Annotated in this window: 58 protein-coding genes, 6 tRNA genes, 1 other RNA gene and 1 riboswitch (1 of these 66 running past the window's edge); of the genes, 29 read left to right on the top strand and 36 right to left on the bottom strand. The window is 39.2% G+C overall.

Going from position 1 to position 57,671, the window contains the following annotated elements; all coding sequences use genetic code 11:
• The 5 genes from tuf to MKL33_RS10230 all read right to left on the bottom strand — a co-directional run bounded on the left by tuf (position 1) and on the right by MKL33_RS10230 (position 6,128).
• Positions 1-1,191 (bottom strand): elongation factor Tu, encoded by a 1,191-nt coding sequence (gene tuf, locus MKL33_RS10210; RefSeq protein WP_005065785.1) that lies wholly within the window; start codon positions 1,189-1,191, stop codon positions 1-3.
• Between the two features lie 95 nt (positions 1,192-1,286).
• Entirely contained in the window at positions 1,287-3,425 is a 2,139-nt protein-coding gene (gene fusA, locus MKL33_RS10215; protein ID WP_002120436.1) for an elongation factor G, read from the bottom strand.
• Positions 3,426-3,602: 177 nt separating this feature from the next.
• Entirely contained in the window at positions 3,603-4,073 is a 471-nt protein-coding gene (rpsG, locus tag MKL33_RS10220; RefSeq protein ID WP_001138055.1) for a 30S ribosomal protein S7, read from the bottom strand.
• 160 nt (positions 4,074-4,233) lie between these two features.
• Positions 4,234-4,608, bottom strand: coding sequence for a 30S ribosomal protein S12 (gene rpsL, locus MKL33_RS10225; RefSeq protein WP_002050319.1), 375 nt, complete (start codon positions 4,606-4,608; stop codon positions 4,234-4,236).
• Positions 4,609-4,808: 200 nt separating this feature from the next.
• Complete coding sequence (locus tag MKL33_RS10230; protein ID WP_270906909.1) at positions 4,809-6,128, bottom strand: EcsC family protein; 1,320 nt, start codon at positions 6,126-6,128, stop codon at positions 4,809-4,811.
• Between the two features lie 300 nt (positions 6,129-6,428).
• On the opposite strand from MKL33_RS10230, the gene MKL33_RS10235 reads away from it, so the two are divergent.
• From MKL33_RS10235 to MKL33_RS10255, 5 genes are all read left to right on the top strand, one after another.
• Positions 6,429-7,658 carry a beta-ketoacyl synthase N-terminal-like domain-containing protein gene (locus tag MKL33_RS10235; protein WP_002120440.1) on the top strand — a complete coding sequence of 410 codons (1,230 nt, stop codon included), beginning with the start codon at positions 6,429-6,431 and terminating at the stop codon, positions 7,656-7,658.
• A gap of 18 nt (positions 7,659-7,676) precedes the next feature.
• The gene (gene hemJ / locus MKL33_RS10240; protein WP_002120291.1) at positions 7,677-8,129 is read left to right on the top strand and encodes a protoporphyrinogen oxidase HemJ; all 453 of its coding nucleotides are present in this window, start codon (positions 7,677-7,679) and stop codon (positions 8,127-8,129) included.
• Positions 8,130-8,286: 157 nt separating this feature from the next.
• Positions 8,287-8,847, top strand: coding sequence for a hypothetical protein (locus MKL33_RS10245; protein WP_069124230.1), 561 nt, complete (start codon positions 8,287-8,289; stop codon positions 8,845-8,847).
• A gap of 385 nt (positions 8,848-9,232) precedes the next feature.
• Positions 9,233-10,858: an NAD+ synthase gene (locus tag MKL33_RS10250; RefSeq protein WP_005803179.1), complete on the top strand. Its 1,626-nt coding sequence runs from the start codon at positions 9,233-9,235 to the stop codon at positions 10,856-10,858.
• Complete coding sequence (locus tag MKL33_RS10255; RefSeq protein ID WP_270906910.1) at positions 10,851-11,879, top strand: hypothetical protein; 1,029 nt, start codon at positions 10,851-10,853, stop codon at positions 11,877-11,879. The genes MKL33_RS10250 and MKL33_RS10255 overlap by 8 nt, the downstream gene beginning before the upstream one ends.
• A gap of 43 nt (positions 11,880-11,922) precedes the next feature.
• On the opposite strand, the gene MKL33_RS10260 is transcribed toward MKL33_RS10255, so the two are convergent.
• From MKL33_RS10260 to MKL33_RS10290, 7 genes are all read right to left on the bottom strand, one after another.
• A tRNA-Met gene (locus MKL33_RS10260) sits at positions 11,923-11,999 on the bottom strand.
• Between the two features lie 156 nt (positions 12,000-12,155).
• On the bottom strand, positions 12,156-13,112 hold the full coding sequence (cntB, locus tag MKL33_RS10265; protein ID WP_005139977.1) for a carnitine monooxygenase, reductase subunit CntB: 957 nt from the start codon (positions 13,110-13,112) through the stop codon (positions 12,156-12,158).
• Between the two features lie 47 nt (positions 13,113-13,159).
• Positions 13,160-14,611, bottom strand: a complete 1,452-nt coding sequence (locus MKL33_RS10270) for an NAD-dependent succinate-semialdehyde dehydrogenase (protein WP_233735067.1) — start codon at positions 14,609-14,611, stop codon at positions 13,160-13,162.
• A 63-nt stretch (positions 14,612-14,674) separates the two neighbouring features.
• Positions 14,675-15,790, bottom strand: a complete 1,116-nt coding sequence (gene cntA, locus MKL33_RS10275) for a carnitine monooxygenase subunit alpha (protein ID WP_002120432.1) — start codon at positions 15,788-15,790, stop codon at positions 14,675-14,677.
• Positions 15,791-15,832: 42 nt separating this feature from the next.
• Positions 15,833-16,807 (bottom strand): alpha/beta hydrolase, encoded by a 975-nt coding sequence (locus MKL33_RS10280; RefSeq protein ID WP_270906911.1) that lies wholly within the window; start codon positions 16,805-16,807, stop codon positions 15,833-15,835.
• A gap of 11 nt (positions 16,808-16,818) precedes the next feature.
• Complete coding sequence (locus tag MKL33_RS10285) at positions 16,819-18,471, bottom strand: BCCT family carnitine transporter (RefSeq protein ID WP_080749776.1); 1,653 nt, start codon at positions 18,469-18,471, stop codon at positions 16,819-16,821.
• Positions 18,472-18,491: 20 nt separating this feature from the next.
• Entirely contained in the window at positions 18,492-19,604 is a 1,113-nt protein-coding gene (locus MKL33_RS10290; RefSeq protein WP_032042202.1) for a tartrate dehydrogenase, read from the bottom strand.
• Positions 19,605-19,707: 103 nt separating this feature from the next.
• On the opposite strand from MKL33_RS10290, the gene MKL33_RS10295 reads away from it, so the two are divergent.
• The gene (locus MKL33_RS10295) at positions 19,708-20,688 is read left to right on the top strand and encodes a LysR family transcriptional regulator (RefSeq protein WP_032042200.1); all 981 of its coding nucleotides are present in this window, start codon (positions 19,708-19,710) and stop codon (positions 20,686-20,688) included.
• 54 nt (positions 20,689-20,742) lie between these two features.
• On the opposite strand, the gene MKL33_RS10300 is transcribed toward MKL33_RS10295, so the two are convergent.
• The 5 genes from MKL33_RS10300 to coaD form a co-directional block, all read right to left on the bottom strand.
• A complete protein-coding gene (locus tag MKL33_RS10300; RefSeq protein ID WP_270906912.1) occupies positions 20,743-21,927 on the bottom strand; it encodes a porin in 1,185 nt (394 codons plus the stop codon).
• Between the two features lie 148 nt (positions 21,928-22,075).
• Positions 22,076-22,152 (bottom strand) — tRNA-Met (locus tag MKL33_RS10305).
• A 64-nt stretch (positions 22,153-22,216) separates the two neighbouring features.
• An RNA gene (rnpB, locus tag MKL33_RS10310) (RNase P RNA component class A) lies at positions 22,217-22,572 on the bottom strand.
• A gap of 27 nt (positions 22,573-22,599) precedes the next feature.
• A complete protein-coding gene (locus MKL33_RS10315) occupies positions 22,600-22,863 on the bottom strand; it encodes a YfhL family 4Fe-4S dicluster ferredoxin (protein WP_005070936.1) in 264 nt (87 codons plus the stop codon).
• 1 nt (position 22,864) lies between these two features.
• Positions 22,865-23,356 carry a pantetheine-phosphate adenylyltransferase gene (gene coaD, locus MKL33_RS10320; protein WP_005070938.1) on the bottom strand — a complete coding sequence of 164 codons (492 nt, stop codon included), beginning with the start codon at positions 23,354-23,356 and terminating at the stop codon, positions 22,865-22,867.
• A gap of 134 nt (positions 23,357-23,490) precedes the next feature.
• On the opposite strand from coaD, the gene smpB reads away from it, so the two are divergent.
• Positions 23,491-23,967 carry an SsrA-binding protein SmpB gene (smpB, locus tag MKL33_RS10325; protein ID WP_002120348.1) on the top strand — a complete coding sequence of 159 codons (477 nt, stop codon included), beginning with the start codon at positions 23,491-23,493 and terminating at the stop codon, positions 23,965-23,967.
• Positions 23,968-24,015: 48 nt separating this feature from the next.
• Here smpB and MKL33_RS10330 read toward each other — a convergent pair whose 3' ends face one another.
• From MKL33_RS10330 to rluD, 3 genes are all read right to left on the bottom strand, one after another.
• Positions 24,016-24,567, bottom strand: a complete 552-nt coding sequence (locus MKL33_RS10330; RefSeq protein WP_005075275.1) for a flavodoxin family protein — start codon at positions 24,565-24,567, stop codon at positions 24,016-24,018.
• 188 nt (positions 24,568-24,755) lie between these two features.
• Positions 24,756-25,493: a peptidoglycan editing factor PgeF gene (pgeF, locus tag MKL33_RS10335; protein ID WP_005070942.1), complete on the bottom strand. Its 738-nt coding sequence runs from the start codon at positions 25,491-25,493 to the stop codon at positions 24,756-24,758.
• A 10-nt stretch (positions 25,494-25,503) separates the two neighbouring features.
• Positions 25,504-26,556, bottom strand: a complete 1,053-nt coding sequence (gene rluD, locus MKL33_RS10340) for a 23S rRNA pseudouridine(1911/1915/1917) synthase RluD (RefSeq protein ID WP_005075271.1) — start codon at positions 26,554-26,556, stop codon at positions 25,504-25,506.
• Between the two features lie 71 nt (positions 26,557-26,627).
• Here rluD and MKL33_RS10345 point away from each other — a divergent pair, with 71 nt between their 5' ends.
• Positions 26,628-27,791, top strand: coding sequence for an outer membrane protein assembly factor BamD (locus MKL33_RS10345; protein ID WP_032004253.1), 1,164 nt, complete (start codon positions 26,628-26,630; stop codon positions 27,789-27,791).
• A 157-nt stretch (positions 27,792-27,948) separates the two neighbouring features.
• Positions 27,949-29,817: a DNA primase gene (locus MKL33_RS10350; protein WP_270906913.1), complete on the top strand. Its 1,869-nt coding sequence runs from the start codon at positions 27,949-27,951 to the stop codon at positions 29,815-29,817.
• Here the strand turns inward: MKL33_RS10350 and hemA are convergent.
• Positions 29,814-31,097: a glutamyl-tRNA reductase gene (gene hemA, locus MKL33_RS10355; RefSeq protein WP_270906914.1), complete on the bottom strand. Its 1,284-nt coding sequence runs from the start codon at positions 31,095-31,097 to the stop codon at positions 29,814-29,816. The two genes, MKL33_RS10350 and hemA, sit on opposite strands and share 4 nt — an antisense overlap.
• A gap of 88 nt (positions 31,098-31,185) precedes the next feature.
• On the opposite strand from hemA, the gene MKL33_RS10360 reads away from it, so the two are divergent.
• The 11 genes from MKL33_RS10360 (at position 31,186) to panD (ending at position 37,259) form a co-directional block, all read left to right on the top strand.
• A complete protein-coding gene (locus MKL33_RS10360; RefSeq protein ID WP_270906964.1) occupies positions 31,186-32,895 on the top strand; it encodes a tetratricopeptide repeat protein in 1,710 nt (569 codons plus the stop codon).
• Positions 32,896-32,899: 4 nt separating this feature from the next.
• Complete coding sequence (gene lolB, locus MKL33_RS10365) at positions 32,900-33,478, top strand: lipoprotein insertase outer membrane protein LolB (RefSeq protein WP_199985172.1); 579 nt, start codon at positions 32,900-32,902, stop codon at positions 33,476-33,478.
• Positions 33,479-33,496: 18 nt separating this feature from the next.
• The gene (gene ispE / locus MKL33_RS10370; protein ID WP_270906915.1) at positions 33,497-34,330 is read left to right on the top strand and encodes a 4-(cytidine 5'-diphospho)-2-C-methyl-D-erythritol kinase; all 834 of its coding nucleotides are present in this window, start codon (positions 33,497-33,499) and stop codon (positions 34,328-34,330) included.
• Positions 34,329-34,403: transfer RNA gene (locus tag MKL33_RS10375), tRNA-Gln, on the top strand. Before ispE ends, MKL33_RS10375 begins: the two co-directional genes overlap by 2 nt.
• A 26-nt stretch (positions 34,404-34,429) precedes the next feature.
• A tRNA-Gln gene (locus MKL33_RS10380) sits at positions 34,430-34,504 on the top strand.
• Positions 34,505-34,524: 20 nt separating this feature from the next.
• Positions 34,525-34,599, top strand: a tRNA-Gln gene (locus tag MKL33_RS10385).
• Between the two features lie 91 nt (positions 34,600-34,690).
• Positions 34,691-34,765 (top strand) — tRNA-Gln (locus tag MKL33_RS10390).
• A 36-nt stretch (positions 34,766-34,801) separates the two neighbouring features.
• Positions 34,802-35,752, top strand: coding sequence for a ribose-phosphate pyrophosphokinase (locus MKL33_RS10395; protein WP_002120445.1), 951 nt, complete (start codon positions 34,802-34,804; stop codon positions 35,750-35,752).
• Between the two features lie 96 nt (positions 35,753-35,848).
• Positions 35,849-36,145: a 50S ribosomal protein L25 gene (rplY, locus tag MKL33_RS10400; RefSeq protein ID WP_002120443.1), complete on the top strand. Its 297-nt coding sequence runs from the start codon at positions 35,849-35,851 to the stop codon at positions 36,143-36,145.
• A 20-nt stretch (positions 36,146-36,165) separates the two neighbouring features.
• Positions 36,166-36,747 carry an aminoacyl-tRNA hydrolase gene (pth, locus tag MKL33_RS10405; RefSeq protein ID WP_002120328.1) on the top strand — a complete coding sequence of 194 codons (582 nt, stop codon included), beginning with the start codon at positions 36,166-36,168 and terminating at the stop codon, positions 36,745-36,747.
• 131 nt (positions 36,748-36,878) lie between these two features.
• Entirely contained in the window at positions 36,879-37,259 is a 381-nt protein-coding gene (panD, locus tag MKL33_RS10410) for an aspartate 1-decarboxylase (protein ID WP_002120296.1), read from the top strand.
• Between the two features lie 45 nt (positions 37,260-37,304).
• Here the strand turns inward: panD and MKL33_RS10415 are convergent, their stop codons facing one another.
• A complete protein-coding gene (locus tag MKL33_RS10415; RefSeq protein ID WP_017387239.1) occupies positions 37,305-37,865 on the bottom strand; it encodes a GDYXXLXY domain-containing protein in 561 nt (186 codons plus the stop codon).
• On the bottom strand, positions 37,862-39,646 hold the full coding sequence (locus MKL33_RS10420; protein WP_270906916.1) for a DUF2157 domain-containing protein: 1,785 nt from the start codon (positions 39,644-39,646) through the stop codon (positions 37,862-37,864). Before MKL33_RS10420 ends, MKL33_RS10415 begins: the two co-directional genes overlap by 4 nt.
• 176 nt (positions 39,647-39,822) lie before the next feature.
• Positions 39,823-39,973, top strand: a riboswitch (FMN riboswitch).
• A 90-nt stretch (positions 39,974-40,063) separates the two neighbouring features.
• Between MKL33_RS10420 and ribB the strand changes: the two genes are divergently transcribed.
• On the top strand, positions 40,064-40,723 hold the full coding sequence (ribB, locus tag MKL33_RS10425) for a 3,4-dihydroxy-2-butanone-4-phosphate synthase (protein WP_005070969.1): 660 nt from the start codon (positions 40,064-40,066) through the stop codon (positions 40,721-40,723).
• A gap of 58 nt (positions 40,724-40,781) precedes the next feature.
• On the opposite strand, the gene MKL33_RS10430 is transcribed toward ribB, so the two are convergent.
• Complete coding sequence (locus MKL33_RS10430; protein ID WP_014205944.1) at positions 40,782-41,456, bottom strand: HAD-IA family hydrolase; 675 nt, start codon at positions 41,454-41,456, stop codon at positions 40,782-40,784.
• Positions 41,457-41,553: 97 nt separating this feature from the next.
• On the opposite strand from MKL33_RS10430, the gene MKL33_RS10435 reads away from it, so the two are divergent.
• A complete protein-coding gene (locus MKL33_RS10435; RefSeq protein ID WP_016144494.1) occupies positions 41,554-42,321 on the top strand; it encodes a hydroxymethylpyrimidine/phosphomethylpyrimidine kinase in 768 nt (255 codons plus the stop codon).
• A gap of 44 nt (positions 42,322-42,365) precedes the next feature.
• Here the strand turns inward: MKL33_RS10435 and lysM are convergent, their stop codons facing one another.
• The 6 genes from lysM to MKL33_RS10465 form a co-directional block, all read right to left on the bottom strand.
• The gene (lysM, locus tag MKL33_RS10440) at positions 42,366-42,839 is read right to left on the bottom strand and encodes a peptidoglycan-binding protein LysM (RefSeq protein ID WP_002120434.1); all 474 of its coding nucleotides are present in this window, start codon (positions 42,837-42,839) and stop codon (positions 42,366-42,368) included.
• Positions 42,840-43,025: 186 nt separating this feature from the next.
• On the bottom strand, positions 43,026-43,262 hold the full coding sequence (gene acpP / locus MKL33_RS10445) for an acyl carrier protein (RefSeq protein ID WP_001279871.1): 237 nt from the start codon (positions 43,260-43,262) through the stop codon (positions 43,026-43,028).
• Between the two features lie 84 nt (positions 43,263-43,346).
• Positions 43,347-44,081 carry a 3-oxoacyl-ACP reductase FabG gene (gene fabG, locus MKL33_RS10450; protein ID WP_002120395.1) on the bottom strand — a complete coding sequence of 245 codons (735 nt, stop codon included), beginning with the start codon at positions 44,079-44,081 and terminating at the stop codon, positions 43,347-43,349.
• Positions 44,078-45,064 (bottom strand): ACP S-malonyltransferase, encoded by a 987-nt coding sequence (gene fabD / locus MKL33_RS10455; protein ID WP_002120357.1) that lies wholly within the window; start codon positions 45,062-45,064, stop codon positions 44,078-44,080. Before fabD ends, fabG begins: the two co-directional genes overlap by 4 nt.
• A 151-nt stretch (positions 45,065-45,215) precedes the next feature.
• Entirely contained in the window at positions 45,216-45,401 is a 186-nt protein-coding gene (gene rpmF, locus MKL33_RS10460; protein ID WP_000290730.1) for a 50S ribosomal protein L32, read from the bottom strand.
• A 74-nt stretch (positions 45,402-45,475) separates the two neighbouring features.
• Positions 45,476-46,036, bottom strand: coding sequence for a YceD family protein (locus tag MKL33_RS10465; protein ID WP_002120393.1), 561 nt, complete (start codon positions 46,034-46,036; stop codon positions 45,476-45,478).
• Between the two features lie 96 nt (positions 46,037-46,132).
• Here MKL33_RS10465 and MKL33_RS10470 point away from each other — a divergent pair, with 96 nt between their 5' ends.
• The 5 genes from MKL33_RS10470 to rluB all read left to right on the top strand — a co-directional run bounded on the left by MKL33_RS10470 (position 46,133) and on the right by rluB (position 50,076).
• Positions 46,133-46,795, top strand: a complete 663-nt coding sequence (locus MKL33_RS10470; protein WP_270906917.1) for an elongation factor P hydroxylase — start codon at positions 46,133-46,135, stop codon at positions 46,793-46,795.
• A 90-nt stretch (positions 46,796-46,885) separates the two neighbouring features.
• Positions 46,886-47,503, top strand: coding sequence for an L-threonylcarbamoyladenylate synthase (locus MKL33_RS10475; protein ID WP_002120255.1), 618 nt, complete (start codon positions 46,886-46,888; stop codon positions 47,501-47,503).
• A gap of 223 nt (positions 47,504-47,726) precedes the next feature.
• Positions 47,727-48,518: a segregation and condensation protein A gene (locus tag MKL33_RS10480; protein WP_270906918.1), complete on the top strand. Its 792-nt coding sequence runs from the start codon at positions 47,727-47,729 to the stop codon at positions 48,516-48,518.
• Positions 48,515-49,111: an SMC-Scp complex subunit ScpB gene (gene scpB, locus MKL33_RS10485; RefSeq protein WP_002120355.1), complete on the top strand. Its 597-nt coding sequence runs from the start codon at positions 48,515-48,517 to the stop codon at positions 49,109-49,111. Before MKL33_RS10480 ends, scpB begins: the two co-directional genes overlap by 4 nt.
• Positions 49,112-49,152: 41 nt before the next feature.
• On the top strand, positions 49,153-50,076 hold the full coding sequence (gene rluB, locus MKL33_RS10490; protein WP_016142048.1) for a 23S rRNA pseudouridine(2605) synthase RluB: 924 nt from the start codon (positions 49,153-49,155) through the stop codon (positions 50,074-50,076).
• Positions 50,077-50,136: 60 nt separating this feature from the next.
• Here the strand turns inward: rluB and bioD are convergent, their stop codons facing one another.
• From bioD to MKL33_RS10515, 5 genes are all read right to left on the bottom strand, one after another.
• Positions 50,137-50,781 carry a dethiobiotin synthase gene (gene bioD / locus MKL33_RS10495; protein ID WP_057067904.1) on the bottom strand — a complete coding sequence of 215 codons (645 nt, stop codon included), beginning with the start codon at positions 50,779-50,781 and terminating at the stop codon, positions 50,137-50,139.
• Positions 50,782-51,531 (bottom strand): malonyl-ACP O-methyltransferase BioC, encoded by a 750-nt coding sequence (gene bioC, locus MKL33_RS10500; RefSeq protein ID WP_270906919.1) that lies wholly within the window; start codon positions 51,529-51,531, stop codon positions 50,782-50,784.
• Positions 51,528-52,685 carry an 8-amino-7-oxononanoate synthase gene (locus MKL33_RS10505; protein WP_270906920.1) on the bottom strand — a complete coding sequence of 386 codons (1,158 nt, stop codon included), beginning with the start codon at positions 52,683-52,685 and terminating at the stop codon, positions 51,528-51,530. The genes bioC and MKL33_RS10505 overlap by 4 nt, the downstream gene beginning before the upstream one ends.
• A 1-nt stretch (position 52,686) precedes the next feature.
• Positions 52,687-53,967 carry an adenosylmethionine--8-amino-7-oxononanoate transaminase gene (gene bioA, locus MKL33_RS10510; protein WP_270906921.1) on the bottom strand — a complete coding sequence of 427 codons (1,281 nt, stop codon included), beginning with the start codon at positions 53,965-53,967 and terminating at the stop codon, positions 52,687-52,689.
• 93 nt (positions 53,968-54,060) lie between these two features.
• Entirely contained in the window at positions 54,061-54,792 is a 732-nt protein-coding gene (locus MKL33_RS10515; protein ID WP_270906922.1) for an alpha/beta fold hydrolase, read from the bottom strand.
• A gap of 356 nt (positions 54,793-55,148) precedes the next feature.
• Here MKL33_RS10515 and otsB point away from each other — a divergent pair, with 356 nt between their 5' ends.
• Positions 55,149-56,000 carry a trehalose-phosphatase gene (otsB, locus tag MKL33_RS10520; protein ID WP_270906923.1) on the top strand — a complete coding sequence of 284 codons (852 nt, stop codon included), beginning with the start codon at positions 55,149-55,151 and terminating at the stop codon, positions 55,998-56,000.
• Positions 55,988-57,421 (top strand): alpha,alpha-trehalose-phosphate synthase (UDP-forming), encoded by a 1,434-nt coding sequence (locus tag MKL33_RS10525; RefSeq protein ID WP_069035944.1) that lies wholly within the window; start codon positions 55,988-55,990, stop codon positions 57,419-57,421. Before otsB ends, MKL33_RS10525 begins: the two co-directional genes overlap by 13 nt.
• 69 nt (positions 57,422-57,490) lie before the next feature.
• Here the strand turns inward: MKL33_RS10525 and MKL33_RS10530 are convergent, their stop codons facing one another.
• On the bottom strand, positions 57,491-57,671 hold the 3' end of the coding sequence (locus tag MKL33_RS10530) for an MFS transporter (RefSeq protein WP_078210414.1). The gene runs 1,013 nt beyond the window's last position; 181 of the gene's 1,194 nt are visible here — the last part of the coding sequence; its start codon lies beyond the right edge, outside the window; its stop codon occupies positions 57,491-57,493.

Genomic DNA, 57,671 nt, shown 5'->3' on the forward strand with positions numbered 1-57,671 from the left:
TTATGCAGTTACTTTCGCAACAACACCAGCACCTACAGTACGACCACCTTCACGGATCGCAAAACGTAGACCTGGGTCCATTGCGATTGGGTGGATTAATTCTACTGACATTTCAACGTTGTCGCCTGGCATAACCATTTCAACGCCGTCTTGTAATTGGATTGCACCAGTTACGTCAGTTGTACGGAAGTAGAACTGTGGACGGTAACCATTTAAGAATGGAGTGTGACGACCACCTTCTTCTTTAGAAAGTACGTATACTTCTGCGTCGAATTTAGTGTGCGGCTTGATTGTACCTGGTTTAGCAAGTACTTGACCACGTTGTACGTCTTCACGCTTAGTACCACGAAGTAAGATACCACAGTTCTCACCTGCACGGCCTTCGTCAAGAAGTTTACGGAACATTTCTACGCCAGTTACAGTTGTTTTAACTGTATCTTTAATACCAACGATCTCTACTTCTTCACCAACTTTAACGATACCAGCTTCTACACGGCCTGTTACTACAGTACCACGACCAGAAATTGAGAATACGTCTTCGATTGGCATTAAGAATGCTTTGTCGATAGCACGTTCTGGTTCTGGAATGTAAGAGTCAAGCGCTTCAACAAGAGCAAGAACTGAAGACTCACCATATTGACCAGCATCGCCTTCCAACGCTTTAAGCGCAGAACCACGGATAACTGGAGTGTCATCACCAGGGAAGTCATAAGTAGAAAGAAGTTCACGAACTTCCATTTCTACTAATTCAAGTAATTCTTCATCATCAACAAGGTCACACTTGTTCAAGAATACGATGATGTAAGGTACACCAACCTGACGAGAAAGAAGGATGTGTTCACGAGTTTGTGGCATTGGACCGTCAGTCGCAGCACACACAAGGATCGCGCCGTCCATCTGAGCAGCACCAGTAATCATGTTTTTAACGTAATCGGCGTGGCCCGGGCAGTCAACGTGCGCGTAGTGACGAATTGGAGAATCGTATTCTACGTGTGAAGTATTAATTGTAATACCACGTGCTTTTTCTTCAGGTGCTGAGTCGATTTGTGAGTAATCTTTCGCTTCACCGCCGTAAGTTTTTGCACAAATTGTTGCAATCGCAGCAGTTAAAGTTGTTTTACCATGGTCAACGTGACCGATTGTGCCCACGTTTACGTGTGGCTTATTACGTTCAAACTTGGCTTTAGCCATGATGATCTTCCTTTATAAACTACTCATGGAGGGTCACCCCATGAGCACTTGGTTTTTAACTAAGAAATTAGTTTGGGCTTATAGTAATCGAAAGATTACTCGTCGTCACCTTTTTTACCGCCAGCTTGGAATTTAGCGATGATGCCTTCAGCCACGTTACGTGGAGTTTCAGCATATTTAGCAAATTCCATAGAGTAAGTCGCACGACCTTGAGACATAGAACGCATTTGAGTCGCGTAACCAAACATCTCAGCAAGAGGAACTTCTGCACGAATTGCTTTTGTTCCACCAGGAAGATCGTCCATACCTTGAACCATACCACGACGACGGTTTAAGTCACCCATGATATCGCCCATGTAGTCTTCTGGAGTTTCTACTTCAACTTTCATGATAGGTTCAAGAAGGATAGGATCCGCTTTCATGAAACCATCACGGAAGGCATAAGAACCTGCCATTTTGAACGATAATTCGTCAGAGTCGACGTCATGGTAAGAACCGTCGAATAATGTCGCTTTAATACCAACAACAGGGTAACCAGCCAATACACCATTCTTCATACGTTCTTGAATACCTTTGTCAACCGCGCCAAAGAATTCTTTAGGTACTACACCACCAACAACTTCTTCAACGAATTGGTATTCTTTACCAGCTTCTTCAACATCAAGCGGTTCAAGACGTACATATACGTGACCAAACTTACCTTTACCACCAGTTTGACGTACGAACTTACCTTCTTGTTCAACAGACTTTTTGATCGTTTCACGGTAAGCAACCATTGGTTTACCAATGTTAGCTTCAACACCGAATTCACGCTTCATACGGTCAACAATGATGTCAAGGTGAAGTTCACCCATACCAGCAATAATTGTCTGACCAGATTCTTCGTCTGTACGAACACGGAACGATGGATCTTCTTTAGCCAAACGACCTAAAGCGATAGACATTTTTTCTTGGTCTGCTTTAGTTTTTGGTTCAACAGCCAATGAAATTACTGGCTCTGGGAATTCCATACGCTCAAGAGTAATGATGTTTTTCTCATCACATAATGTATCACCAGTTGTAACGTCTTTAAGACCTACACACGCTGCGATATCACCTGCACGGATTTCATCAAGATCTTGACGTTCGTTCGCATGCATTTGCACGATACGACCGATACGTTCACGCTTAGCTTTAACTGGGTTATAAACCGGATCACCTTGTTTAAGAACACCAGAGTAAACACGTACGAATGTTAAGTTACCTACGAATTTGTCGTTCATGATTTTGAACGCAAGCGCAGAGAACGGAGCTTCGTCAGATGCTTCACGAGACGCTTTAGTTTCGTCTTTGTCGTCAAGGATACCTTCAATCGCTTTAACTTCTGTAGGTGATGGTAAGAATTCAATTACAGCATCCAACATACGTTGAACACCTTTGTTCTTGAACGCAGAACCACAAAGCATTACTTGAATTTCAGAAGCTAATGTACGAGCACGTAAACCAGCGATGATGTCTTCTTTAGAAAGATCACCTTCTTCTAGGTACTTGTCCATTAATTCTTCAGAAGCTTCAGCCGCAGCTTCAACCATTTTTGTACGCCATTCGTTAGACGTATCAACTAGGTCAGCTGGGATATCAGCATATTCAAACTTCATACCTTGAGATGCTTCATCCCAGATAATCGCTTTCATTTCGATAAGGTCAACAACACCCTGAAATGTATCTTCAGCACCAATTGGCACAACGATAGGAACAGGATTACCACCTAAACGAGTTTTAACTTGCTCAACAGCACGGAAGAAGTTTGCACCAGTACGGTCCATCTTGTTCACGAATGCTAAACGAGGCACTTTATATTTGTTCGCTTGACGCCATACAGTTTCAGACTGAGGTTGTACACCACCTACAGCACAGTAAACCATGCACGCACCGTCAAGAACACGCATAGAACGTTCAACTTCGATTGTGAAGTCTACGTGTCCCGGGGTGTCAATTACGTTGATACGGTGTTGTTCGAATTGGTTACCCATACCAGACCAGAAACAAGTCGTAGCAGCAGAGGTAATTGTAATACCACGCTCTTGCTCTTGTTCCATCCAGTCCATTGTTGCTGCACCGTCGTGTACTTCACCAATTTTGTGAGATACACCTGTGTAGAACAAAATACGTTCAGTTGTAGTTGTTTTACCTGCGTCAATGTGCGCAGAAATACCGATGTTACGGTAACGAGTAATTGGGGTTTGGCGAGCCATGATGTCTACATTCCTAAATGTTATATTTAAAACAGGACGCACCAATTAAATTGATGCGCGCGAATATCCAAACAGGCAACTTAAATACCTGCAAAGCCCCCACTTTGATAGAGAGCAATGTTGAATCGAGCTGCTGTACGCATGAATATTCTCCTGAATAAGGCCTGTTTTATCCGCTTAGAAACGGTAGTGAGAGAAGGCTTTGTTAGCTTCAGCCATACGGTGCACATCTTCACGTTTTTTGATTGCTGCACCTTTACCTTCAGCTGCATCAAGCAACTCACCAGCAAGACGTAAAGCCATCGTTTTTTCAGAACGCTTAGCAGCAGCATCTACTAACCAACGCATAGCTAAGGCAGTACGACGGGATGGGCGTACTTCCATAGGTACTTGATAAGTAGCACCACCAACACGGCGTGCTTTTACTTCAACCATAGGACGAACTTTTTCAAGAGTAGTCTCGAAAAATTCAACTGGGTCTACTTTGTTTTTTTCTTGAACGCGTTCTAAAGCACCGTAAACGATACTTTCTGCAATAGATTTTTTACCATCTTGCATTACGTGGTTCATGAATTTAGCGATTGTTTGGCTGCTAAATTTTGGATCTGGAAGGATCTCACGAGCAGCGACTACGCGACGTCTTGGCATTTTAATACACCTAATAATATGACACTTCAGGATGATCCAGCAGTTTGTACAAGTGTCATGTACACGACGCTGGCCTTACTATACGTCGCTTGAATTACAAATCTATGAAGAATTCAAACAAGCGAAACGCTAAAGGGCTTATTCGACTAGTTTCCTAGAATTACTTCTTAGGACGCTTAGTACCGTATTTAGAACGTGATTGATTACGATCTTTAACACCAGCACAGTCTAATGAACCACGAACGGTATGGTAACGTACACCCGGTAAGTCTTTAACACGACCACCACGGATAAGAACAACACTGTGCTCTTGTAAGTTATGGCCTTCACCACCGATGTAGCTAGATACTTCAAAACCTGAAGTTAAGCGAACACGGCAAACCTTACGCATAGCTGAGTTAGGTTTTTTAGGTGTAGTTGTATAAACACGTGTACAAACACCACGACGTTGTGGACAAGCCTTCAACGCAGGAACTTTGGATTTTTCAACCAAAGTCGTACGACCCTTACGGATCAACTGATTCGTTGTTGCCATATGGCAATTCTCCCGTTATTAAAAAACCTTAAAAAGAAAATACCTCTTTTTAAGGGCACATAATTGTAAGCCAAGATGCAAAAATGGTCAACACGGCAATACTTACCAAATGTTGACCATATCAATGTTTGACAGCACGATTTACAAATTTAAATAGAGGCTATTTCTACATTTTAAACCTTCACTTTGTAAGCGTATTGTTAAGAGTATTTTTTATCTTCTAATAACTCGTCATCATCCTCTGGAGTTAGAGCAGGCTTTTGTTCAGTATGCTCATGTTCTGTCACATGTTTGTCAGCAAGTTTTTCTAAGCCCTGATGAACATTTTCCTGAACTTTCTCTTCACTCTTTTCACTTTCTGTAGGTTTTAACACAATAGATACTTTCGAGATTACCTCGTGGTTTTCTACTTTATGATGATGAGCAGCATGAATGTTGCCATCTTCCCCTACATTTAAAAGTCTTGGGCTTGCTTTTTGAATGAGTGTAACCGCAGCATAATAAGCCTGTAGTGGAGATAAATGCTCACTTGGATGTTCGTTTAAATAATGTCTTGCAGCTCCAAAAATTGCCTGAGCTTTATGTCCTACATCTTCTTGTAATTTCCAGCTATATACTGCACTTAAAACAGCGCCTGCAACTGGAGTAAACTTACCAAAAGCTGAAAGTTTAGGAATACGATTTAACCATTCCCATTTAAACTCCCCTTCTTCATCTGTTAACCAGTTCTTTAAAGTATCTATATCTGTGGTTGAACCTAATACTTGCTGAAATTGATGAATATCTTGAGTTTCCAACATATTTCGCAATGTTTTTAAAGCCAACAAGAGAGTTTGTTTCTCTGCAATCAAGCTAATGTCAACTTCTTTAAAAATAAACTCAACAACATCTTGGTCTGCTACCTCCAGTAGATCAAAGCCATGTGACCTTCCTGTCTGGTAAATAGTTCTTAAGACCAAAACTAATGAAACTGGAATATCTACAGCTGCACCAACGACACCTGATACACCTGTAATTGCACCTTGTACAGTCGCAATGAGCTTGTTTTGTTCTATAAGCGCCTGACTTAGACGTTGAGAACGACCTGTATCTTTAGTTAATTCAAATAAATCTTTAGCACCCGCTTCTTCTAGGATTTTTTCCGTTAAGGTACTTTTTGAACTAAAGTCATTTAACCAATTAAATAAATGGCCTGAGATTTTTTCATCCCAATCTGGCGAAAGAAATGTAGCAACACCATTTACTTTTTTAAAATGTCGACCAAATACCTGACGTGTGACTTTTGGTAAATGTTCTCTTAGCATTTGTTGAGGACTTTCATATTGCTCAACTTCAAATGGGCTTTTTGTTCTCGATCTACCTTCAACAGTTTTTCCAGTTGGGATTGGTTCAATTACCTTACTGACGTCACCTGATTGGTTCTGTTGCAAGATACTCAATCCTGTAGAACTGAGCTTTTTAGCCACTCCGAAGACCTGAGAAAACAAATTGTCAGATTGATTATTATTAAATTTTGTCATCAAGTACCTCGATTTTTTAATTTATCTAATTAGAGATAAATACTAGGTGGAATGTGGATTTATCTCAACTTGAATGTGTGTATTTTAGTTAACCCCAAATGCAACATACTATGTATTTGGTTATTTTTTTTAAATGTAAAATTGTCATAAAGATTTGCCATAAGAAATAAAAATCCTTTCTGCTATCATGTTAACAACGAAAAACATGAGTCCCGTTTTCTTACAGCTATATTCTCCTATTCATTTTCATAGCTGTTGAACACGATAGACTCTTAAATATCACCATAAAGGGACCTGTAGATGAAACGTGTTGTAATCACTGGTATGGGTATTAACTCATGTATCGGTAACTCTTTAGAAGCAGTTACTCATTCACTTCAAAATGGAATCTCCGGGACACGTTTTAACCCAACTTATGCTGAACTCAATTTTAAAAGTCATGTCAGCGCTGCTGCAGAACAAGACTTTGATAATATCGACCGTAAATTAAAACGCTTCATGGGCGTATGTGCGATGTATGCATACAACGCTGCTGTAGCTGCAGTTGAACATGCAGGCCTTACTCCTGAACAACTTGCTGGTAATCCACGTTATGGTATTGCAGGTGGTTCAGGTGGTGGCTCAACTGCTTCTGTTGTTGAAATGACAGAATTATTAGAGACTAAAGGCGCACGTAAAGTGGGTCCATTCTTTGTACCACGTAACATGTCAAACACCATTACTGCAAACGTAGGTGTTGCATTTAAACTACAAGGTATTTCACATACTATTACAAGTGCTTGTGCAACTTCTGCAGATGCAATTGGTTATGCGTACAACTTAATTCAACTTGGCAAACAAGACCTTATGCTTGCTGGTGGCGGTGAAGAAGATCACTGGTCTCAAAGTTTATTGTTTGATGCAATGGGCGCACTTTGCTCGAAATATAACGACTCTCCAGAAACAGCATCTCGCCCATATTCAGCAGACCGTGACGGCTTCGTTATTGCTGGCGGTGGTGGTTTCGTAGTACTTGAATCACTTGAGCACGCGCAAGCACGTGGTGCGAACATTTTAGCTGAAGTAGTAGGTTATGCTGCGAACAGTGATGGCGCGGACATGGTTGCTCCAAGTGGTGAAGGTGCTACACGTTGTGTATTAATGGCACTTGAAGAAGCTAAGCAACATGGCGTAGAGAAAATTGACTATGTAAATACACATGGTACTTCTACTCCAGCGGGTGACATTACAGAACTTAAAGCAATGGAACGTGCATTTGGTGAAGGTAACGTACCTCCTCTTAGTTCAACCAAATCTATGACAGGTCATAGCTTGGGTGCGGCTGGTGTACAAGAAGCTATTTACTCTGTGCTAATGATGCAAAATGACTTTATTGCACCAAATATCAACGTGACTGAACTTGATGAAGGCGCAAAACCTTTTGATATCGTACTTGAAAAACGTGATGCAAAATTGAATACTGTAATGAGTAACAGTTTTGGCTTTGGCGGTGTTAACGCTTGCCTTATTTTCAAGAAGTGGGATGCATAATCCCACCTAGGATTATCGATGGATGCACCTTCTGATGCTTTTTTGTGGGTAAAAGCATTACATATTATTGCCGTGGTTTGCTGGTTCGCTGCTTTGTTCTACTTACCACGTCTATATGTTTATCATGCTATGAGTGAAGATGCTGCAAGTCATCAGCGCTTTGAGGTAATGGAACGCAAGTTGTATCGTGGAATTATGTGGCCTTCGATGATTGCTACATTAATTACCGCCCATTTCCTTGTAGAGTGGGGTGATGCAACTCGACATTACCATCAAGCCACATGGTTTTACCTCAAAGTTGGATTAGTGGCTTTATTAGTGATTTATCATTTGGTATGTGGCTATTATCGTAAAAAGCTCATCGGAAATGCTCACTATAAATCACATAAGTTCTGGCGCTTTTTTAATGAAATGCCAACCTTAATTTTATTTGCTGTTGTGATTTTAGTTGTTGTAAAGCCTCAGTTCTAACTGGGGCTTTTACTTTTCTTATCTAAGAAGTCTTATATTCACAATAATAAAAACATGAAATTCATTTAAATATTTATAAAAACAGAACTATAAAATTAATGAATAGCCATGGCTCTTTATTTAGCAACACATGATCTATACTATGCTAAACAAATAGATGAACTCATTTAATGGCAAAGCTATGCTAACTTTTAATGCCCTTAAACGCTTAATCCATATACCATTTATTCTTCTTACACTTTTTATTTTCCGTCACTTAAAAAACTATCCGATTAGACATCTGACTGCTCAAGAAAAATTATTGGCACAAATGGTTTTCGGCGACATGCTTGATTGTGAACGGCCTAAAATTATTGCTACGCGCTACCTCCCTTGGCAGAGTTGCGGTATTTTCATGGCCCCAAATGGGAATATTTATGTCAATCCTGCTGATTACAGTGAAAATTACGCTCTAGAGTCCAAGTTTATGCAGGGTATTTTTATTCACGAACTCACCCATGTCATGCAATATCAAAAAGGCATTCATGTACTATTTAAAGGTGCTTTATTACAATCAGCCTATTACCTCAGCTTTAAAAGTTACAATCCCTACAAATACACCTATCACCCTGACAAGGCATTTAGTACGTATAATATTGAACAGCAAGGCGAAATTGCGCGCGACATTTGCTCTGGAAAAATCCCAAATATTATCTGTTCACCTCAACTTCATTTGTAACTAAATAATCAATCCCGCTGTGAACGTAACATTTTTTGCGTAATGTAAATAAGAATTCTTATAAATCAGAAATACTTATCTAAACTATAAAAGTGGGCTTATTCAATTCAAATTATTGAAAAAAATAGAACAGACTTATTCCAAATTAGCTTGTGATAAGGCAGTATACAAACAATAAAAATAATGAAGCTTGTTTCTATTCTATACAGAAAATCTCGTTATTTTTACGCAGAAAATATGGGATTGGTATATATTATTGATCTTGACATTTTTGTTTACTATTTTAATTGTTTACTATCGTATCATACACATCGTTGAAAAATTATATTCATAAAAATCAACACTGTGTGTATCTATATTCGTTATGATCTAGGATTAGGTTTGAATGAAAAGTTTTAAAGTTGCCCTTGCTCAGTTTTCTCCGCATATTGGCAATATTGACTCAAACACCCAAAAGATGATTGAGCAAGTAAATCAGGCGAAAAAACAAGACGCTGACCTGATTATTTTTCCCGAGCTTTCTGTTATTGGTTATCCAGCTGAAGATCTATTGTTACGTCCAAATTTAAATAAACGTATGCAAAAGGCTTTTGCACAACTTGCCGAAGTTAAAGATATTGTTATGGTTTTCGGGTTCGTAAACCAGACAGAAGATGGTCAACGTTATAATTCTGCTGCTGTCATGAAAGACGGTCAAGTTTTGGGTGTTTTTAACAAACACAATTTACCAAACTATGGCGTCTTTGATGAAAAACGCTATTTCCAAAAAGGCCATCAGCACTTAGTTTTTGAATATCTTGGGCATAAGTTTGGTGTATTAATCTGTGAAGATATCTGGTCAATTAACACTGTCAAACAGTTGAGCCAATTAAATGTTGATACAGTTCTTGTACTCAACTCATCACCATATGAAGTCGGCAAACCACAACACCGTATACAGACCTTAAGTGAACTTGCAAAACAACTTCATCTAAATATTGTTTACGTTAACCAAGTGGGCGGACAAGACGATTTAATTTTTGATGGCACAAGTTTTGTCAGCAATCAAAATGGTGAAATTGCTTTACAAGCTCCAAGCTTTAAAGAAGACATTTATATTGCTGAATTTGACCGTGATACAAAGTTATATAAAGTCACTGAATCTGCTCCTGCATTAGAAACATTTGCAGAGATCTATCAAGGTTTAGTCATGGCAACTCGTGACTATGTAGAGCGCTCAGGCTTCCCAGGTGTGATTCTGGGTCTTTCTGGTGGTATCGACTCTGCCCTCACACTCGCAATTGCTGTTGATGCAATCGGTGCAGAAAAAGTGCAAGCTGTAATGATGCCTTATACCTACACTTCTCAAATTAGTGTAGAAGATGCGGCTGAACAAGCTCGCCGTATGGGTGTGACTTTCGGTATTGCTGAAATTCACTCAATCGTAAATAGCTTCATGCAAACCCTGTATCCTTTCTTTGGTAATTCACCAGCTGATGCAACTGAAGAAAATTTACAAGCGCGTGCTCGTGGCACATTGCTTATGGGTTTATCAAACAAGTTTGGTAATTTAGTCCTTGCTACAGGGAATAAATCTGAACTGTCAGTTGGCTACTGTACGCTTTATGGCGATATGGTTGGTGGCTTTGCTGTTCTAAAAGATGTTTATAAAACTATCGTGTTTGAATTAGCAAAATACCGTAACAGCTTAAGCGAAACTCCTGTGATTCCTGAGCGTGTGATTACCCGCCCACCTTCAGCAGAACTTCGTCCGGATCAAAAAGACCAAGACTCTTTACCAGCTTATGATGTATTGGATGCCATCCTTTACGCATACATTGAAGAAGATTTAGGTCAGGCCGACATTATTGCCAAAGGTTTTGATAAAGAAGTTGTTGAAAAAGTCATCCGTTTAGTTGATCGTAATGAATACAAACGTCGTCAAGGTGCGATTGGCCCGAGAATTACCTCTCGTGCATTTAGTCGCGAACGACGTTATCCGATTGTCAACGGTTGGACAGCGAATGACTGAGCAGAAAAACTCATCAAAAACTACAGCACTTGCTCAAGCACTTTTGCTTGAGCAGGTGGAATTTTTTAAAAAACAATTATCTATAGAAAACTCACCTATTTATTTCCAGCAGTTCATTCAGTTGTTTATGCAACATGCTGACGAAATCAAGCTACATGAAGTTGTTTATTTAGAGCAACTACAAGCCGTTGTGAAACGCTATGCTTTTGAAATGCAGCTAGGTGCTGGTTTACTTGAGTTTATTGGGGAAATCGCGCAGCGTATTTATTTATCTGCTATGAAGTCTCCAATTCAGTTACAAGATCTGGTCTCTGACCATCAATTTGAAATGTGGCTTTCTAAATTTTTAGAAATGGAACATATTCCTCATTATCTTAATCAGTTTTTAAGAACTAGCCCTTCTGTACAACAGCTTTGCCAATATATTGCAACCTCGACTCTAGAACAAAAATTACCAAAACTTCTAACTGCATCTAGAGTAGATGACTACCATTTTGAATGGCAACATAAGCTCAAAAAATTCTCTTTTTTACAACAACAACGCCTCGAGCATAAACTTGAAACTTGGATTGCCAGTTTTATTCATGAGCAACTTACAGAATTAAGTCTTTTATCGAGTGAAGATTTAGAAAGTCTAGTACGTCATGTTTGGGAAGATATTAGACATAAAAAAATGTATGAATTTATGAAACAGCTCACTCCTCTCGATGTTGAAGAGTTTTTTGTTTTAATTTACGAATACTGGAAAGAATTACGCCAGTCACAATTTATGCAAGACCTGATTTTGTATGGCGTTGAAGTTTTTTATGATTTTTATAAAGACCAAAGTTTATTTGAAGTATTAAGTGAGATTGGATTAACCGAAAGCGACTTACAAACAGAAGCTTTACGTTTTTATCCGAAGGTTATAGATGCCTTTAATGAACACGGTATTTTAGAACCATTACTTCAAGCGCTTTTAGCTCCTTTTTATCAAAGCTCAAAAACACTCGATATGATTGAAAAACATTTTAATGAGTAAAAAATAGATAAAAAGAAACCACGCAGGAGCGTGGTTTTTAAAATGGTGGCTATGACGAGACTTGAACTTGTGACCCCCGCATTATGAGTGCGGTGCTCTAACCAACTGAGCTACATAGCCGTAAACTGTGTGCGCATTATCTATAGTTCTGTATAGCAGGTCAATAGGTAAAAACCCTTAATGCCTATCAATTGAACAAATAAGATTCAGATCATCATTATTTGTTCTTTTTTTAGCATTTTTTGCTTTAAACAATTGATCGGCCACAGAAATATATTAAAGATCTAATACTAGTTTTTTACCTTTAGCTCTCGATACACAAATCATCATGCTCTTCTGTGAGGCCTTTTCTGCATCACTTAAGTATTGATCGAAATGCTCTGCTTCACCTTCTAAGATAGCGGTTTCACATGTACCACAAACCCCTTCTCGGCATAGACATTCCACATCAATATTTAATGTCTCGATGGCTTGTAAAATCGTCTGGTTACTTTGTACTTCAATTTCTTGATTAGATTTGGCAAGTACCACCGTAAATGCTTCACCATCTTCAGGAACTGTTGAGGCAAATTGTTCCCAATGAATGTATTCATCGCGGTAACGGTGCTTGTTACAACAATCAATCACAGCATCAATCATGGGTTTCGGCCCACAAACATAGACATGTGTGCCTTTTGGTTGCGATGAAATTAATTCGTCTAAATTAAGCATGCTGCCTTCTGAGTCAACATAACTAAATACATGCCCTGCATGTTTCTGTGTTAGCTCATCAAGTAAAGCTGCGTGTTCAGGTGAACGGTAAGCATAGTGCAGCTCATACTCTGCTCCGCGTGCTGCAAGCTCATCCATTTGAGGCAAGAATGGTGTAATGCCAATTCCACCTGCAATTAAAATATGTTTATTCCCTGTTTCGGCTAATGGAAATAAATTTTTTGGTTCTGAAATCTGAATTTCACAGCCTTCATTGCATTGATCATGCATAAACACTGAACCACCCTTACCTTCCACATCTTTACGAACGCAGACTTGGTAAGTCGATAGGTCTTGTGTACAACTCATCAATGAATATGCATTTGAAAGCTGTTCATTCATTTTGACAATAATATGGCTTCCCCCACTAAATCGAGGAAAGTTCTGCCCATCTTGACGTTTGAACGTAAACCGTTTGATTAAAGGGGTTAGTTGCTCCACATGAGTAACAACCGCTGGGAACATTTCATAATGACTCGCCATATTAGAATCCTTCTTTTACCGCATATTCTTGTTGTTAGGGCTTATCCTTAAAGCCCTAAACACATGTATTTAATGGTCATAAATTCTTCAAGACCATATTTTGAGCCTTCACGCCCAACACCTGATTGTTTCACACCACCAAATGGTACAACTTCATTTGAAATTGCTGTGGCATTCATACCGACCATTCCATATTCAAGCTGTTCTGACACTCGCCATAAACGTGAAATATTTTCGCTATAAACATACGCAGCCAAACCGAAGATAGTGTCATTTGCTTGAGCAACCACATCTGCTTCATCTGTAAAGCGAATGAGTGGCGCAACTGGACCAAAAATTTCTTCTTGGACAATTTCCATGGTCCGGTCAACGTTAGTTAAAATTGATGGTTCATAAAAGGTTTGCCCTAAAGCATGCTGTTTGCCGCCGCAAGCAATTTTAGCGCCTTTGCTCACTGCATCATCAATCAACTGTTGTGCTTTCAAGACTGCTTTTTCATTAATTAATGGACCAATTTGCACACCATCTTCAAGTCCATTACCGACTTTAAACTTTTGTACTTCTTGTACAAACTTCTCGGCAAAAGCTTGATAAATATTGTCGTGGACATAAATGCGATTAGCACAAACACAGGTCTGGCCCGCATTACGGAACTTGGCAAAAATCGCACCTTGTACAGCTTTATCCAAATCGGCATCGTCAAACACAATCAGTGGAGCATTACCGCCTAACTCAAGCGCCAATTTTTTAATGGTGCTTGAACACTGCTGCATCAATAAACGGCCCACTGGAGTTGAGCCAGTAAAAGTCAATTTCTTCACTTTTTCATGCGAAGTAAATACAGAACCAATTTCTTGTGATTTACCTGTAACAACGTTAATCACACCAGCCGGAATACCTGCTTTTTCTGCAAGCTTCGCAATCGCTAAAGCACAATAAGGCGTTTCATTCGCTGGCTTAATCACGACCGTACATCCAGCTGCTAAAGCTGGTGCTGCTTTACGCGTAATCATAGCAATTGGGAAATTCCACGGCGTAATCGCAGCCACCACACCCACAGGTTCTTTACTGATAATAAAACGCTGCTGATTATTGACGGTTGGAATCACATCACCATAAATACGCTTACCTTCTTCGGCAAACCATTGAATAAATGATGCAGCATAACGCACCTCACCTTTCGCTTCTGCCAAAGGTTTACCTTGTTCAATGGTCATGATTAAAGCAAGTTCATCGGTATGTTCAAGAACCAGTTTGTACCAAGCCAATAAAATATCTGCACGGTTTTGAGCAGTTAAAGCCTTCCAACTTTGCAAAGCTATATAAGCAGCCTCAACAGCCTGTGTCGCTTCGGCCGCTCCCATATTAGGAATTGTGCCAATTTCTTCACCTGTTGCAGGGTTAGTCACTGGAACCGTTGCATTTGACTGTGCAGCTAACCATTGCCCATTAATGTAGGCTTGTTGCTGAAATAATTCAGTACTTTGTAAACTCGACATATCATCTTCCTAACTGAAGAATCAGGTGTAAGTCATCTTTACACCTGAATAAATCCATTTGTTTTATTTGTGATGCTGCGCCACTAAATGTTGGAAGTAAGCAATACCATGTTCACTAATTCCTGAACGTTGCTTATCAGTCATAATACGGCCTTGACCTCGATAACCACGTGATTTCAAACCACGTTGTACGCTTTCGACCAAGTTCAAATCTTCAGGACGGAATACATTGCGATACCACTCAATCAAATCTTTCTGATCTTGAGTGAGTTCTTCGTTCGTGAAGTAAATATCGTAATGCTGCAAAGTCGTTTCTGCATCTACTGGGAACTCATAGATCACCGTCATGAAATTGCTGCCCGGTGGTACGTTGAACATCGTGCAAGGCCAAGTCCAGAAACCATGAAACTCAGGATCTGTTACTGATGGATCAAGCTTGAATGACTTCTCAGATGAGCGAGCAAAACCGTACTGTAATGTCCAGTTCTGATGTGTGGTATGCCAATATTTATCAACTTGTACGGAGTCAGCAAAACCAGGATGCGCTGGTCCACAGTGATAGCACTCTAGATAGTTATCAACAATCACTTTCCAGTTTGCTGGAGTTTCTGTCACAAAACGTGCTGCCAGTTTCAAATCTTTAATTACGCTACATGCTTGATTTAAACGCTCAGCAAATTCCGGAAGTTGATCTTCTACGCAAGTTGCATTTTCATCCATATTAATGAAAACAAATCCTGCATATTCCTCAACTTTTAAAGGCACCATGCTTGAGTTTTCTTTATCGAAAGATTCAACATGATCACAATTACGTGCCAAAGCTAAGCTACCATCTAGCTTAAACGTCCAAGCATGATATGGACAAGTAATTACATTTTTTGCTTTACCACTGCCACTTAAAAGCTCGTGACCACGGTGCGGACACACATTATAAAACGCACGTAAAACACTATCTTTACCACGAATGATGACAATATTTTCACCAATTACTTTACGGGTAATATAGTCATTCGGTTGTGCCAATTCACTGCCATGTGCAACACAAATCCAGCTTTTAGCAAAGATTGCTTCTTTCTCATGCTCAAATACTTGCGATGAAGTATAGAAAACTTTAGGGAAAGTCCATGCAACATCTGGGTTTGCGCAAAAATCTTCAGGTAATTTTTCAACTGCACTCATGTTTTTACTCCATTAAATTCTTTTCGTCCAAATGACTCGATATTAAATTGATGTCTTTTCGACACTGCCAAACATGCGGCGTATCGCACTCAGCATGTTTTGATATAACTGTTGAACTTCAGGACAATCACGCATGAGACGTAAACTGCCATGTAATAAACCTTTGCCTAAATGAAACTCGCTCGGTATTCCTGCTTGTTCCAATTTTTGGGTAAAGAAATAACCGTCATCACTTAAAGGGTCATACTCTGCAACCGCCACAAAACTTGTAGGCATATCTGAAAAATCAGTTGCCAATAAAGGCGCTAGACGTAAATCCTGCCAATCTTGAGAGTTAGGTGCATATTCCTTTAAATAAAAATGCATATCTTCCGTTGTGAGTAACGGCGCATGTGCATGCTTTTGTGCGGCTGGTGTATCAAGCGCTGTAGTTAAACACGGATAAACCAATGCCAGACCTTGAGCTTGCAAACCACTATGCTGTAGATGCACTGTAAGAGCTGCTGCTAAGTTACCGCCTGCGCTATCGCCTGCTAGAACGATATTTCCGCTATCAATCTGCCAATCAGAACCATGCTGTTTAAGCCATTGATAAACTGCTAAACAATCTTCAAAAGCTGCTGGAAAGCGATGCTCTCGTGCCATGCGGTAATCCACACCAATGACAACTGCATTTAAGTCCTGACATAAATAACTGGTAATAAACTCATGTGAATCGAGGCCACCCACCATCCAACCGCCACCATGTAAATACAATACACATGGCCAACCAGCTTCAGGTCGTTTAGTTTTTGGTGAATAGATGCGAACAGGCACTGAATGCTCTGCATTTGCAACAACTCTATCTTCGACTTCGATCTTGCCATCACGAGGCAAAGTGTAGTGTCGACACATCGCGTCATATGCCGCGCGGACTGAGTCAATATCTGCATCTGCTGGTGAATAAATGCTGCTCCAGTACACAAGACTTTGCATTTCTTCACTTAAGGCATAAGTGGTCTGTTCACATGTAGTCATTACCGTTCCCTCTAGCTGGTTTTTCTGTCCAGTTTGATTGAGCTTGCAAGCTCAAGCTGCATCCGTTTTGCATGTTCATCTTGAGTCTGGTTTAAACCAATTTCCGCATCATCATAACCTTGTTGCTCAATTAAATGTGATGGGACTTTGGCATAATCCTGAATCAACCATTTCACCAAACCATAGGTTTGAATCAGAATAATCACAATGAATGGTAAAGCCGTCACAATAGTTGCTGTTTTCATTGTGTCTAAAGGTGCCTTACTAAAGATCATGGCAATCGGAACCAAAGTCAGCATGACACACCAGAACAGACGGGCATTTGGCGATGGATCTTGCCCTTCACTTAAACCGCGTGTACATGTTGCTGAAACCGCATACCCAACCGCATCCATATGTGCTGCCAAGAACACCACCATAATGCCGAGGAAAATCCACATCATCAGCTTTCCAGCAGGTAATAGGCTGAGCAATTGACCAATTGCAACCTCACCACCCTGTTGGCTTAAGATTTGCGGTACATTTACAGCCCCATGAATAAAGCTATAAACACTGTAGTTTTCAAACACACCAAAGATGAACCAAAGACCAACACTGCCACCAATCACCATGGCAAAGATCACTTCTTTAATGGTACGACCTTTAGAAACACGCGTTACAAAGAGTGCCACACCCGGTGCATATGAAATCCACCATAACCAGTAGAAAACAGTCCATTCACGAGTAAACTTGCCATCGCCCATTGGGTCGGTAAACAAGCTCATGTCGACAAAGTTGGTTGCCATTAACCCGAAACTCATCAATGAGTTATTCAAAATGAATTGAGTCGGACCAAAGCACAGTACATAAATCGCAAATAACACCACGCCTAAACACACCATGTGACTTAAACGTTGCATGCCTTTATCCATACCTACATACGAACTAAGTGCAAACAGAACCGAAACACCCAAAATAATGATGACTTTGGTCATAAAGGTATTTGGGATACCTGTGAGCTGAGACAAAATATTGGTAAATGTCACAGCAGTGAGTACCAACGAAATCGTCAATGCGCCAAACATACAAAGCAAGAACATTAAGTCGACTAAACGACCAACCACACCAGTTGATTTAAAGCCTGTCACAGCCTCAATCACTGAAGCTAAACTTAAACCTTTGTTTTTTCTCACATGGTAGCTGTAGCACAAAGAAATTGATGCCAAAGCATAAATTGCCCATGCACTTAAACCTGAGTGAAAAAACGAGTAAGCCACGCTATATTTCAATGCTTCTGCTGACTCAGGCGGTAAGCTCAAACCCGGAGTTTGATAATAGTAAGCCCAGTCCAAAAAGCCCCAGTACAGTGTAGAAGACCCAATACCTGACAAAATGAACATAAATATCCATGACATCGTGGTGTATTGAGGCTTTCCTTCACCGAGTTTAATTTTGCCGTATTTACTAAAAGCTAGACCAAAAGTAAAAATAATGGCTAAAAAAGCAAACAGTAATACTGGGGTGGTAAATACCGATGTCGTCCACTGCATCCATGTTGCAGCGATCTTGATCGACTCTTGCGAATAAATCGCCAAACCAGCAACTGAAATAAATACAAACAGTAAACTGGTTACGGCAAGAACTTTATCCGTATAAATTTTTGTGTTTTGATTATCCATATCCATACATCCATTTTTGGATGGCGTTATTCCATAGCGAACACGTCCATTTTAATTTGGGCTACACACGATGCAATTGCATCTCCTACCTCATAAGTTTTTGCCTGACCACCGATATCGGCTGTCTTTGGCCCATTAATTAATACATGCTCAATCGCCTGCATAATGTCCTGACCTGCTTGAATGCAACGTTCGTCTTCTTCGCCAAAGAATTCGAACATCATGGCACCTGACCAAATCGCAGCGATTGGATTGGCAATTTGTTTACCGTAAATATCTGGTGCCGAACCATGTACAGGTTCAAACAATGATGGGAATTTTCTTTCTGGGTTTAAATTTGCCGAAGCAGCCAAACCAATAGTTCCTGTACATGCAGGGCCTAAATCGGAAAGAATGTCGCCAAATAAATTCGATGCAACAACCACATCAAAGCGTTCAGGTTGTAAAACAAAACGAGCTGCTAAAATATCAACGTGCTGTTTATCGGCTTGAATTTGTGGATATTGTTTTGCCATCGCATCAACGCGTTCATCCCAATACGGCATGCTGACGGCAATACCATTTGATTTGGTCGCTGCTGTAATTTTTTTCGCATCACGCTGATTTGCAAACTCAAATGCATAACGCAAAATGCGATCTACACCATGACGCGTAAATACGGCTTCTTGTAAAACAAACTCTCGATCTGTTCCTTCAAAAGCCTTACCACCAATGGCTGAATATTCACCTTCACTGTTTTCACGGACCACGTAGAAGTCGATATCGCCCGGTTTTTTACCTACTAAGGGACATTTAACACCCGGCATTAAGCGCACTGGACGTAAATTCACATATTGGTCAAAACCACGACGGAACTGGAGCAACGAACCCCAAAGTGAAATATGGTCAGGTACTTTATCTGGCCAGCCTACAGCGCCAAAATAAATTGCATCGTAACCCTGCAAAGTTTCAAACCAGTCATCCGGCATCATTTTGCCGTGCTCTAGGTAATAATCACAGCTAGCCCAATCGAAAGCATCTAACTGAAGATCAATGCCGTACTTCTCTGCTGCTGCCTTTACAACCTTAATGCCTTCTGGTAGAACTTCTAAACCAATGCCATCGCCTGCAATCGTGGCAACTTTATATCTTTTTGCCATAAGCTTCCTTCACACCTTCGCCTAATATCCTTGTATGGCTTAAACATGATGTTTTAAGCAAAAATGATCAACAACAGAACTATCACTCCAATGGACACGGATCGTGAACAATCTACCTAACCTATCGGATTTAAAGGTTTTTTGCACAGTCGCCAAACTAAAAAGTTTTGTCGAATCTGCTGAGGAACTTGGGACATCGCCAGCTTTTATTAGCAAGCGAATTAATATTTTAGAAAACACGTTAAGCTGCAAACTTTTTCATCGCAGTACACGTCATGTTAGCCTGACGGAAGATGGCAAACTCATCCTTGAGAGAGTTTCAAATATTCTTGAAGAATTTGATGAAGTCTGTGAACTGGTAAATAACCCACTCAGTACGCCTACCGGTCGTATGGATATTATTAGTAGCTTTGGTTTTGGCAGAAAGCATATTGCACCAATTCTGTCTAAATTAATGATGCTTTATCCAAAACTTCAGATTCATTTTGATACCATCGACAATACCAAAGACCTGATTCAACACAGTATTGATTTAGACATCAGAATTGGTAATGAAATTGCACCAAATATGATTGCGAAGAAGTTAGCTTCCAATTTTCGAATTTTGTGCGCATCGCCAAGTTATTTACTTAAACACGGCGTACCAGACAGCATTGAAGATTTGCAAACACATGATTGTTTGACGATTAGTGAGCGTGATCAATCATCTGTGCTATGGAAATTTCGACATACTTCTGAAGATGTCTCGGTTCATGTCAAACCACGCTTTGTTTCGAATAACGGCGAAATTATTCATCAACTTGCCATAGAAGGCCACGGGATTATTTTCCGATCAATTTGGGATGTTGCAGATGAATTAATTACAGGTCAACTCCAACACATTTTGCCCGAATATTGGCAAGATGCAGATGTTTGGGCAGTTTATCCATCACGACTCAAAAGCTCATCTAAATTACAAACCTGCATTTTGTTTATTCAAAACGAATTGCTCAATCGTTTACAGCATGTGCAGAACTTAAGTCGTGGACAACTCATTTCACCAGCCGTCAAACGAGAACCGCCGCCTGAAAAAGTCTTTTTATGAAAAAAAGCCCTAAGTGAGGCCTATTCACTTAGGGCAATCGTTTACTTTTAAATTTTAGAAATAATATCCAATTGAAAGATAAAACAGTTTATCCCAGTCATTACTGCTGCCTTGTGCAAGGCCATTTGCCCCACCACCTACCATTGGGTCATTCTTACTCATAATATATTCACCCTGAATACCAATGGCTTTGTAATTAAAATAAATCCCTGCTATTAAGCGTTCAGAGTCTTTATAACCATCCTCATCTTTAAAAAAGCGGCTATGAGAGATATAAGGCTTAATATTTTCAAGTTTGTGAAATGGCTGAGCAAAGGTATAGTTAATTTCATTGACTAGATATTTGCCTTTATTAGCGACTTGATACGGGTAATCAAATGCTCCAATGGTTGAGCTATTTGGAAATAAATTATCACCATTGGTGACATCTTGCTTACCTACTAAGAACATCCATTGCCATGCTTGATATTGCGTTTGAGCAAATACATTCCATGACTTGCGGTGTCCATCTTCGTCTGTTCTTTTATTTTCTAAATCAGAATACCAAACTGAACCACCTAACTCGGTCGAAATTTTTTGAGCTTTATCAAGCTCAAATTTTCTAGAGGCCCGCGCGATCCACATATTTTTTTCTTCAATGTTGGTTCCTACCGTCAAGTCATCAGCTTCAACGAAATTACCGCTGTATCTACTTGAGTCTTTTGACGTTCCCTTATAGTTTCCTCCATCAGTTGGATAGAAACCTAAGGTCAAATTGTATTTATCATCTGCAAATTTATATTTAATCCCCAGATTATCAATATCTTCTAAACCAACGGTATTTAAAAGCGTTTCGTAATAACTACTTCCCCAAAATTCACCAAAGCCAAAATCAACGGGTTGCAAACCTGCCGTGATTCTCTGCTGATCAGATAATTTATAACCTACCCAAGCTTTTTTTAGAAAAATCGCATCACACAAGCGATCATATTGATAACAACGAGCATCTGCCCCTGCAATCCAATCTGGATTTTCATAACCTAGCACTAATTTAATATCAGTTAATCGCCAGTCATCATTTTGAGAACCTTCATTTGCATCAACCACATAATCTTTATGCAAATAACGAGAACGTACTGCGCCAGAAACTTTAAATTGTCCCGATTCCAAAGTTGGATCTCCCCAACTTAAATCAGCCGCAGAAGCCTCTACTCCCGCCGTTAAACTTAAAATTCCTAAAAATAATAATGACCTTTTCATGTCTTCAACATCCTTGTTAAGTGTTATAAGAACATGAAGAAATTGATCTAGACAAACAATGCCATAACTATAAAGTCGGTCTTTACAAACTGTGTTTAATCAAAAAATGAGCATAAAAAAAGACCACGCAGGAGCGTGGTCTATAAAATGGTGGCTATGACGAGACTTGAACTTGTGACCCCCGCATTATGAGTGCGGTGCTCTAACCAACTGAGCTACATAGCCGAAAACTGTGCGCGCATTATCTTAACTTCTTTAACGCACGTCAAGAAAAATTTTAAATAAAATGAGGTGAAGTGAGCCTATAAGCCGGGTTCTGTCGAGGATGGTCATTCCTCTAGGCGTACAATCACTCATACGCTCAAGCGACCTACCCGAATCCAGTACGGGCCGTACCTCAGGATTCCTATTTGGTCTTGCTTCTGGTGGGGTTTACCATGCCGTGAACTGTTACCAGACACGCGGTGCGCTCTTACCGCACCCTTTCACCCTTACCTCACGAATGAGGCGGTCTACTCTCTGCTGCACTTTCCGTCGGCTTTCACCGCCCAGGCGTTACCTGGCACCCTGCCCTATGAAGCCCGGACTTTCCTCCCCTGCTTCAGTCACGAAGACCTCCACAGCAGCGACCATCCAGCTCACTTCAGGGGCGCATATTAACAAATTTATTTACTAATTGCTTGTGCTTTTTTGAGCAATTAATTTTTTATATTTGTCGAATAGCTCATCTTCCGTCTCCACATGCTGCGGATCTTTAGGAATACAGTCCACTGGACAAAATAACTGACATTGCGGCTGGTCATGATGACCAACGCATTCAGTGCATAAATCTGGGTGAATTTCATAAATCACTTCACCCATGAAAATAGCTTCATTTGGGCAAACTGGTTCACAAACATCACAGTTTATGCATTCATCGGTGATATATAACGACACTTTACCAACCTTGTTGATGTTTACGTTCAAAAGCCTCAACCACAGCTTGTGGAACAAACTTGGTTACATCCCCTTTTAAACGAGCAATTTCTCGAATCAATGTCGAAGAAATAAATGAATACTGCTCAGATGGTGTTAAAAATACTGCTTCAAAATGTGGGTCAAGTTGACGGTTCATATTGGCAAGTTGAAATTCATATTCAAAATCAGAAACTGCTCTTAAACCACGAAGTACTGCTGTTGCCTTTTGTTCTTTGAAAAAATTAACGAGCAAACCATCAAAGCCTACAAATTCAACATTTGATAAATGGCTGAGTGATGTTTGGGCCAGTTCAACTCTCTCTTCTAGACTGAACAAAGGGTTTTTATGATGTCCAATTGCAATTGCTACTACAACCTCATCAAACATTCTTGATGCTCTAGTAACTAAATCAACGTGTCCATTCGTGATGGGGTCAAATGTTCCAGGATAAATTACACGCGTTTTAGACATCCGCTAGTACTCTAATTGTATTGTGAACCTATTTTAGCAAAAGTTATACATCAGGCGAAATATTGACGTGCAGGAAAAACTTCACCTTAGCATCAGTTTACGGCACAATAGGCATAATTGTGGAAGTTTGAATTATGGCGAAAGCGACAGTAGTGAAAAAACATAATGGCGGAACCATCGCACAAAACAAACGTGCCCGCCATGATTATTTTATCGAAGAAAAATTTGAAGCTGGTATGTCTTTACTCGGCTGGGAAGTAAAGTCTTTACGTGCTGGTCGCATGAGTTTGACAGAAAGTTATGTCATTTTTAAGAATGGTGAAGCGTTTTTATTTGGTGCACAAATTCAACCGCTCCTTTCAGCATCTACTCATGTAGTACCTGAAGCTACACGTACACGTAAATTATTATTATCACGCCGAGAACTAGAAAAGCTAACAGGTTCAGTTAACCAAAAAGGTTACTCATGTGTTCCTTTAGCATGTTACTGGAAAGGTCACTTGGTTAAACTTGAAATCGCGCTTGTGAAAGGTAAACAACTTCACGACAAACGTGCGACTGAAAAAGATCGCGATTGGCAGCGTGATAAAGCTCGTATATTTCATAAGTAATTAAATAAAAAGCCTCTTTTTAGAGGCTTTTTTATATCGCGGAATTTATTAATTTAATCTATATAAGAGTCCAGCAATATATTCGCCAAACCATTTTGCAGTATCTAAATCGCCTTGTGGAGGAGTAATTTCAACAGGTGCATTATCTGACTGTGTCATTAAACCTAAACAACTCGATAATCGGTTTAAATCTTTTTCACTATGCCCAGTCGTCATTAAAGGTAAACCTGACCAAAGCATGCCATGTTGCATCGCAAAAATATTTAATTGTTGTAATACCGCTAATTTATCGCCACTCAACCCACCTGAGTTTGCAAAGCCAGCTGCAAGCTTCCCTTGCCACAAACGCTCTTTCCAACGTTTAGAAGTACTGTCCATAAACTTTTTAAAGTCAGCGGTCATACTCCCCATATAGGTAGGCGAACCAAAAATAATACCGTGCGATGCATCAAGTGCATCCCAATCAATATGTTCAATATTCATTAAATGTACTTTTACACCCATCACCTCTGCCCCAGCAGCAATAGCGGAAGCTACCTTCGCGGTATGACCATATGGACTGTGGTAGACAATAGAGAGATGTTTTTCAGGCAAAGACATAAGATTAAAATTTTGAGCGATTTTTTCTATTTTATCATTTTATTAACGCTTGCTAAACCTTCATCTATAAATATGAAATATAAGGCTTTCACTACCGCATACGATTGAAATATTTTCAAATTAAATAAAAAACTCTCTTATTTTAGTGAATATAAAGTAAGAGAGTCATTTAAGGCGGTTATCAAAACTTACATAAAAACAAACGTAGCCATACGTCCTGTCTTCGCATCACGACGATAAGAAAAATACTCATCACCCTGTTGATAAGAACATTGATCTCCACCTAAGACTTGTTGCACACCTAGACTTTGCAAAATAAAGCGTGCAATGGCATATAAGTCTGCATGAAATTTATTTGGAGCCACGCCCTCAACAAAGGCTGTTTCCAACTCTGGATATTTATCACAAAAAGCAGTTTTTACTTCAGCCCCAATTTCAAAACAAGGTTGGCTGATTGCAGCCCCTAACCATGCCCAAGTTGGAGGATTCTGCATAGCGGCTACTGTATTTTCAATAATGCCACCAGCCAAACCACGCCAACCGGCATGCAAATTAGCAACTTCACTGCCTTCAGCATTTCCCAACACGACAGGTAAGCAATCAGCCGTCATCATCATTAAAGCATGGCCTTTTGTTTGGGTGACCAAACCATCGCCAATTAAAGCTTTAAAAGGAATTTGTTCATTTACAGTATGGCAAATCGTACTATGCGTTTGAGTCATCCATGTCATTTTTTTAACACCAAATTTCGCAAACTCATCTAACAATATCATTCGATGCTGTTGAACACGTTGTGCCTCATCTTTGACATGTAAAGCTAAATTAAAGCCAGATAATTCAAGTTGATCCGTTGGTAATGCCAAAGGATGTTGAACACGTGTCTGCCCTACAAATACGCCTTGAGGTAAACCTTGAACAAATTCCATATGCACGTCCTTAATATGCAGCGTTTTCTGAACGTAACACATTTACTAAATGTGTAAAGTCTTCAGGCCACGGCGCTTCAAACAGCATTTCTTCACCAGTACGAGGGTGTTTCAAGCCCAATTTCGCTGCATGCAATGCTTGACGTTTAAAACCACGTAAAGTTTCAATGAGCAATTCAGATGCACCAGCCGGTACACGTACACGGTTCATATAAACCTGATCGCCAATCAAGCCATAACCAATGTAACTAAAATGTACACGGATCTGATGTGTTCGTCCTGTTTCAAGACGAGCTTGTACACGAGTAAAATCTTTAAAGCGTTCTTTTACATTGTAGTGAGTTACCGCATCTCGCCCACCCGGTAAAATTGCCATTTTCACACGGTCAACTGGGTGGCGTTTGATTGGTTCATCAATCGTACCGCCAGCAATAATATTTCCATAAACAACCAAATCATATACACGGTAAACCGTTTTATTTGCCAACTGTTTACTTAAAGAAAATTGAGCTTCTAGGCTTTTAGCGACAACCAGTAAACCACTGGTATCTTTATCAATACGGTGTACTAAACCAGCGCGCGAAAGTTCTGCCAATTTTGGGAAATGGTAAAGCAAAGCATTCACTAAAGTTCCAGAACTATTGCCTGCTCCTGGATGTACCACCATGCCTACTGGCTTATTAATGACTAAAATATCATCGTCTTCATAGACAATATTAAGTGGAATATTTTCAGGTTGACTCGTCGTCTGGGCTTCGAGCTCTACTTCAAGCGTAAGTAGCTCTGTTCCTTCACAACGGTGCTTAGGCTTGACAATGTTACCATTCACCAACAGATGGCCATCCTTCAACCATTGCTTAAGCTTTTCACGCGAAAACTCGCTCCATACCAAAGCTGCTACCTGATCGATACGTTGCCCCAGATAGGTTTCATCTAGCTGAACTTGCAACGATAAACGTGTTGCAGTTGTATCAGAAGTATGGTTATCTGCATCCTCAGAATCTTCAAGTAAATTGAAGTCGGTTTCAGAGAAGTTTGTGTTTGAAGATTGTGCTGAAGTCATTTGATCATTGAGATAAAAGTGGTTTAATAGCGCAATTGTAGCTCATTGCCCAACATAACAGAGGAGTTTTTATGTCGCTACCACGTTATAAAATTACGATGCTTGCCTTATCTTTAGGCGTAGCGTCTGCATTTGTGGGCTGTAGCAGCAATCCAAGTAAAAAAGAAGTGGTCGATACTGGCCCTCAATCTAGTGAACAAGCTTACTTCGAAAAGGCCCAAAAGTCGCTTGACCGTGGTCAATATCTTGATGCGACCAAGTCTTTAGAGGCAATCGATACTTATTATCCGACTGGACAATACGCTCAACAAGCACAACTTGAACTTCTATATTCGAAATTTAAACAAAAAGATTATGAAGGCGCCATTGCCTTAGCAGAACGTTTTATTCGTTTAAATCCTCAACATCCAAATGTGGATTATGCTTATTATGTTCGTGCTGTTGCCAATATGGAGCAAAACTACGACAGTTTGATGCGTTATACCTCTTTGCAACAGTCCCATCGTGATGTGAGTTATTTAAAAGTTGCGTATCAAAACTTTGTTGATTTAATTCGTCGTTTCCCCAGTAGCCAATATTCTGTTGATGCTGCTCAGCGTATGAAATTCATTGGGCAAGAACTTGCTGAAAATGAAATGACTGCTGCCCGCTTCAACGTTAAACGTAAAGCTTGGATCGCCGCTGCAGAACGTTCGCAATGGGTGATTGAACACTATCCACAAACACCTCAAATTCCAGAAGCTTTAGCTACTTTGGCATATAGCTATGACAAGTTAGGTGATAAAGCTACTTCGCAACAATATATTGAAGTTTTAAAGCTTAATTATCCAAGCCTTGTGAAAAAAGACGGCACAGTTAACATGCGTGCTGCTCGTAAAGAAGGTAACTGGATCAACCGTGCAACTTTAGGTATCTTCGGTCGTGAATCGACTGCTGCAACGCCAGAGAGCACAACTGAAGCAGAAGCTCCAAAACGTGGTTTCCTCAACCGTGTTAGTTTTGGTTTAATTGGTAATTCAGATAAAGAAGAAACTGAAGCACCAGAACAAACACCTGTTGAAGCTCCTAAGTCTGAACGTAGTTGGACAAACCGTTTAAGCTTCGGTTTATTAGACAAACCTGAGTCACAAGCAGCAGAAAATACAACTGTTGCACCAGCTGTAACCTCTACTGAAGCTTCAACTGATGTTCAATCAGATGAGGCAACACAAGGTGCGGATGACGCTGCTCAATAAGTTTAAGCTTTAAAAAACATCAACAAACAGGCAAGTGATATCACTTGCCTGTTTGTTTTTATAAAATATTAAAATATTTATTGGGCATATCTCGATTCATCATGTCAGAATATTCTGACTTACTGTCTCATCAAGTTTTAATACGGTTATCTGAATTATGGCAATTCCACAACATACGATTGATCAAATTTTAGATCGCACAGATATTGTCGATCTGATTGGTCAGCGTGTGAAATTGAAAAAAACCGGACGTACATATTCCGGCTGTTGCCCTTTTCATCAAGAAAAAACGCCATCATTCCATGTCTACCGTGACAAGCAGTATTATCACTGCTTTGGTTGTCAGGCTAACGGAAATGCAATCCGTTTTCTTATGGATATTGATAACCGAAACTTTATTGAGGTAATGAAAGAATTATCGAGTAGTACTGGAATTGAATTACCCAAAGATAATACTGAAAATAAAAAACTATCTTATACCCGTCAGGTTACAAAGCCACCCGTTACTAAAACAAATGCAGCAGAGCCTGTCATTCCACAGCAGCCATCAGATGAAAGCTACAACACACTTGAACCCGTATTTTTTGATGACCCTTTTGCTCAGTTCGAACAGCCATTTAGCTTTGATGAACCCGTTCAAGAAGGTAATTTATATGACTTACTGGAAAATATTGCTCAGTTCTATGAACAACAATTACCTCATAGTCAAAAAGCCAAAAATTACTTTAAACAGCGTGGACTAACCAATCAGACGATTCAGTTTTGGCGCTTAGGCTATGCTCCAGAAGACTGGCAACACCTAGAAAAAGCTTTTCCTTATGATATTGACGGTTTAAAACAACTCGGACTTATCCGCTCAAGTGATAATGGGCGTGATTTTGATTTGTTACGTGACCGCGTTATTTTCCCAATTCGCGACCCTAAAGGTCGAGTCGTTGGTTTTGGTGGGCGTGCATTAAATGATGAAATCAAGCCCAAATATATTAACTCGCCAGATTCAGAAGTCTTTCATAAAAATCAGCTACTTTATGGACTTTATGAAGGTAGAAAACTTAAATCTAGCGATTGGTTAATGGTCGAAGGTTATATGGATGTCATTGCGCTTCAGCAATATGGCATTACAGGGGCCGTAGCAACGTTAGGGACTGCAAGTAATACAGAACATCTTAATATTCTATTTAAACAAAATAGCCGAATTACCATTGCTTTTGATGGTGATGCTGCTGGTCAAAAAGCAGCACGCAGAACTTTAGAAATTGCTTTACCCCTTCTCAATGATGGTCGTGAACTCAAATTTTTTGTTCTACCCAATGATCACGACCCAGACTCTCTCATCCGTCGAGAAGGACTCGAAAATTTCCAAAAACTATTACAACAAGCTCCTCTTCTGTCCGATTTCGTGTTTGCTCACTTAACAGGTCAACACGATATCAGTACGCCTGAAGGGAAAAGTTTAGTCATGGGAGAACTCAGAGAACTAACTGAACTCTTACCTAAACAAGGTTCTTTCCGCTACTTGCTTACTCAATCTTTCCGTGAAAAACTCGGTTTAGGTAAACGTTTTACCCCACAAATTAGTCACGATGCATCTTTATCTTTTAACATTCAAACCAAAGACGAAGATTTTGCGATTGCAATTTTAATGCATCATCCTTTTCTTTATATTCATTTCGAAGGATTACGGGCTTATATTCAGCAAGATGAATTATTGGCTAAAGTACTGGCAATCTTAAACCGTATTTTTGATGATTTACCGGATGATCAAGAGCTGGCAACTTATTATGTGCTTGGTGCGTCTAGTAGTTACTGTCATGAAATCGCCGATATTATGCAAAGAACAAATATTCAGGCATTAACACAGGCACCTGAGGTAGCTGACAAGTTAGCTAAGGAATATTCGCTAAGTCTGCAAGAAAGATATTTACGTCAGAAGCTGAAATCACCGATTTCTTTAATTGAATCAAGAAATCTAAGACAACAATTGAATGAATTAACAAAACAAATTAGCTTAAAGTTGTTGTCTTAATGTTTTGGCTTACGCTCATGATCAAATACATCCTGTAAATGCTGTTGTAACCATTCAAAATAATCAGGATTTTCTGCTTTAGCAGCTTCACGCAACAAGATAGATGTGGGATGCATAAGTTTTTGCGTCAAACGGTGAGCAAATTGCTGTAACACCTGTTCAGCATTCTCACCATGATGCAAAGCTTCTAGTGCATGTGTAAGCTCTTGTTGACTAATCTCTTCACTGTGCTGGCGGTAAGCATGAATTGTACTACCCGCCTCTTTAACCTTTTGATGAGTAATAAGCTGAGTAGCTAATTGATTAACCATGACCTCTGCTTCAACAGCCGCCTGACGACGTTGAGCAAGGTTCTCATCAATCACACTTTGTAAATCATCAACACCATATAAATAGACCCCATCAAGTGCTTCAACTTTAGGATCTATATCACGTGGTACCGCCAAATCAACCATTAACATTTGTTGGTAGCGGCGTTTTTTTAATGCGGCCTTAACATCAGAATAAGCAATAACTTGATATAAACTTCCAGTACAACTCGACACAACATCAGCACGATATAAATTCTCTGCTAATGCTGAAAACTCAATAATTTCAACTTCAACCTGATGTGCAATTTCCTGAGCCAACTGATCAGCGCGCTCACGGCTACGATTACAAATAATAATCTTCGCGACACCCATTTCAGCCAAATGTTTAGCCACCAAGCTATTCATTTCACCCGCAGCAACCACCATAACAGTAAGCTTTTCAGGCTTACTAAAAACCTGTAAGGCCAGTTGTGCAACTGCATAACCCATTGAAACAGCATGACTACCTACCGCTGTTTCGGAACGTACCCGTTTAGCTGCATAGAAAGCGTATTCAAAAACACTATTTAATTCAGCAGAGACTGTTTGAGCTTCTTTAGACAATGCCAAAGCGCTTTTAACCTGCCCTAAAATTTGTGGCTCACCAAGCATGAGAGAGTCTAGACCACTCGCCACTCGCATTAAATGTGTAATGGCCTGCGTATTCTCGTAACGATAAACATGATGAATTAACTGCTTTACATCAATATTATTGGCATCGGCTAACCATTTTAGAAGGCTTTCGGCGTTTTCTGCCATGGCATAAACTTCTGTACGGTTACAGGTCGAGACGACCACCAAATCCTTTAAGTTTTGGTGATGGCGTTGTTCGGCAAGCAAACGACTTAATCGCTCTGCATTGAAAGCAATTTGTTCGCGGAGTTCTACAGAAGCTGTTTGATGGTTGACACCCAATGCAAAGAAAGACATATCAGATCATCATTTCGCTAAATTTATGCTATTGTGCAACATCGGTGTCATAAAAAGCATTACTTTGGATCAATAAAAATTGCGTCAAATGAATAGCCGTATTAATTTTAACGGTGCTTCGATAAGACAGTATTCTACCACATTCTTGTTGTTAGGTAGCATGTCCTCGTATGTCTATGCACGTCCTGTGCAAGAGACCTATGCCGTGCATTCATTTGATCAGGCACTAGAGCAAACGATGGTCGCTGAATTTGCTCTAGCTTATGACGATATTCCAAACGCTTTGCATAATTACACAGTGCTTGCAATTAAAAGCAACTCTACATCAATTAAGCAGAGAGCTTTAGACGTTGCACTTGAATATAATGATTTACAAGCTGCGTTAAATATTGCTACACACTGGGTAGCTCAAGAACCTAAAGATGTACCAGCTTTATTTTATTTGTCACATATTGCTTTAAAAACGCACGAATATCAGCTTGCTGCTGAGACATTAGATAAAATTTTAAAGATAGATCCCACTGCCGATTTAGAACAAATTTTAGCTAGCATTGCTCCAGAAAATGCGCATGATCGAGAAGTACTATTAACAGCTTTACGTTCTAGCGCAGAAAAAGACAATCCTTCTATTTTGGCACTCATCGCCAATTTAGAGGCTCAAAATGGCCAATTACAAACTGCGCTAACCAACATTAACAAAGCATTACGTCGACGTCCTAAAGTAACGAGCTTTATTTTAATGAAAGCAAACTTACTTATTGCTCTCAGCGATCAAGAAGGTGCGCTTAAATGGTATGCAAAGTCGAGTCGTAAAAATAAGAAAAATTTAGATATTCGATTAGCTGAAATCCGCTATCTCATACAAATTAACCAATCTCAGCTTGCGTTAGAAAAACTTGAAAAGATTATAGAAACCAACCCTAAAGCTGAAGAAGCCTTATTTATTGCAGGCTTAACGAGTATTGATTTAAAGCAATATGACAAAGCAGAACAATATCTTGTTGACCTACGAAACTCGGCAAAATATCAAAATGAAGCGTATTACTACTTAGCTATTAATGCGGAGCGTAAACAGCATTATGAAACTGCAAAAGCATACTATCGTTTAGTTGATGGCAGTTTATATGTGGTATCTAGACGAAACTTGATCGCAATATATGATAAACAAGAAAATTTACACGATGCTTTACGGTTCCTTACTCAAGAACGAGTAAATTATCCTCAACATGCAAGTTTCTTATATCAAGCCCAAGCTGAAATCTTAAAGAAAATGGGCAATAAAAAAGCTGCACTAAATCTATTAGATGAAGCAATTAAAAACCTACCCGACGACCCAGAACTAATTTATGCGGAAGTTTTATTACTTGATCCATATACGGACCGCGACAAGCTGGACAAAACCTTAAAACAATTATTACAACTTGAGCCCAACAGCCCAACGTATCTAAATGCATATGCTTATACACTGGCACTGCAAAATCGTCGTTTAAAAGAAGCACGTCAGTATGCAGAGCAAGCATTAGAATATGCGCCTGAACAGGCCTCAATTCTTGATACGCTAGGTTATATTGCATTTTTACAGAATGATTATGAAGCTGCGGCGGAAGCCTTAGGCAAAGCGTATGAACTTAGCCATAATATAAATATTGGCGTTCGTTATGCTAAAGCTTTGTATATGCAAGGGTCACTCACGCAATTTAGCGCAGTGTTACAACAACTGAAACAAAAACATGCCAATGATCCACAATTACAACAGCTTGATGCGTTAATTTTACCTACATCTGCAAAAAAGAGTTAAATATATGAGCAAATTTGCCCAACTGTGCACAGCGATCTGTGGATCAAGTGTATTATTTCTAACCGGTTGTCAGCATTTTACTCAACCAAAACCTGCGGTTACCCAACAAGTTCAAAATGAAAAACACTTTAATTTACAAGGTAAGATTGGGGTTCGTACACCACAGCAAACTGGTAGTGCTTTTTTTACTTGGCTTCAACAGCAAGATAATTTTGATATCGAATTAAGCGGTATTTTAGGCGTTGGAAAAACCCAAATTCAGGGTAAACCGGGCGAAGTAACTTTAAATAGTTCTAAAACAGGACTTATTAGCGCAGCCTCTCCAGAAGAACTTTTAGAGCGAGCAACGGGTTGGCAAGCACCAATTACACACTTAACGAGCTGGATTTTAGCAAAACCAGCAACGCTAAATGCTCAAATTACTAAAGACGCTGCAAATCGAGTGAGTCAACTGATTGAAGATGGCTGGACGGTTAATTTCAGTTACGATGGTGAACAAACTTTGCCAAACAAACTGGTTTTAAAGCAGGCTCTTGCTGAAGATAAAGAAAACCGTATTACAATGGTCATCCAAAACCGCTAAGTCTAATTATATAAATCTATGATTCGAGTTCCTTCCCCTGCTAAGCTCAACCTGTTTTTACATATTACAGGCCGACGTGAAAATGGTTACCATGAGCTACAAACCATTTTCCAACTAATTGATTTATATGATTGGATGACATTTACACCGACTTTGGGCGAAGAAGTCAAAATCGATGGGTTAAGTGAAGTTCGACCTGAAGAAAATTTGATTTATCGAGCAGCCCAAATACTAAAACCACATGCAAAAAAACTTTGTGGCTTGGACATCAAAATTGAAAAAAATATTCCAATGGGTGCAGGTCTAGGTGGCGGTTCATCTAATGCCGCCACAACGCTTATTGTGTTAAATCAATTATGGAAATGTGGCCTAGAGCAAGAACAACTTGCGGACTATGGTGTTAAGCTCGGTGCTGATGTTCCAATTTTTATTTATGGTAAAAATGCATGGGCTGAAGGCATCGGTGAACATTTATCATTCATAGACTTAGATCAAAAACAGTTCATTATTTTAAAACCTGATTGTTTTATCAGCACTCAATTGCTTTTTTCACAAAAAACATTGACAAGAGACTCTAAGACCACTAAATTTTGCGCCTATCAGTTAGAACCTTCTAATTTTGGAAATAACTTTGAGCCACTGGCTCGGCAGTTATACCCTGAAGTAGAAGAAGCAATGCAATATTTGGATCAATTTGGTCAAGCAAAGCTTACAGGTACAGGTGCTTGTGTTTTTATTGAAGTAACGAATGAAATGAATATTGATGAAATTCTTAAACATTCACCATGTAAATCTTACTTGGTAAATAGTTTAAAAGAATCTCCTCTTAATCATTTTAAGGTTACACGTTAGGGGCGTCGCCAAGTGGTAAGGCACCGGGTTTTGATCTCGGCATCCGTTGGTTCGAATCCAGCCGCCCCTGCCAACCTCACCTGTAATGATGATTATATTAGGGGCGTCGCCAAGTGGTAAGGCACCGGGTTTTGATCTCGGCATCCGTTGGTTCGAATCCAGCCGCCCCTGCCATCATATATATCATCGAATTTAGGGGCGTCGCCAAGTGGTAAGGCACCGGGTTTTGATCTCGGCATCCGTTGGTTCGAATCCAGCCGCCCCTGCCATTCTCTTATTTTAAAGACAGACTTAATTGCTATGCTTTTTGTTGATTAATCTTGACATTGCATTGCAAAAATATTAAAGTTCTGCCGCATTAGGGGCGTCGCCAAGTGGTAAGGCACCGGGTTTTGATCTCGGCATCCGTTGGTTCGAATCCAGCCGCCCCTGCCATCTATTTCATTACATACCAACCGCCAAGGGTGCTTCATGCCCAATCTTGTCGTTTTTAGTGGAAATGCTCATCCACAGTTCGCTCAAAAAGTCGTAAGTCACTTACATATCCCTCTAGGTGCTGCATCAGTCGGTCACTTTTCTGATGGAGAAATTTCAGTAGAAATTACTGAAAATGTTCGTGGTAAAGACGTATTTATCGTTCAGCCTACTTGTGCCCCTACCAATGATAACCTTATGGAAATCTTGGTTATGGCAGATGCTTTGCGTCGTGCAAGTGCTGGTCGTATTACCGCTGTTATCCCTTATTTTGGTTATGCTCGCCAAGACCGTCGTCCACGTTCTGCACGTGTGCCGATTACAGCTAAAGTTGTCGCAGACATGCTTACCACTGTTGGTATTGACCGTGTCGTGATGATCGACTTACATGCTGACCAAATTCAAGGTTTCTTCGATATTCCAGTCGACAACATCTACGGTACTCCTGCTTTGCTTGCTGACTTACGTCAACAACAACATGACAACCTTATGGTGGTTTCTCCTGACGTTGGTGGTGTAGTACGTGCTCGTGCTGTTGCCAAACAGATGGGTGACATCGATTTAGCAATTATTGATAAACGTCGTCAAAAAGCCAATGAGTCGCAAGTTATGCACTTAATTGGTGACGTAAAAGATCGTGATTGCGTTATCGTAGACGATATGGTCGATACTGCTGGTACATTGTGTAAAGCAGCTGATGCGCTTAAGCAATTTGGTGCACGTCGTGTAGTTGCATACGCAACTCACCCTGTACTATCAGGTAAGGCTATTGAAAACTTACGTAATTCAGTTATTGATGAACTGGTTGTGACTGATACCATTCCTCTTTCTGAAGAAGCATTGACCTTAGGCAAGATCCGTCAGGTTTCTGTTGCTAGCATGGTTGCTGAAACGATTCGTCGTATTAATAACGAAGAGTCTATCAGTGCAATGTTCGATAGTTTATAATATTGCAGCTTTTTATAAACCCTAGCCTTGGCTGGGGTTTTCTATCACTAAACTGGTCGCAAGTTTAGTCTTTTAAACTTTAATGAGGATTTACTCATGGCAAACTTCGTATTAAACGCTCAAGCGCGTGCTGAAGACAAACAAGGGAAAGGTGCGAGCCGCCGCCTTCGTCGCGAAGCTTTAATTCCAGCTATCATTTATGGTGGCAACGCTGAGCCTGTAACTGTTACTTTAGAACTTCGTGAGCTTGTAAAAGCTTTAGAAAGCAATGCTTTCTTTGAAGAAGTTGTAGAAATCAAAGTGGGCGACAAAGTTGAAAACGTTAAAATCCAAGCGTTACAACGTCACCCATCTAAAAACACTCCTATGCACGCTGACTTCAAACGCGCATAAGTGTTTAAAGGCGTAGATTAGTGTCAAATATTTCGCTAATTGTTGGTTTGGGCAATCCTGGTTCAGAATATGCCCAAACCCGCCATAATGCAGGTTTTTGGTTCATTGAACAGCTTGCTGACAAATATGGCATTACATTAAAAAATGATCCGAAATTTCACGGAATCAGTGGACGTGGTAATATAGAAGGACACGATGTCCGTCTACTTCTACCCACTACATTTATGAACCGTTCTGGACAAAGTGTAGTTCCATTTGCAAAATTTTATCAAATTGCTCCCGAAGCAATTTTGATTGCTCATGATGAACTTGATATGAACCCTGGTGTAATTCGTCTTAAAACAGGCGGTGGACACGGTGGTCATAACGGTTTACGTGACATTGTCCCTCATATTGGTCCAAATTTTCACCGTTTACGTATTGGTATCGGACATCCTGGCTCGAAAGAGAAAGTTTCAGGTCACGTACTTGGAAAAGCACCAAGTAGTGAACAAAGTCTGATGGATGCAGCAATTGATCATGCCCTTTCTAAAGTGAAGCTACTTGTTCAAGGACAAGTTCCACAGGCCATGAATCAAATTAATGCATATAAACCCACTTAAATTGTTGAACAATCATGCTTGCTATCTTGCTTTTTTAGGAGCAAAATGCGCATCAGCCACTTTGCCAACCGCAAAAGCTAAAGATTTCACCATAAGATCTACATCTTAGGTCTACTCAGGAGACGCTAGCCATGCTATCTCGTTTATTAAAATGCAAAATTCACCGTGCAGTTGTAACCCATGCTGAACTTCACTATGAAGGTTCTTGTGCAATTGATGGCGTATTGATGGACTTAGCTGGTATTCGTGAATATGAAGAAATTCATGTTTGGAATGTAACCAATGGCAAACGCTTCACAACTTATGCGATTCGTGGTGAAGATAACTCTGGAATTATTTCAGTAAACGGCGGTGCTGCACATCAAGCAGACGTTGGCGATTTAGTAATTATTGCTACATTTGGTGATTTTACTGAAGCTGAAGCAAATATTCATAAACCACGTTTGGTATATGCTAATCCAAATAATACAGTCAACCACACAGCGAATTGCATTCCTGTTCAAGTTGCCTAATTTATTTTAAGAATAAAAAGCCCGCATTGACGGGCTTTTATTATTTTATAAATCCTTAATAGTTCCTTCCCACCAGTTCTTTTGTTTTTCACAATTTAATGGTTGAAGCTGTTCTCCTCGTAATTCGAACAATATCGCCTCTCCTTCAGGATTTACCTTAAATTCAGCATATTTGGCCTTTTCATAACATTGAGCCAAGCCTTCTGCAAACAAGAAACTGCGAGAGGCAGGATATAAAGCCTGTAAACGATTTTCAGGATTTTTTAAAATTAACCTCTGCCCAGCAAATGAATTATTAATATCTAAAATGGTACGAACTACGCGATTTTGTGAATCCAAAATAACTTTTGCGGGAACGGAAGAGCGATTAAAAATCACCTGTTCCAGAGCCTCACCTTCACTTCCTGCAAGAGCTTTAAGAGATTGTAAATGTAATTCATAAGCCAGTGCCATATAGTCACCTTGTAAAATTGAACGTGGATCAACTGGCTTAAGCTCAATGAAAATACTTTTACTATGGTGCAAATGCCATTCGTTTTTCGCCACTAAACCTGCAAAAAATAATAGGGTGATAACGGCAAGAATAAGAGAAAAATACTTTTTCATTCTTTCTCTCCTTTAACAAGATCATTTTTATTTTCACGTTGAAGTAACCAAGACAGGGCCAACAAAACAATGCCTGAAATAAAAATAGATGCACTCTTAGCTAGAAAAGTTATTTGTAGGTTGTAATAGAGCTGCCAGAACACAAAAACGAATACAGTTAAGCTCACTCCATACACAATATAATCTTTCTTTTTTAAGGCCCACGTTAAAATAATAAGTAGGATGAAAATTTCAAAATATCCCAACACAATAAGGAACACACCAAATATTAAAAAGGCGAAAAAAGTGAGTGCCTTAAGTTGTCGATATAAATGAAGAACACTAAAGCAAAGTAACCAGACAACAGGTAGCAAATATAAAACCCATACCTGCTGATCTATCAAATTTTCTGGTAACAGCTCCATAAAAGTATCGAAAAAAGAAGCTACAAGAATTACGACCAGCACGCATAAAAAAATACTACGCTCATATAGTGCTATTGTTTCCCTCTTAGGTAAGAGCACCAAACTAAAAACCAAGTAACTGAGCAAAGTTAAATTTAAATAAGTCTGAGTAGAATGTATTGACCACAATGAATGGTCCAGTTGTAGCAAATAGATAAAAGCTATGCCATACGTAGCAAGCATTTGAATTAAAATGAAGAACCAATGCGGTTTAAGAAAATAACTAATACATAGAATAAAACTCTGTGCAATTAAAACCCATAGAATTTGATCTGTTTCTGAACCAAGATGAAACAAGAAAGCGGTCTGCCCACTGATAAACAAACAATAGGCAAATTGCCGAAAGAAATAGCTTTGTGATTTCTTTAAAAGAATAAACGCCAATCCAACAAAAACAACTCCAATAACTAAAGAAATAGCTTCCCAAAACACCAGCGTAAAAGCTGCAAGTGCCAAGCCAGCAAGCCAAGCACCAATTGCCAATGGAATGACATAAAAGCGGCTTTGACGAAAAATTTTTATTAAAAGATAGCTAATCAGCGCGAACCAAATAAAAATAATGCCTGCAATCAATAAAAATATGAACTCATTAGAGTCTTTAAATAAGTTATTAACCCCATCTACAAGCCATATGGTTGCAGTCACACCCAGAACAGCTGCCATCAAACTAGCACATAGCTGATCATCTTTTTTGAAGAAATAATAAAAAGCGATTATTCCCGAAAAGAAGGCAGAAATTAGATAAGGAATATTCTCATTCGATAAATATTGAATCATTCCAATAATCGAAATAACGGCGAACCAAGCGATAAAGACAAATCGTAAAGCACGATATTTCTTTATACATACCCAAAACTCAATAAGGCTTAATAGATTTAGAGCAATTAAATATAAATAAGCAAACTTTTCAGACCAGAAAGTCTGTTTAAAAAATAAAAAAAGTGTAAGTTGGCTGGTAATACAAATTAGAGCAAAGATTCCAATATTTGGTCGATATAACCACGGCAGTAAAAGCAATGCCCAAATTAAAAAAAGCAAATAACTGTCTGCACCTGTTTGATAAACCTGTCCAATAACGGCCAAGCTTAAGCATATCATCAAACCACAAACGCTATGTAAGGTCTGCCTAACCCCATCACTTAAAGTATCTTTTATGCTGAACCATGCTGACACAAGTAATATAACGGGCGGGATAGCGAGTTGAATACTGTCTGGAAGCATCAACCAATTAGCAGCAATTAAATAAAGAATACTTACTGCCATAAATACATAACTGAAAATATGGAGATGCTGAATAAACGAGCTATTGGTCAGAGGATAATAGTCTCTTATCTGCATGAAACACCTATTTTATTTATAATTTTCTATAAAAAACATAGCATTCCATTTTCATATCAACAAGTAAGCTCTTGTTAAAAAGCCTATTTCGATTTATGAAAATGCTTATTCATAAAGAAACTTAGCATTCTATAAAAGCATCTAGCCAATTTTATCAAGCGCGCTATAATAAAACCCATCGCTTCAGGGCGGGGTGTAATTCCCCACCGGTGGTAGAGTTAATTTTTATAAATAGATTAACAAGCCCACGAGCTTAAATTGTGTAATTTGAGCAGATTTGGTGAAACTCCAAAGCCGACGGTATAGTCCGGATGAAAGAAGACGACGAACTGGGATAAATCCGTTTTATTTCAGTGCCAGCCTGTTTTTACATCAGTCCTGAAATGTTCAACCGTATTTTTACGAGAGCGTTTCATTATGTCTAGCTTAATTCAACCAGAACTTTTTTTCTCAGCTCTCTCTCCTGCTGAGCAACGCATTCAGCAAGCATTAGAAGATATCCGTCAAGGCAAGCCTGTCTTGGTTATGGACGACTTTGATCGCGAAAATGAAGCAGATTTAATTGTTGCAGCCGAAACTTTAACGGTAGAAACAATGGCACGCATGATTCGTGATGGCTCGGGTATCGTATGTTTATGCCTTACAGAAGAGCTAGCAGACCATCTAGAACTACCACCAATGGTTTCTCAAAACTCGAGCCAGTTTCATACCGCTTTTACAGTGACTATTGAGGCAGCTCAAGGCGTTACCACTGGTGTTTCTGCTAAAGACCGTGTAACAACTATTCAAACTGCTATTAAAGATGGCGCTGTTGCAAGTGACTTAAATCGTCCGGGTCACGTTTTCCCATTACGTGCACGTAATGGTGGAGTCCTTACTCGTCGAGGTCATACCGAGGGAACAATTGATCTAGCAAGACTAGCTGGGCTTAAACCCGCTGGCGTATTATGTGAATTAACCAATCCAGATGGCACGATGGCGTCGGGCATTCAAGTTTTAGCATATGCTCAAACTCATCACTTAACGGTGATTACGATTGAAGAACTTGTTCAATACCGCCAGCAACACGGTATTTAAATAAAAAAGGTTTGGCTTTAGATCAAAGCCAAACCTTCAAATTAAAACTTACGTATATTTAAGAAACTTTCTTTTGTGTTGCCAGTTCTTCAACATAGTCCAAAAGCTCAGAAAATTGCTTAATCATTGCTTTTGGCTGTGCTTGAGCAAGTTCCTCTGCTGTTCCGTAACCATACGTCACCGCTACCGCCTCAATACCATTATGACGAGCACCCAAAATGTCATATTGACGGTCACCGACCATTAAACACTCTTCTGGGTTTAATTGCTCATGCTCAAGAATATAATGGATAAGATCAGCTTTATTTGTGCGCTCACCCGTTAACTCACTCCCATAGATATGTACAAAGTATTGACTTAATTCAAAATGGTCCAAGATACGTTTTGCATAAATCGTTGGTTTAGCAGTTGCGACAAATAAACGATATCCTTCTTTTTTTAAAGCGCTAAGCGTTTTGGCAACAGATGGATACACTTCATTTTCGAACAGGCCAACCACCGAAAAACGCTCGCGATAAGCAAGTAAAGCTTGTTCAGCTAAAGCATCATCTTGAGTAGCTAATAATTTTGCGAGTGATGGCTTTAATGGTGGGCCAATTGTCCAGTCAATATCTAAATCGGCAGCCAATGGATAGCCTAATTTCTCCATTGCATAGCGAATTGAAGTATGGATTCCAACTTTTGGGTCTGTTAAGGTTCCATCTAAATCAATCAAAATATGTTTTATAGCCATTCAATCATTAACCCAGTAAAGTATTTAATTCAATTGGTCGAGAGTTTAATTAAACTCTCTTATACTAACGTAAATTTAAATTGAAAAGGAAATAACCGTGCGTCCAACCGTACTTTGTTTCTCGGGTTTAGACCCTTCAGGTGGTGCAGGTTTACAAGCCGATATCGAAGCAATTGGACAAAGTGGTGCCCATGCAGCAATTGCATGTACTGCCCTCACCATTCAGAACTCACAACAAGTATTTGGCTTCGAAGCAACCTCAAAAGAACTCTTATTAGCACAAGCAAATGCAGTTGTAGGTGACTTACCCATTAAATGTGTTAAGTCAGGCATGCTTGGCACAACAGATAATATTGCGGCACTAGCTGAATTTTTACGTGCTCATCCTGACTATCAGTATGTACTTGATCCTGTTTTAGTCGCAAACAGTGGCGGCTCTTTAGGTGATCAGGCAACTCTCGTTAAAGCGTTCGTTGAACTTATTCCTCTAGCCACAATTATTACTCCAAATACCGTTGAATTACGTGCTCTAACAGGTATTACTGATTTAGATCAAGCCACTCAAAAGCTTTTTGAAATGGGTGCTAAAGCTGTTCTAGTGAAAGGTGGACATGAAGATACACCAGATCATATTAAAAATAGTTTATATATCGATGGTGAACTAGCAGCGAGTAGTAGCTGTCCTCGCCTTGAAGGTGAATATCACGGCTCAGGTTGTTCTTTAGCTAGCTTTATCGCTGGCCGTTTAGCTTTAGGTGATTCTTTAAAAATTGCAGTACAGCATGCTGAAACATGGTTATTCGGTGTTTTAAAAAATGCAGACACCCCTGTACCAAACGGACAAAAGATTCCAAAGCGTTTTTAAAAGCACAAAAAAGGCGCTTAAAGCGCCTTTTTTATTAATCTTAATTATTGAGGAATACGTAAAACTTGTCCTGGGAAAATCTCATCAGGATCTTTTAACATTGGTTTATTTGCTTCAAAGATTTTTGGATATTGATTTGCATCGCCGTAAACTTCTTTCGCAATTTTTGAAAGGTTGTCACCTGATTTCACGGTATAAAATTTACTTTCCGGTTCAGGAGTTGCCACTGTCATCTGGTCATCTACTTGAGCCACATGATCAATGTTTCCAACAATAAGAATAATTTTCTCTTTATCTGCTTGGCTTTTTACCTGCCCTTTAATAATTGCGGTATCAGTAGTACCGTTATAGGTTACTGATAAGCCTTCTACCCCTAAGCCCAAACTTTTAATTAAACCTAATAATTTATTTGCAACTTCTTGTGCAGAAGGTTCTGCTGGTGTTGCTGGAGCTGGTTGTGGTTCTGCTGGTGCGGTATTTTTCTTGCCAATACCTTTTACAAAATCAAAAAGACCCATCTTTTAGTCCTCATATTATTGTTTATAGTAAAGTCATTAAACTGACCTTTATTGTTATACTTCAAAAAAGTTATACCTCTGCTATCAATTGAGGTTGATCTTGTAAAAATATGTATCTCTTAAATTTTTTCTAAAATAAAAAAAGCCACCTTACGGTGGCCTTCTTTTTATTCAGCAATATGCGAATTAACCAAGTTTTTTAGTTACATAGTCAATTGCAGATTGAACTGTAGTGATTTCGTTAGAATCTTCATCAGGGATAGTGATGTCGAAGTCGTTTTCGAAAGACATAACAAGTTCAACTAAATCTAAAGAGTCAGCACCTAAGTCATCCATAAAAGATGCTTCGTTTTTAATCTCTTCAGCTTTAAGACCAAGTTGTTCTGCAACCGCTTGTTTAACGCGTTGTTCGATATCGCTCACAGGAATTCTCCTCATTGCTTGTGGCGTTTAATTTGCCACTAGTTTAATTGAATATAAAAATTTTTAAAAGTTTATACATCGGCGTTAGGCCATGTATAAACCACCATTTACATGTAATACCGTACCGGTAATGTAACCTGCTTTATCACTTGCAAGGAAACTCACCGCATTTGCGATATCTTGTGGCTCACCTAAGCGATTTAAAGCCACTTGATCACTCATTTTTTTGCGAATGTCTTCACTAAGTGCATCTGTCATTTCTGTTGCAATAAAACCTGGCGCCACACTGTTTACAGTAATTTGGCGGCTACCCATCTCTTTTGCAAGGCTACGGCTGAATGCTTCAATACCTGCTTTAGCAGCAGAATAGTTCGCTTGGCCTGGGTTTGCAAAGTGAGCTACAACAGAACTGATATTAATAATTCGACCAAAACGTGCCTTCGTCATACCCTTAAGCACACGTTTAGATAAACGATAAACTGCTTTAAGGTGAATGTTGAGAATGTCATCCCAATCATCTTCAGACATACGAAGCAACAAATTGTCTTTCGTAATACCTGCATTGTTAACTAGAACAAGTACAGGACCATAGTTCTGTTCAATATGAGAAACGACTGCTTCAATCTCATCGAGATTACGCACGTCGAGCGCCAAACCTGCACCTTGTTCACCAAAGCTATCACTTAACTTTTGTGCACCAGATTCAGAAGTCGCAGTACCTACAACAAAATAACCGTCTTGAATAAGTTGCTGGGCAATGGCAGCGCCAATACCCCGACTCGCGCCCGTTACTAATGCAACTTTGCGTTCTTGTGTCATGCAATTTTTCCTTCTGCCACTAAAACAGCATTTAGGGCATCTTCCATTTTGCTCTTACTATCAATAGAAAAAGCTTTTTCAATATTTGGTAAACGCTTTGCGAGGTTACTCAATACTGTACCTGGACCACACTCAACAATGTATTGAATACCTTGGTCTTGTAGAGACTGCATGGTACGTGTCCATTGTACTGATTGGTACAATTGTGCAGTTAATGCCTGACGCAATTGAGCAACATCGGTAGCTATTCCCGCGTTGACATTTTGTATTACAGGAATGGTAGGTAGCTCAATGGCAGTTTGTTCCAAAGCTTCTGCAAATTTCTCAGCGGCAGGTTTCATCAACGAACAATGAGAAGGAACTGACACTGGTAAAGCAATTGCTTTAGCTGACTGCTCTTTTGCCAAAGCCATGACTTCTTGTACAGAAGCTGTACTTCCTGCAATCACAACTTGACCTTGTGAATTATAGTTTGCAGCTTCTACAGAACCTTCACCTGATGCACTCACGGTTTGACAAAGTTCAACAACTTTTTCATCAGCCAAACCAAGGATTGCAGCCATAGCCCCCTGACCCTGAGGTACAGCACTTTGCATGAGCTTGCCACGCAAGTTAACTAATTTAACTGCATCCGCCAAGCTCATAGAGCCTGCAGCTACCAATGCACTGTATTCACCTAGTGAATGTCCTGCAAGGTATTTAGGTGCCAGACCACCTAAATCAAGCCATACACGCCATAAAGCGATACTGGCAGTTAATAACACAGGTTGGGTATTTTCTGTTTGGTCGAGACCTTCGCCACTTTGTGCAATATGCCAAAGATCAAATCCAAGAGCATCTGAAGCTTCTGCAAAAGTTTGCCCGACCCCACTAAACTGTTCTGCTAGTTCAGCAAGCATACCGACTTTTTGTGAACCTTGACCAGGAAACACAAATGCAGTTTTTGTGGCTAAAGCTACTTGTTCAAGACGTTTAGCAGACATAAGAAATCCTTTTTTGGGTTTTCACTCATTTCTGGAGCGGAAATTTAACATGTTATTTATATATTTATAATTGCGAAAAACAACAAAAAAAGGGAGCTTTCGCTCCCATTTTTTCTATACTTAAGCATCACGCTTAATGCATATCATGCAATTATTCAGCATCAGCTGCTTTAGCGAATAATTGACGACCACGGTAGAAACCGTCTTTAGTCACGTGGTGACGACGATGAGTTTCACCAGTTGCTTGGTCTACTGTTAATGCATTCTCGGTTAAAGCGTCATGTGAACGGCGCATGTCACGGCGAGAGCGACTTTTACGGTTTTGCTGAACGGCCATGATGGCTCCTTACAAAGATCGAAAAAATGGATCAGAACAAATTCAGTTGTCTTATCTCATAATTATAACACAAATTATGAGTTAAGTTTACCCTTCAAACCTGCCAAAACATCAAACGGATTATCCCGTTTTTCTTCGACAACATTCTGAATGGTAGGTTGATGTTTATGTTCACAAGCATCATGCTTGGGAGATAAAGGCATCAACAATAACAGTTCATCTTCTAGTAATGCGAGTAAGTTAATCGAGGCAGGCGTATCATAATCGCCTTTCGTCGAAGACTCACTTTCACCTAAAACGATGAAATCAGCATCCTCATCCAAGCGCTCTATCAGTGACTCATCATCCACTAATGCAATATGGAAGTCTAAGACAAGAGGCATTTCAACAGGTTCCAAACAACGTTGGCACTCCATTGGAACTTTCGTGTCCATGTGACCGTCCATCCACACAATGCGATGATATGCATCCATTGATAGCTTACAGTCTATGTTGATCAATTGGTTATCAATTGATCCAACAGCTTCACGAGCGATACGAGCAAAGCGAGACAAGGGCAGTTGACCTGACCATGTAAAGCCTTGTTCAGCCCATTTAAACGGCTCAATCTGTGCCGGAAAGGTATTTGCTGACATAATTAAGGCGGCAATTCTACAAATTCATCGGTACTCTGTCAAAGATTAAGATACAATTTTGCACTTCTTTAGACAGAACTCGGGGTAAATTAAGCAATGCACCTGTTGCAGCCGCAACCTGAAGTTAACACTTCATTACTCGTTTGCACCCATTCAACTCATCAGAACACTCTTGTACCTGACCTAGTGCAACTCTCACCATGGTCAAGCTCAAAATCGGAGTCTGAGCAAGTTGATTGGCTTATTTTACACTTTAATCACTGGTTTTCCCACCATAATGTGACATTAGTTCGTGGTGATTTTGAACCTGAATATTTTCCAGCGACAAATAAAGAACCAGCCAAGATCCAATTTGCTCACGGTTTCTTTAATAGTGCTTTGCATGAAATTAGTCACTGGTCTATTGCAGGTGAAAAAAGACGTCTATTACCAGATTTAGGTTATTGGTATGCACCTGATGGTCGCACCCAAGAACAGCAAAGTTTATTTGAACAAGTAGAAATTAAGCCACAAGCAATTGAATGGTTATTTGCGCAATCTTTTGGCCGAAAATTTAGAGTTTCACTCGATAACCTTACAGGTGATAGCGGTGATGGCAAACTATTTAAAGATAACGTTTATGCTCAAGTGCAACGTTACTTTTCGGGTGAAGTTAAGTTGCCACGTGATGCAGCAGCATTTATTGGTTTTATTTGCCAATGTACACGTTCGGGTACACCTTTACAATTAAATGAATTTAAACGTGAACTCCTTGATTAATTGACAAAAAAGCTACGTTAATTGCTTGCCTAGGCCATTTAAAAAGCCTAATAATTATTTTTAACACTGGCGTGATGGAGTCTCTAAAATATGATGCATTTACATGTACATCCTGAAAATCCACAGCAACGCCTCATTGCCCAAGCGGTTGAACGTATCCGAGCAGGAGATGTTGTGGTCTACCCTACCGATGCTGCCTATGCAATTGGGTGTCAAATCGGTAATAAAAATGCCATGGAACGTATTGCACAGATTCGTGGCTTAGGGCCTAAACATCAATATGCCATTATGTGCTGTGACTTATCTGATATTGCAACTTATGCAAAAGTTGATAATGCGACATATCGTTTATTGAAAGCGAACACACCAGCTATTACTACGTTCATTTTACCTGCAACAAGTGAAGTTCCTCGTAGATTGATGCACCCTAAAAAGAAAACGATTGGTTTACGTATTCCGAGTAACCCGATTTGTCAGGCTTTATTACAAGAACTTGGTGAGCCGCTACTCACCAGTACATTAATTTTACCGGGTCAAGAAGACCCTCTAGATGACCCTTATGATATTGAAAATCAGTTAGATAAACGAATTGATGTATTTATTGACGGTGGTTTTGGTACCTTGACCAGTACAAGTATCGTTGATTTATCGGGCGAACATCCTGAAATTATCCGCCGTGGTGTTGGCGATGTAAGTGCTTTTGAATAAGCACTTACTTTTTTACCAATAGTTTAAAAAAAAGTATTATCACTCAAAAAAATACTCTTTATTTATTTTGGATTTTTTTTACACTTTAGTCGTTAAGTAATTTATTAAAAGACACAATTCATTTAGAATGATTTTCACTATCTGCTGTTCTTCTACTTACAGCTGTCTAGGACTTGAATAACAAGTCTCATGCTTTTGAAAATTCGCGTGGCTTATAATCGTAATGAATCAATCACTTCATCAATCCATGGAAGACGCTCCACACATCCGTGTTTTAGATGAGTGGCATGACAAAATTCCAGAAGATCTCTATATACCTCCAGCTGCATTTGAGATTTTGCTCGAGCGGTTTGAAGGTCCATTAGATTTTTTAATTTATCTGATTCAGAAAAACGGTTTCGATTTAATTCAACTCGATATTGCTCCTATAGCGACTCAATATTTGGCCTATATGGATAGCATGAAATCTTTAAATATCGAGTTAACAGCAGATTATATGGTGATGGCTGCTTTATTGGCTGACTTGAAGTCTCGCCTACTTCTACCAAAACCTACAATTATAAGTATTGAAAAAGATCCTAAGCAGGAGCTTATTGATCGTCTTGAAACCTATCTACGCATTAAGCAAGCAGCTGAGCGTTTAGGCCAAATGCCAATTCTTGAGCGCGATACATTTAGCGCCAATGTAAGCTTAGGGCATATCTCTCCTGTTTATGAAGGTTACGATATTTCTGCGCTACATGATGCGTTGTTCTGTGTATTTAATCGCCCCGAACCTATTACCCATGTTGTTGCTCAAGAACCTGTTTTACTCGAAGAACGTATTGCATATATTGAAGAGAAATTAGAGTCTGGTGACGTGTTAAGTTTTAAAGAATTACTCAATCCCCAGCAAGGTCGTATGGGAATGGTTGTTACTTTTATGGCAGTTTTAGAATTGACTCGCCAACAGAAAATTAAAATTATTACCACTGGTATTGAAGCCCCGTTAGCAATTCAAGGATCTTCAATATGAGTAGTTTTGAACAAAATAATAGTGATTTGTCATTAGCTGACATACATCATGAAGTCTTATTACAACTTGAAGCAATTATCTTTGCCAGTGAAGCGCCTGTTTCAATTGCCCGCTTAAAAGAAGCATTTAACAATCAATATAATAAACAACAGCTTCGTCAACTTTTGCAACAGCTCGCGCTATTGCAACATGGTCGGTCTATTGAGCTGATTGAAACAGCACAAGGGTTTCGCTTTCAGGTAAGATCTAAATATCGTAGTATTATTGCGCAAATTTGGCCAGAGCGACCAACAAAACTGTCGCCTTCATTACTAGAAACCCTGGCTGTCATTGCTTATCATCAACCGGTTACCCGAGCTGATATTGAACAAATTCGTGGTGTATCTAATAATAGTCAGATTCTTAGAACACTATTTGACTGGAACTGGATTAAAGAAGCTGGTTTTAGAGATTTACCCGGAAGACCTGCGTTGCTAATTACAACGCCTCAGTTTCTGAATGCTTTTGGTCTAGCCTCTCTAGGCCAATTGCCTCCCCTACAGAACGCCAAGGAAGCCTTTATGGCTCTCGATGCAAATGCACCGAAATCATAAAGAGGTGGACTGTTGATCATTATGTCTAAGGTTGTGCTGTCATGAGTGAAAAATTGCAAAAAGTATTAGCGCGAATCGGATTAGGTTCCCGCCGATATATGGAAGAGGTTATTGCCGCAGGACGCGTGAGTGTAAACGGTCGTGTTGCCCAAGTGGGTGAGCGCATTGAACCAGGCGATGAATTACGCATTGATGGCCGTAAAGTTCAGTTTCAGATTGAAGACGAAATTCGTCGTCGCGTATTGATTTATTATAAGCCTGAGGGTGAAATCTGTTCACGTAATGATCCTGAAAAACGCCCAACCGTATTTGATCATTTACCACAAATTGCCAATGACCGCTGGGTAATGGTAGGTCGTCTGGATATTAACAGTACTGGTTTATTACTATTCACAAATGATGGGGAACTTGCTAACCGCTTAATGCACCCATCTAATGAAATCGAACGTGAATACGCTGTTCGAGTAATGGGTGAAGTAACGCCAAAACTACGCCAAAACATGGTCAACGGAGTAGAGCTTGAAGATGGCCCTGCCAAATTCGAATCATTCTCTGAAATTGGTGGTGAAGGTATTAACCGCTGGTATCAAGTTGTAGTAAAAGAAGGGCGTAATCGCGAAGTACGTCGTATTTTCGAATCGCAAGATCTTAAAGTAAGCCGCTTATTACGTACACGCTACGGTACAGTTATTTTACCGCGCGAATTACGGACTGGTCGTTGGATGGAACTCGACAAAACTGACATCGACAACTTAGCCAAATCGGTTGAGTTAAAACCACGTCAAGGTACAGGTTTATTTGGTATGGCGAAACGCCGTACTGATCGTATGACTGAAAAACCAATGGCTGCGCGTCGTGGCGGTTACTTACGTCAACAACGTCGTGATGATGAAAAAGAAGCTCCTGTTAACACAGGGAACCAACGTAAAGCGACTGGTTTTAACCGCGGTTCGAAGAAATTCTAAAATATTCATAAGATGTAAAAAAACCGCTCAAATTTGAGCGGTTTTTTATAGCCTTTTGACTTAATTCATTTTTGCCAGTTCAATCCATTCAGCTTCAGGAAAATGAATAGCTAAATAATCTTTCAAATAATTTGAAGTATCTTGAGAAATTAATGGATCTTTTGATTCATCTTTTAGGTTATAAACCAAGGCATGCAACTTCAGCCCACGAGACTTAAGTGCTTCAAGACTAAGTAAAGTATGGTTAATACTTCCCAAACGACCCGATGTTACTAAAATAACGGGAAACTGGTGCTGAGCGACATAATCAATAGTAAGCAGACTAGTGGTTAATGGCACCATTAAGCCTCCCGCACCTTCCAACAATACGATTTCAAAACGCTCTGCCAATGTTTTGGTTGCATTTTCAATTTTTTGAAAATCTATTTCTCGGTTATCAAGACGTGTTGCAAGATGAGGTGAAGCAGGATAACTGAAGATTTCAGGCATGGTTAGCTTGTCATGATCTTCTTGAAACCAGCCCTGTCCCATAATTTCACGATGCTTTTCAATATCCTCAGAAACATCAGCGTTACCTGTTTGAATGAGTTTTTGGGTAATCACTTTTTTACCCTGCTCAGTCCATAATTTTGCTAAGAAACCTGTCGCGTAGGTTTTACCAATTTCGGTATCAATCCCACTCACAAAATAGATCTGGCCACTCATTTACTTCATTCTCCGGGCAATACAATAAATCGGATGATATGTTAGGGAATATCCTTCGGCATACTTAAACCGATCATAATCTTGATAAAACTGTTGTAAAGTTTGCTTAGTCCAACGATGCTGCGCCGTTGCTGTTACACCCGTTGCTTTTAAATGCTTTAACACGTCTTTAGGTGAATCGAAATAGAGTTGAGTTTCTGATTCTGACAAATACAAAATCTCAAAACCAGCCTTAATTAAGGCACTATTCCAATTTTCAACTGACCAGTAACTTAAACCCTGTCCTGTTAATTCTTTAATCTCTAATAAGTTTTTATAGCCAAATGTTGAAAAGCATAACCAACCTCGCTCAGTTAAAGCCTCATTACAACGTTCGAGCAAATGCGGTAAATCTTGCATCCACTGTAAAGCTGAACCTGAAACAATCATATCCAGCTGCTGAGGGAAATCTAAAGTTTCAATATCCCCAATCAACCATTTTAAATTTTCTTGATGACTAAAGTGCTGCTGCACATCTGCATATAGATCATTCAAAATTAACTCTTCAAACTGAAAAGATGTAGCAAGAAGACGAGTTAAATTGCCAGAACCACAACCAATTTCAAAGACACGCGACATCGTAGTCGGGCAGAACTGCTGAACTAAACCTGTTAAATTTTGGCAAATCTGTTTTTGAACAATTGCATGCTCTGAATAGCTTTGCCCTGCTTTGGCAAAACGCTGGGCAACTAAGTTTTTATTCAAATTCACAGAAAACTCACCAATTCTTCAAGTTCATGTTGCTGCACCATTGACGTTAAAGAAATACGCAAACGCGAACTGTTTTTAGGTACTGTTGGTGGACGCACAGGCATGGCATAAAAACCACTTGCCTGAACCTGCATCGCTTTATCGATAGCAGCCTGACTTTCTCCAACAATGACTGGAATGATATGGCTGGTCGATGGGCTATCGTAGCCCTTTTGCACAACAGCTTGTTGAAGATATTGGCTAATATTTTTTAAGTGTTCACGCTGAGATTGAGAGGCTAATACTTTTTGAAAAATAAAGTTTGCCCATGCTATAACAATCGGAGGCTGTGCAGTACTAAAAATAAGTGGACGCATTCTATTAATGAGATAATCTTTAATAATTGGATCACAAATAATGTAACCACCGACCGCCGCTAATGCTTTACCTAATGTACCAGCCAGAAAATCAATTTCCTGAATCACATTATATTGTTCAGCACATCCTAAGCCTTGCTGACCACGAACGCCAATTGAATGCGCTTCATCAACATATAACATAGTTTTAGCAAACCGTTTTTTTAGCTGAACTAAAGCGGCTAAATCCGTCTCATCACCGTCCATACTAAAAATACTTTCTGTGACCACAATGATTCGTTCAATCTTGTCATCATCATGATATTTTTGGAGGAGTTGTTCCAAGTGTTGTAAATCGTTATGTCGATAACGCACATACTGAGCGCCAGACAAACGTATACCGTCAATCATACTGGCATGAACTAACTTATCCGCCAATATTAAAGTTTTACTATCAGCAACAGCTGGCAAAATACCAATATTCATATGGTAGCCACTATTAAATAATAGTGCCGCTCGACCGCTAAATGCTTGACTTAGGCTATTTTCTAATTGTTCATATTCCTCAAAATTTCCCGTTAATAGACGTGAAGATGAAGAACTAAAATAGCTACGCTCGATTGGAAAGCTATCTAAAAACTCTTGACGAAGATTGATATCAGCAGCCAACCCAAGATAGTCATTTGAAGCTAAGTTGAGCATCGTTTTATTTTGAATCGTAATAAAACGTCCGTACTGCACATTTTGGGTAAATTGTCTAAAGTTACCTTGTTGCTTTAACTCATCTAATTCGGCAGAAAAATGATCAAGCAATGACATCTTAATTCGCTCCCTGCATCGTTTGAACAACTTCAACTAATTGTTCAAGCAAATCGCTTAACTCTTGATGCGTGATGACATACGGTGGCATCACATAAACCAATTTTCCAAAAGGACGGATCCAGATTCCACGGTCTACAAATTGTTGCTGTAAGGTTTTCATATCAACATTAAAGGTGAGTTCTACTACACCAATTGCACCTAGCACTCGCACATCGGCAACATAATCAAGCTGACTTAAAGGCGTTAAATATTGGCCAAGCTGTTGTTCAATTCGCTCAATATTAGCCTGCCAATCTTGCTCAATTAATAATTGGGTACTTTTTAAAGCGACCGCGCAAGCAAGTGGATTGGCCATAAAAGTTGGGCCGTGCATAAACACCCCAGCCTCACCGCGACTAATGGTTTCTGCTACATGCTTTGTCGTTAAGGTAGCAGATAACGTCATGTAGCCGCCCGTTAGCCCTTTACCTAGGCACATAATATCTGGCTCAACTTGTGCATGTTCCCAAGCAAAAAGCTTACCTGTACGACCAAAACCAGTGGCAATTTCATCAAAAATTAATAACAGATTATATTGTTCACAAAGTGCTTTCGCCTGACGTAAATATTCAGGATGATAAAAACGCATCCCCCCTGCACCTTGAACAATCGGCTCAATAATCAGTGCAGCAAGGTTTTCATGATTTTGCTGAATAGCTTCTTCTAGCTCGGCAATATCTTCTTGGTTCCACTCTTCATGAAATTTGGTTTGCGGTGCTGCTACAAAAAGACGGTTCAGTAAACTTGTACCAAAAATTTGATGCATGCCTGTCACTGGATCACAGACCGACATCGCATTCCATGTATCACCGTGATAACCAGAACGTGTAGTAATAAAATTTGTTTTTTGTGGTTGGCCTTGTGCTGTCCAGAATTGCACAGCCATTTTCAGAGCAACTTCAACGGCAACCGAACCTGAATCTGCATAGAAAATTTTATCGAGACTTGGCGGCGTAATTTTTAAAAGAATTTTTCCAAGTTCAATTGCAGGATCATGAGTTAACCCCCCAAACATGATATGCGACATGTTCTGTAATTGATCCGTGACTGCCTGATTGAGTTCAGGGTGGTTATAGCCGTGAATTGCACACCACCATGACGACATACCATCAATTAAAGTTGTACCATCATCTAGCTCAATCGTTGCCGCATAGGCACGTTTAACTTTAAATGTTGGTAAAGGTTGGGTCATTGAGGTATATGGATGCCAAATATGTTCCAAATCAAAATTATCGGTCATCCTCTATACCCTTTAACAGCAATTAAATCTTTCATTTAGCACATGTTAAACCTGTTAAGAATGAAAGAAAATTGCGAGATCAACCAAAGCTTATTAACTTTGCTGATGAATTGTTAAAAATTGGCAGATTTCTTCAATTGTTCGGTCCACTTCTAGATATGGAAAAGCATGAGTAGCGCCTTCTAACACTTTATAATTCATGTTTTCTGTCGTGATATTCTTGAAATTTTCAATAATTTTGCAAGGAACGACATTATCTTGCTCGGCAAACACATGAAGCTGCGGACCTGGATAGCTTTTTAAGTTATCTACCAAATTTAGTTGTTCAAGCATTTTCAAACCCACTGATAACAACTCACTTGAAGGCGGATTTGCTATGTTTTGTATGCTTACCCAATCTTGTTTGGCCTGAGATGAACCGAGTGTAATTAAATAATAAAAACGCTTTAAAGTAGCTTGCGGGTTTTGAAAAAAAGAAGCTTTAAATTGACTAAACACATCAGTAGGCATTGCAGTTTGCCAATCAGGGTGTGCAACAAAACAAGGATTTGAAGCAAGCGTAATTAACGTTTTAGTTTGCCCTGTTCGTTGATAAAAGTTGTCAACCAGTTGAGTTGCTAACTGTCCACCTAAAGACCAACCTATTACTACATCAACCTCAGCAACTAAATTAAGCTGTGCTTGAAATTTAGGATCTAAAACATCAAAAATATTAATAAGTTGAGTTTCAAAACCCTTTTTGTCCAAATGCAATTTTAGAGATTGCAAAGGTTCCACCCCTACTCCCCAACCCGTAATTAATAAAATTTTATTTTGTAACTTCATATGCCTGTCCAAAGCCAATCTTATAAGGATTATATAATATTATCGGTTTAAAATATCTTTTAAAATCAATATAAAAAGCAAATTTTAGAGCATAAAATTAAGCATTTATAATAAGATAATATTCTGAAATATATTGATAAATAAGACCCGCATTATTCATAGTAAACATACAAAAAATTAATTATCTAAACATTGAAGCCAATCAAAAAACAACATACTCCACACTTCACCTATAAATCCATTATGCAATGTAATTAATGTTAATACTTATGTTTTTTTATTAAAAGAAATGACTCATCAATTCATTTTAATGCTAGAAGATTAATTATTGATCAAAAAGTATTAGGAAGGCTAATATGAACAGTCAAAACACAATATCTGATGGGAGAGAAAAAAATACATCTTTTGTTACACCCAATGATATTATAAACAACTTATCTTTCGATAAAAATTACTGCTTATTTTTGGATATTGATGGCACACTAGCACCCTTTCAAATTAATCCTGAGCATAGTTTTATTCCAAACGCTACATTAGAAACTATAAAAAAAATTACTAAATTAAATATACCTGTTATAGCTGTAACAGGTCGTGATGTAGATACAGCAAGCAAACTACTACATCCTATTGAAGTTCCAATTGCTGGTTTACATGGTTTAGATATTTATTTTGATTCAGGAAATTATATTCGACCAGATTTAAGCAGTATTAATTTCAAAAAATTAAAACAAGATATTATCAAAAATTGTGAAAAATATCCCGAATTATTAATTGAGGATAAAGGATATTCTATTGCCTTACATTATCGTAAAAATCCTAATTTAGAAAATAATGCTATTAATATTATGCAGAAAATTAATATCAATCACCCCCACTTAAAAATAAATAAAGGAAAATTTGTTGTTGAATTAATCCCAAACCAAGCTGATAAAGGTAGAGCAATTGAGATTATATTAAATCATCTTGATTTACATGCAGTATTACCTATTTTTATAGGTGATGATTTAACAGATGAATCTGGTTTCACTTACATTAATCAGCAAGCTGGCCTTAGTATTAAAGTAGGTCCAGGCAAAACACAAGCAAAATATAGATTAAAAGATATTGATAATGTCGCGGATTTTCTTCTTTTATTTCAAAACAGAATAAAAAGCTTATATGTCAAAAATAGCCAAAATCAGAATGGAGAAAAATTATGTCTAAATTAATCGTATTATCGAACAGAATAAGTATGCCATCAGGTAAAGCTTCAGCAGGTGGTCTTGCTGTAGCTGTACAAGATGCACTAAATGATAGTAACGGCATCTGGTTAGGCTGGAATGGGCAGCAAATTACCGATAGCGAAGCGCCAGAATTTGAGCAGGCTTATTCTCAAGGAATTGACTACATTACCTGCCCCCTCACTCATCAGCAATATGCCCAATATTATTGTGGTTTTGCTAACAAAGTTTTGTGGCCAGCAATGCATCATAGAGATGATCTGATTGAATATGATGCAGAAGAATATAAGACCTATCAAAAGGTTAATCGCTTATTTGCTCAAAAGCTAAAACAGCTTGCTCAGCCCGAAGATCTTATTTGGGTGCACGATTACCACTTTTTTAGTGTGGCTCGCTATTGCCGTGAATTAGGCATGCAAAACAAAATTGGTTTCTTCTTACATATTCCTTTTGCCAGTCTGAATATCTGGCACAAAATTCCGGTAGCCCGTGAGTTAATTCAAGACTTGAGTCAATATGATGTTATTGGCTTACAAACTCAGATTGACCAAAATGCTTGCATGCAGACTTGTCTGAATTTACTCGAAGCTCAAAAAATTCAAAGCAATAGTATTAGCTATAAAAAACGTCAAATATTAATTAAATCATACCCAATTGGTGTTCAGCCTGAACTTATACAAAAACAAGCCCAACAAGATTTGGCGACCTCTTCGGTGTTTAATTTTGAAGAAATTCCACGTCAAAAAACTATTATTGGAGTTGATCGTATTGATTATTCAAAAGGTTTACTCGAAAGATTTAATGCATTTGCAACGTTCTTGGAAACCAGCCCTGAATATCATGGCTTAGTTCGACATCTTCAAGTGGCAATCCCTTCTCGTACCGATATTCCAGCTTATCAACGCTTATACCAACGTTTTAAAACCAAGCTGGAGTTAATTAACGAAGAGTTTGCACATGAAGACTGGAGGCCAGTAGATTGCTGCTATGACACGGTACAACACCATAATCTTATGTACATTTATCGTCATTCAGATATTTGCTGGATTAGTTCACTACGTGATGGTATGAATCTAGTGGCTAAAGAGTATATTGCGGCACAAGACCCTGAAAATCCAGGTGTGCTCATTTTATCTAAATATGCTGGTGCTGCTGAGCAAATGTCTCAAGCCTTGATTGTTGACCCGCAAGATAGAGCGGCAATGATGGATACTTTAAAAATGGCTTTAGAAATGTCTAAAGCTGAGCGTATTAATCGTTATCAACAATTGATAGAGGGATTAACATCATCTGATCTTACCCATTGGCGAAATAATTTCTTGGATGATTTAGAAAAGACACCAACTTTACTAATGAAGCCTCAGCGATTATTACAAGATAATTATCAATCTATTTATCAGGTTTTATAAATCTAAATAAAAGAACATCGAGAAATTTAATTTCTCGATGTTCGCTATTTGGTGATTATTATTTATAAATTAATTTGTCTTTATTAATGTAAAGCGGTTAAGTAAAGCAATAATAAATAGTAATACAGCGACGCCTGTTAAAACCGTACTTAAACCAGTCCATTCCCCAATTAAACCGATTAAAGCTGGTCCACTTAATGAACCTGTATAGGCAATTGTTGATACTAAAGAAAGTGCTGCTGCTTTAGGC

The organism is Acinetobacter sp. AOR43_HL (assembly GCF_027854635.1).
Taxonomy (GTDB): Bacteria; Pseudomonadota; Gammaproteobacteria; order Pseudomonadales; family Moraxellaceae; genus Acinetobacter; species Acinetobacter pittii.

Bases quoted from the DNA above. Each gene is read 5' to 3' on its own strand.
- MKL33_RS10330 (WP_005075275.1), bottom strand. From the start codon at position 24,567: ATGTCTTTGCCTGAAAAACATCTCTCTATTGTCTACCACAGTCCATAT.
- MKL33_RS10255 (WP_270906910.1), top strand. From the start codon at position 10,851: ATGACTGAGCAGAAAAACTCATCAAAAACTACAGCACTTGCTCAAGCA.
- MKL33_RS10290 (WP_032042202.1), bottom strand. From the start codon at position 19,604: ATGGCAAAAAGATATAAAGTTGCCACGATTGCAGGCGATGGCATTGGT.
- pgeF (WP_005070942.1), bottom strand. From the start codon at position 25,493: ATGGAATTTGTTCAAGGTTTACCTCAAGGCGTATTTGTAGGGCAGACA.
- bioD (WP_057067904.1), bottom strand. From the start codon at position 50,781: ATGAGTGGCCAGATCTATTTTGTGAGTGGGATTGATACCGAAATTGGT.
- MKL33_RS10415 (WP_017387239.1), bottom strand. From the start codon at position 37,865: ATGAAAAAGTATTTTTCTCTTATTCTTGCCGTTATCACCCTATTATTT.
- MKL33_RS10230 (WP_270906909.1), bottom strand. From the start codon at position 6,128: ATGACAAAATTTAATAATAATCAATCTGACAATTTGTTTTCTCAGGTC.
- ribB (WP_005070969.1), top strand. From the start codon at position 40,064: ATGTCTAGCTTAATTCAACCAGAACTTTTTTTCTCAGCTCTCTCTCCT.
- MKL33_RS10465 (WP_002120393.1), bottom strand. From the start codon at position 46,036: ATGTCAGCAAATACCTTTCCGGCACAGATTGAGCCGTTTAAATGGGCT.
- hemA (WP_270906914.1), bottom strand. From the start codon at position 31,097: ATGTCTTTCTTTGCATTGGGTGTCAACCATCAAACAGCTTCTGTAGAA.
- MKL33_RS10475 (WP_002120255.1), top strand. From the start codon at position 46,886: ATGATGCATTTACATGTACATCCTGAAAATCCACAGCAACGCCTCATT.
- otsB (WP_270906923.1), top strand. From the start codon at position 55,149: ATGAACAGTCAAAACACAATATCTGATGGGAGAGAAAAAAATACATCT.
- MKL33_RS10245 (WP_069124230.1), top strand. From the start codon at position 8,287: ATGAACTCATTTAATGGCAAAGCTATGCTAACTTTTAATGCCCTTAAA.
- rpsG (WP_001138055.1), bottom strand. From the start codon at position 4,073: ATGCCAAGACGTCGCGTAGTCGCTGCTCGTGAGATCCTTCCAGATCCA.
- coaD (WP_005070938.1), bottom strand. From the start codon at position 23,356: ATGTCTAAAACGCGTGTAATTTATCCTGGAACATTTGACCCCATCACG.
- MKL33_RS10280 (WP_270906911.1), bottom strand. From the start codon at position 16,807: ATGACTACATGTGAACAGACCACTTATGCCTTAAGTGAAGAAATGCAA.
- MKL33_RS10430 (WP_014205944.1), bottom strand. From the start codon at position 41,456: ATGGCTATAAAACATATTTTGATTGATTTAGATGGAACCTTAACAGAC.
- rpmF (WP_000290730.1), bottom strand. From the start codon at position 45,401: ATGGCCGTTCAGCAAAACCGTAAAAGTCGCTCTCGCCGTGACATGCGC.
- MKL33_RS10470 (WP_270906917.1), top strand. From the start codon at position 46,133: ATGCACCTGTTGCAGCCGCAACCTGAAGTTAACACTTCATTACTCGTT.
- lysM (WP_002120434.1), bottom strand. From the start codon at position 42,839: ATGGGTCTTTTTGATTTTGTAAAAGGTATTGGCAAGAAAAATACCGCA.
- cntB (WP_005139977.1), bottom strand. From the start codon at position 13,112: ATGGCGAGTCATTATGAAATGTTCCCAGCGGTTGTTACTCATGTGGAG.
- scpB (WP_002120355.1), top strand. From the start codon at position 48,515: ATGAGTAGTTTTGAACAAAATAATAGTGATTTGTCATTAGCTGACATA.
- tuf (WP_005065785.1), bottom strand. From the start codon at position 1,191: ATGGCTAAAGCCAAGTTTGAACGTAATAAGCCACACGTAAACGTGGGC.
- ispE (WP_270906915.1), top strand. From the start codon at position 33,497: ATGATTCGAGTTCCTTCCCCTGCTAAGCTCAACCTGTTTTTACATATT.
- MKL33_RS10360 (WP_270906964.1), top strand. From the start codon at position 31,186: ATGAATAGCCGTATTAATTTTAACGGTGCTTCGATAAGACAGTATTCT.
- MKL33_RS10250 (WP_005803179.1), top strand. From the start codon at position 9,233: ATGAAAAGTTTTAAAGTTGCCCTTGCTCAGTTTTCTCCGCATATTGGC.
- MKL33_RS10285 (WP_080749776.1), bottom strand. From the start codon at position 18,471: ATGGATATGGATAATCAAAACACAAAAATTTATACGGATAAAGTTCTT.
- rplY (WP_002120443.1), top strand. From the start codon at position 35,849: ATGGCAAACTTCGTATTAAACGCTCAAGCGCGTGCTGAAGACAAACAA.
- fabD (WP_002120357.1), bottom strand. From the start codon at position 45,064: ATGTCTGCTAAACGTCTTGAACAAGTAGCTTTAGCCACAAAAACTGCA.
- MKL33_RS10395 (WP_002120445.1), top strand. From the start codon at position 34,802: ATGCCCAATCTTGTCGTTTTTAGTGGAAATGCTCATCCACAGTTCGCT.
- MKL33_RS10350 (WP_270906913.1), top strand. From the start codon at position 27,949: ATGGCAATTCCACAACATACGATTGATCAAATTTTAGATCGCACAGAT.
- rpsL (WP_002050319.1), bottom strand. From the start codon at position 4,608: ATGGCAACAACGAATCAGTTGATCCGTAAGGGTCGTACGACTTTGGTT.
- smpB (WP_002120348.1), top strand. From the start codon at position 23,491: ATGGCGAAAGCGACAGTAGTGAAAAAACATAATGGCGGAACCATCGCA.
- MKL33_RS10420 (WP_270906916.1), bottom strand. From the start codon at position 39,646: ATGCAGATAAGAGACTATTATCCTCTGACCAATAGCTCGTTTATTCAG.
- hemJ (WP_002120291.1), top strand. From the start codon at position 7,677: ATGGATGCACCTTCTGATGCTTTTTTGTGGGTAAAAGCATTACATATT.
- MKL33_RS10300 (WP_270906912.1), bottom strand. From the start codon at position 21,927: ATGAAAAGGTCATTATTATTTTTAGGAATTTTAAGTTTAACGGCGGGA.
- rluB (WP_016142048.1), top strand. From the start codon at position 49,153: ATGAGTGAAAAATTGCAAAAAGTATTAGCGCGAATCGGATTAGGTTCC.
- fabG (WP_002120395.1), bottom strand. From the start codon at position 44,081: ATGACACAAGAACGCAAAGTTGCATTAGTAACGGGCGCGAGTCGGGGT.
- MKL33_RS10480 (WP_270906918.1), top strand. From the start codon at position 47,727: ATGAATCAATCACTTCATCAATCCATGGAAGACGCTCCACACATCCGT.
- MKL33_RS10505 (WP_270906920.1), bottom strand. From the start codon at position 52,685: ATGTCATTGCTTGATCATTTTTCTGCCGAATTAGATGAGTTAAAGCAA.
- rluD (WP_005075271.1), bottom strand. From the start codon at position 26,556: ATGACTTCAGCACAATCTTCAAACACAAACTTCTCTGAAACCGACTTC.
- MKL33_RS10525 (WP_069035944.1), top strand. From the start codon at position 55,988: ATGTCTAAATTAATCGTATTATCGAACAGAATAAGTATGCCATCAGGT.
- bioA (WP_270906921.1), bottom strand. From the start codon at position 53,967: ATGACCGATAATTTTGATTTGGAACATATTTGGCATCCATATACCTCA.
- MKL33_RS10235 (WP_002120440.1), top strand. From the start codon at position 6,429: ATGAAACGTGTTGTAATCACTGGTATGGGTATTAACTCATGTATCGGT.
- fusA (WP_002120436.1), bottom strand. From the start codon at position 3,425: ATGGCTCGCCAAACCCCAATTACTCGTTACCGTAACATCGGTATTTCT.
- lolB (WP_199985172.1), top strand. From the start codon at position 32,900: ATGAGCAAATTTGCCCAACTGTGCACAGCGATCTGTGGATCAAGTGTA.
- MKL33_RS10270 (WP_233735067.1), bottom strand. From the start codon at position 14,611: ATGTCGAGTTTACAAAGTACTGAATTATTTCAGCAACAAGCCTACATT.
- MKL33_RS10345 (WP_032004253.1), top strand. From the start codon at position 26,628: ATGTCGCTACCACGTTATAAAATTACGATGCTTGCCTTATCTTTAGGC.
- panD (WP_002120296.1), top strand. From the start codon at position 36,879: ATGCTATCTCGTTTATTAAAATGCAAAATTCACCGTGCAGTTGTAACC.
- cntA (WP_002120432.1), bottom strand. From the start codon at position 15,790: ATGAGTGCAGTTGAAAAATTACCTGAAGATTTTTGCGCAAACCCAGAT.
- MKL33_RS10515 (WP_270906922.1), bottom strand. From the start codon at position 54,792: ATGAAGTTACAAAATAAAATTTTATTAATTACGGGTTGGGGAGTAGGG.